The organism is Ruegeria sp. F5 (genome assembly GCF_056533845.1).
In genome coordinates, this window is record NZ_JBQFOU010000008.1 from 170,572 (window position 1) to 214,963 (window position 44,392).

Consider the following 44,392-nt stretch of genomic DNA (forward strand, 5'->3'; position numbering starts at 1 on the left):
CGGGTTGTCATGACCTTTGCACAATTGTTGTACACGCCGCCCTGTTCACGCTACCATCGGGCAAAACAACAACGCAGGTGCCCTTCGTGAATACTGATACCAAACGCCCGCTTACCCTCCGCGATGTCTCAGAAGCGTCCGGAGTGTCCGAGATGACGGTCAGCCGGGTCCTGCGCAACCGGGGTGATGTGTCAGACGCGACCCGCACCCGTGTTCTGGCGGCGGCGAAAGAGCTTGGATATGTGCCCAACAAGATTGCGGGCGCCCTGGCGTCGAGCCGGGTGAATCTGGTGGCGGTGATCATCCCGTCGCTGTCGAACATGGTCTTCCCCGAGGTTCTGACAGGCGTCAATCAGGTTCTGGAAGATACCGAGCTGCAGCCGGTTGTTGGCGTCACCGACTATCTGCCTGAAAAGGAAGAAAAGGTTCTGTACGAGATGCTCTCTTGGCGGCCCTCGGGCGTGATCATTGCGGGGCTCGAACATACGGATGCGGCCCGCGCCATGCTGGATTCGGCGGGGATTCCGGTGGTCGAGATCATGGACACCGACGGCAAGCCGGTGGATGCGATGGTGGGGATCTCGCACCGCCGCGCCGGGCGCGAGATGGCACAGGCGATCCTGAAGGCGGGGTACGAACATATCGGGTTCATGGGTACCAAAATGCCGCTGGATCACCGCGCGCGGAAGCGGTTCGAAGGCTTCACGGAAGTGCTGGGCAAACAAGGTATCGAAATCGAAGACCGCGAGTTTTATTCGGGCGGATCAGCGCTGGCCAAGGGCCGCGAGATGACGCAGACAATGCTGGAACGCTCGCCTGAGCTGGATTTTCTGTATTATTCCAACGATATGATCGGGGCGGGCGGGCTGCTCTACCTGCTGGAACAGGGTATCGACGTTCCGGGCCAGATCGGCCTGGCCGGGTTCAACAATGTCGAACTTCTGCAGGGCCTGCCGCGCAAACTGGCCACGATGGATGCCTGCCGGCTCGAGATCGGCCGCAAGGCTGCCGAGATCATCACCGACCGGTTGAATGACCCCAGTTCCGAGATCGAAACCCGGGTCACTCTGACCCCGAAAATCAGCTTTGGCGACACGCTGAAACGGCGCTGAACAGGTGGCGCTGCCGCAGCTTGACAACCGCGCGGCAAGGGCGGTGTTCATGCACCGCCATGCGCTGGGTGAACCGCCTGCGGGCGGGGCCAGGGGCGTAGATCTTCTGGACCTGATCCGGCGGCTGGGGTTTGTGCAGCTCGACAGCATCAACACCGTCGCCCGCGCCCATGACATGATCCTGTTTGCGCGCAGGCCCTCGTACCGCAGTCAGAACCTGAAACGTCTGTATGAACGCGACCGGGCGCTGTTCGAACACTGGACCCATGACGCAGCGGTCATCCCGATGGAGTTCTACCACCACTGGCATCTGCGCTTTTTGCGCGACGCTGACCTGCTGAAAGCGCGGTGGAAGAACTGGCGGCGCGACGGGTACGAGCAGCGGTTTGCCACCGTTTTGCAGCATATCCGCGATCATGGCCCGGTGTCGTCTTCGGATGTGGGCAAGGACGAAAAGAAGGGGTCGGGCGGCTGGTGGGACTGGCACCCGTCCAAAACCGCGCTGGAGTTTCTGTGGCGCTCCGGTGCCCTGACGGTGACGGGACGTGACGGGTTTCAGAAACGCTATGACCTGACCGAACGGGTGATCGAGGCACATCTGTGCCCCGGCCAGTCCCCCTGCGATGCAGAGGTGACGGTGGATTGGCTGTGCAACGCCGCGCTGGACCGTCTGGGCTTTGCCACCTCGGGCGAGCTGGCGGCGTTCTGGGACACGGTCAGCCCGGCTGAGGCAAAAGCGTGGTGCGTGCGGGCTTTGGATCGCGGCGACGTCGGGGAAATCGAAGTCACCTGCGCCGATGGGCGCGCGCGCAAGGTCATGGCCCGCCCCGGTCTGGCGGATCAGGCGCAGGCACTGGCCCCTGCGCCCGGACGTATCCGGGTGCTCAGCCCGTTTGACCCGATGCTGCGCGACCGCAAGCGGGCCGAGCGGCTGTTCGGCTTCCACTACCGGATCGAGGTGTTTGTCCCCGAGGCCAAGCGGACCTATGGCTATTACGTGTTCCCTCTGCTGGAAGGCGACAAGCTGATCGGGCGCATCGACATGAAAGCGCATCGCGACAGCGGTGCCTTGCGGGTCCGGGCGCTGTGGCCGGAACGGTCCACGCGCTGGTCGGACGCGCGCAGTCGCCGATTGCAGACCGAACTGGACCGGGTGTGCCGCTTTGCCGGTCTGGACCGGGTGGAATTTGCCCAGGACTGGCTGAAAGACCCTAAATAGGGTCTAATCCACCCCTGTCAGCGTCAGTCGGATCGGGTCCGGCCCGACAATGGTATTGACCGGGTGCGTCTTGGTGAACCCTGCACTGTCCACACGCATCCCCTCCACGCCAGTTTCTGCCAATGTCCCCGCCGTGTTTCGGCGCGAAGTCGCTGAATTCCGTTGGCGCGGGCATGGCCCGTTTTCTGCAGCGCCCTGGTCCGCATAAATACCGTCAGCAGGGGCAGAGCCGGACCGGGCCACTCGCAAATATTGCATCGGGCCGCCTTGGCTTAATCGCAGGTTGCGCTATGTCCTGCGGTACGTGAACAGACAGGCCCGCCGCGCGACGCGGTGACTTGGGCCGGAAACACCCGCCCGGCGCGACGGATCGCCGGGACAGAACAGCAAGATCATATTGACCTGAACCCGGCCTCTGCAACGACACCCCCTGCCGGGCAACGGGTCGCGGCAAGTTCGGAGTGCGCAGACGGAAGGGCCCATCCCCCTTGGACCGTTCCGATCTGATCGTTAACCCAATTTCGGGTTCCGCAATGCTCCGAAGCGTGGGTCGGACCGTCTGAAGAGACGAGGCGCAACCGGCCCCGGGCCAGGCGCATAATTCAGTTTTCAGTCTGGCCATCCCGCCGGAGGTTCCCCCGGAACCCTCCGGCGGGACCCTGCGCAAAAGGCTATCAGATGGTTGGTATCAGCCTTCTCGTTCGCTCAACTCGTTCAGAAGATCCAGCAGAAGCTCGTGCTTTTCGGCACCCAGGCGGGTTTTGATCCCTTCGGCCAGTTCCAGGCTGACCGTCAGATTGTTCTGGATGATCTGCACGCCCTGCTGGTTGATTTTCACGATCTGACGCCGCCGGTCCGCCGGGTGGAGTTGCCGCACGATCAACCCTTTTTGTTCCAGCTTTTGCAGAATGCGCGTCAGGCTTGGCAGCAGCAGGCAGGCACGCTCGGCGATATGGGTGGGTTCCTGGGGGCCTTCTTCGTCCAGAACGCGCAAAACACGCCACTGCTGCTCGGTCACGCCGGCATCGGCAAGCAGCGCACGTATGGGTCCCATTACCTTTTCCCGCGCCCTTAACAGCGCAATGGGTAAAGATCGCGACGTCAGGGGAAGGTCCTCAGACATAGGGAATCTTCGCTCAAAACAAGGTTTTGTGCAAGCAAACGCACGGATTAGTTATCGGTTACGCCGGTTTGTTACATGTTAAAGACCTGTCTTCCGGTCGCGCCGGGCTGACCGAAACAAACAGAATTGACCCCACCGGCGGTTTACCTATCACTGTTGGGTGCAGGCAGCGATTTCATCCGCCCGCCGACGCACCAGCACAGGAGACCGCCCATGCCCGCCCCGACAAACACGTTCAAACAGGCTCTGAAACAGGGCAAACGGCAGATCGGTTGCTGGTTGAGCTTTGCCGAGGCGGTCACGGCCGAGGCCATGGGCACCGCCGGGTTCGACTGGCTGGTGATCGATGGGGAACATGCGCCGAACGACATCCGCTCGATCCGCGATCAGCTGACGGCGCTGGCGGCCAGCGCGTCGCATCCGGTGGTGCGGGTTCCCGTGGGTGAGACCTCGCTGATCAAGATGGTGCTGGACGCCGGGGCGCAGACCATCCTGGTGCCCATGGTCGAAACCGCCGATCAGGCGCGGGAGCTTGTGCGCGCCTGCCGTTACCCGCCCGAGGGCGTGCGCGGGGTCGGGGCAGCCGCCTCGCGGGCGACGATGTACGGAACGGCAAGTGAATACATCCAGACCGCAGATCAGGAAATCTGCCTGTTGCTTCAGGTCGAAAACCGCGCCGGGATGGCGGCGCTGGATGACATTCTGAGTGTCGGCGGGGTTGATGGCGTCTTTATTGGCCCTGCGGACCTGTCCACCGATATGGGGTTTCAGGGCAACAGCGCCGCGCCCGAGGTGCGCAGCGTGATCGCCGACGCGCTGGCGCGGATCCGCGCGGCGGGCAAGGCGCCGGGGATTCTGGGCACAAGTGACGAAGCGATTCAGGCCTATCTGGATATGGACGCGCAGTTTCTGGCGGTTGGCATCGATGTAATGGTGCTGGTCAACGCTGCCCGGGCGTTGTCTGCCAAATGGAAATCGACGTGACCCGTCAGCCGCGCATGGCGGCTGCCGCCTGCGCGTAGCCGCCCGACGCCCCATCGACGAAATGCACGTGATCGTCGCGCATGGCGGAGGGAACGAAACAGGTCATCATCGCCTCGTCCTGCGCGTGCAGCCCATAGCGGATTTTGCCGCGCGTGCGGGCCCCTTCCAGAATCTGTTCGATCTGCGACTGTGTCGCCGGGTCGCAATCCAGCGTCATTTTCAACCCGTCGTCGAATTTCCGGAAATCGGCGTTGCGGCTGACCATGCGCCGGTAATGCTCGGGCTCGAACTGTCCCAGCCGCTTGCCCGTTTTGAACAGCAGCGCGATCATTAGGTTCTGGCCCAGAAGCAGCAGCTTTTGCAGCCACAGCCCGCGCCCTCCGCGCGACACATGGGCGTCGATGTCGATGCCCGGCGGCGGCCATGTCATCGGCGGGCCGTTATCTGGTACCGGATGGCCCCCACGATCCAACCCGTCCGAGGCGGACAGGACCGATTGCGCAAGATCGGCAAAGTCGCTTTCGGTCGCAGTCGATGTCGGCTGCACCACGACCGACACGATCCGGCCCAACTGCGCCTTGCTGTTGGACCAGCGGCAGGACAGGCCGGTCAGGTCCGGCTGCGCGCCGGGGGCGGATATAGGTATTTCGAACGTGCCTGCTTTCATCTGCGCCTCGGCCCAGGCCAGGCCGCCGCCCGAGAACATGGCGTAGTCCACGCCCTTTGAGGGCGCATAGCGCGCAACGCGCAGATCCTTGCCTGCCTTGCGAATCTCGGCCACCGGAACCAGCGCCGCGCGCAGGGGCATCGCGAATTCCTCTTCCGCCCAGCGCCGCAAATCCGCAAGCGACGTGCGGGCGGCATCGGCGGCGCTTGGGGGCACGGCAAACCCCGCCCCGTCCCCGCCGAACACATAGGGAAACAGCGTGCCGTCCAGCGTGTTGATCATGGCCGAGATCACCGCCGCGCCCACCGTGTTCACGGTCTTGTAGCGGCCCTGCGCGATCTGTCCGGTGGAATCGACGATATCGGCCACGCCCAGCAACCAGTCATCCGGCACGGCGGCAAATTCCGCCGGATTTGCCAGCCGGTTGAACTCGGTCAGCAGGGGCAGGTTTTCGTAAAACCCGGAATGAAGGTCTTTCATTATCTCTCTCAAAAAATCTGCTTATGAAAACGATAGCCCAAAAGGTGCGCTCTGCAACGATCCACACGCGCTTTTGCGTTGTGCCATGCCGGGCGGTACTGGACGAACTCTTGCCATCGACGGGGTGATCTATCTATTCAGCGTGGACTGACTTGGACAACGGAGAGCGCCGTGCCGGAGATCGAGGTGATCGCACCCAACCTGAAACACAGCCTGTCCGGCGTGACCACTACGGTCATCCGCCTGTTGCCGATTCAGAAGCAGATGATCGGGATCGTGGCCACCGGCCCCGGCCTGCCGGATGATCTGCCGCATATCCCGCTGATCCGGGTCCCTTTCCTGCCGAACCGCACCCGTCGCGTCTGGCATGCGCGCCGCAACACCGAGATGCTGATGGGGCTGTTTCTGCGCAAGATCCTGCGGCGGAATTTCCGGCTGCTGTTCACCTCGGCTGCGCAGCGGGATCATTCGGGGTTCACGAAATGGCTGATCTCGCAAATGGACGCGTTGATCGCCACGACGCCGCAGGCGGCCTCGTTCCTTGAACATCCGTCGACCGTTATCATGCATGGCGTGAACACCGGGTTGTTTCATCCCGCAAAAGACAAATCCGCGCTGCGGCAAAAGCTGGGCCTGCCCGGTGGTGTATTGATTGGCTGTTTTGGCCGCATCCGCCCGCAGAAAGGCGTTGATCTGCTTGTGGATGCCGCGATCAAGGTGCTGCCCGCGCATCCCGATGCCAGCATCATCTTTACCGGCCGCGCGACGGCTGAGTTCGAAGCGTTCCAGCGCGAGCAGGAACAGAAGCTGCAAGAGGCGGGGCTGGCGGATCGGGTGCAGTTCCTTGGCGAACGCCCGTGGGAGGAAATCGTCGAGACCTACCGCGCGCTTGATCTGTTCGTCGCCCCGGCGCGGCACGAAGGCTTCGGGCTGACCCCGCTCGAGGCGATGGCCTCGGGCGTGCCGGCCATTGCCTGCCACGGGGTCGGGGCGTTCAGTGCGCAGATCAGGGATGGGGAAACCGGGCGTCTGGTCGAAAAGGACAACGCCGCCGCGCTGGCCGAAGCGCTGGACGGCATGCTGCAGGACCGCGCCGCGTTGGCCGCCGCAGGGCAGGCCGCGCGCGCCCATGTGGAACAGAATTTTCGAATCGAAGGCGAGGCGCAGGCCATCGTCAGGGTCTACCGAAGGCTGTTGAACCGGAACTAGCGCACCGAACCGCATCAATTTCGTGCCAATCGGCATATTCGGCCCCGAAAGCTCTTTTTTCTTTTCTGCAACGCGGCTATGAACGCGCGTCCTTTATTCAGGAGACCAGGAAATGGGCTATCGCGTCGTTGTCGTCGGCGCCACGGGTAACGTGGGCCGCGAAATGCTGAACATTCTGGCTGAACGCCAGTTCCCCGTCGATGAACTTGCCGTGCTGGCAAGCCGTCGTTCGCTGGGCACAGAAGTCAGCTTTGGCGATAAGACACTGACGACCCAGGATCTGGCCACCTTCGATTTCACCGGCTGGGACATGGCACTGTTTGCCGTGGGGTCCGCCGCGACCAAGGATTACGCGCCCAAGGCAGCCGCCGCGGGCTGTGTGGTGATCGATAACTCGTCGCTCTACCGCTATGATCCCGAGATCCCGCTGATCGTGCCCGAGTGCAATCCGCAGGCGATCCACGACTACAAGAACAAGAACATCATCGCCAACCCCAACTGCTCGACCGCGCAGATGGTGGTGGCGCTGAAGCCGCTGCATGACCGTGCGAAAATCAAGCGCGTTGTCGTCTCGACCTACCAGTCGGTGTCGGGCGCGGGCAAGGAAGGCATGGACGAGCTCTGGGATCAGACCAAGGCGGTTTACAACCCGATCAACGAGGTTGAGCCGAAGAAGTTCCAGAAGCAGATCGCCTTTAACGTCATTCCGCATATCGACGTCTTCATGGAAGACGGCTCGACCAAGGAGGAATGGAAGATGGTCGCCGAGACCAAGAAGATCGTCGATCCGTCGATCAAGGTCACGGCCACCTGCGTCCGCGTTCCGGTCTTTGTCGGCCATTCCGAAGCGGTGAACATCGAGTTCGAAGAGTTCCTCGACGAAGACGAGGCCCGCGATATCCTGCGCGAAAGCCCCGGTATCATGGTGATCGACAAGCGCGAAGCCGGGGGTTACGTGACGCCGGTTGAATGCGTCGGCGATTTCGCCACTTTCATCAGCCGCATCCGTCAGGATTCGACCCTCGAAAACGGTCTGAACCTGTGGTGCGTCTCGGACAACCTGCGCAAGGGTGCGGCGCTGAACGCGGTGCAGATCGCCGAGCTTCTGGGCCGTGAGGTTCTGAAAAAGGGTTGATCGGCCTTGTGCTGAATATTGCGGGGGCCGTTTCGCAAGAAGCGGCCCTTTCTTGTATCTTGCGGGCCTGCACCTAATTTCACATTATGCGCCCCAAACAGGAACAGAGGCAGAGCGTGCGTTACCTGACCGGCAGTGGGCTTGTGCGAACCTCGATTCTGGTTTGCGCGACCCTTTTGATGGGATTGGTGATCTTCGGGTTCACCGGCCACTATTTTGCGCCCGGTGATTCCATCGCCCTTTTGCGGCCCCAGGTCGGCTTGTTGCTGCTTCTGTTCGCGCTCATCCTGCTGGTGGCGCGGGCCTGGGGGTTTGCGCTGGCCTCCTTGGTTTTTGCACTGGTTGCGGTGGGCTCGGTTGCTGCGGGGCTGGTTTCGGCCCCGAAGGAGTGTGAGGACGGGTGCCTGACGCTCTATCAGAAGAACCTGATGTCACAGGCCTGGCCGCGCTATGGGTTGGCGGATGACATCCTGCTGTCGGACGCGGATATCGTGACGCTGCAAGAGGTCTCGCGCCACAACCAGAAATACATGAGCAACCTGTTCGCGCATTACCCGAACTCGGCGATCTGCGAGTTCCGCCCCGAACAGAACGTGGCTATTCTGACCACCCTGCCGGTTGTCCAAGGATCCGAGTTCTGTGCGGCGGGCGACGGGCTGGTCGGCGCTCAGCTGATCACCCCCAAGGGTGAGGCGGTCTGGATCGTCTCGGTTCACCTGCGCTGGCCCTATCCCTATAACCAGTTTGAGCAGAGCAAACGCATCGCCGAACGTATCGAACAATTGCAGGGCCCGGTCGTGATCGCCGGGGATTTCAACATGGCGTCCTGGGGCGCCAGCGTGCGCCGCATCGGGCTGGCGGCGGGCAATCATGTCTTTGGCTCGGTCCTGAACACCCATAATCTGGGCAGTTGGATGATGCCGATGCCCATCGACAACCTCTTGCTGCCCAAAGGCACAACCGGCACGACCGAGCTGCGCCCGTTCATGGGCTCGGATCATCTGGGCATCGTGGCGCGGATCAGCCTGCCGTAAGGCGCGGGTGTCGCGGGCTCAGGTATTTCCGACGGGCGGCGATTGTCTGGCCGGGCCCGGGAACCGGTCACGGGTCCGGTTGGCAAAGGCGACCAGCGACAGCATTACCGGAACTTCGACCAGAACACCCACAACGGTCGCCAGGGCCGCGCCGGAATTCAGGCCAAACAGGCTGATGGCGACGGCAACCGCGAGTTCGAAGAAGTTCGAGGTGCCGATCATGGCGCAGGGGGCGGCGATGCGGTGCGGAACCTTCAGCGCGAAAGCCGCTCCATAGGCCAGCGCGAAGATACCGTAGCTTTGGATCAGGATCGGCACCGCGATCAGCGCGATGACCAGCGGCTTGGCCAGAATGGTCTGACCCTGCAGCCCGAACAGGATGACTACCGTGGCAATCAGGCCCATGATCGACCATGGCTTGACGCGGGTGGAAAAGGCGTCGATTGCCTGCTGCGACCCAAGACTGCGGCGGGTGATCAGACCGGCGATCAGGGGCAGCACAACGTACAATACAGTCGCCAGCACCAGTGTCTGCCACGGCACCGCGATATCGGTGACCCCCAGCAGGAACGCCACGATAGGGGCGAAGGCCACCACCATGATCAGATCGTTCACCGAGACCTGCACCAGCGTATAGGTCGCGTCCCCGCGCGTGAGCTGAGACCAGACGAACACCATCGCCGTACAGGGCGCGGCCCCCAGCAGGATCAGACCGGCGGTGTATTGCGCCGCATCCTCGGGCTGAATCCACGGGGCGAAGACATAGTCGAAGAACAGCACCGCCAGCAGCGCCATGGTGAAAGGCTTGATCAGCCAGTTGACCACCAGCGTCACGATCAGCCCGCGCGGCTGGCGCGCCACCCCCACAACTGCGCCGAAATCGACGCCGACCATCATCGGATAGACCATCGCCCAGATCAGCAGCGCCACCACCAGATTGACGCTGGCGATCTCGGCCCCGGCAACCCGTCCGACCAAACCGGGCGCGACAAGGCCGATCAGCACACCGCCGATCATCGCAAGAGCGACCCAGAGGGTCAGGTAGCGTTCGAAAATGCTCATGTATAAGCCTCGGTCGTCTGGTCGGTCAGTTTTCCCGAGGTCAGCGCCGCCAGCGCGACCATGATGGCAGCCGTGCCCAGCACCAGCGCCAGCCCGCCAAGCTGATAGGTCAGGCCGGACAGGACGGTGCCAACCAGCCGCCCGGTCGCGTTGGCCATGTAGTAAAAGCCCACATCCATCGTGACGCGCTCGGATTTGGTGAAGGCCAGAATCAGATAGGAATGCAGCGCGGAATTGACCGCAAAGATCGCGCCGAACACCAGCAGGCCCAGAACCAGCGTAACGGTCAGCCACGTCTCGGGGCCGGAAGACAGCAAAACAGCCAGTGTCAGAGCCGCAGGCACGCAGAACAGGGCGGCGGCCCAACTGCGGGCGGCGCGGATCAAATCGCCCTCGGCCCGGTCCGGGGCGCGCAGGATTTTCGGCGCGCTGGCCTGAACCGCGCCATAAAGGATCACCCAGACCGCCATGAAGGTGCCGATCATGAAGAACGCGGCGCGATTGCCGTCTTCGGTGCCGTCAGACAGGACCGCGTAGAAATAGATCGGGATGCCGACCACGAACCACACATCCCGCGCGCCGAACAGAAAGACGCGCGCCGCCGACAGCCAGTTCACATTGGCGGATTTCGAAAACACCTCGGAAAACTTCGCGCCCTTGCGGCCCTTGGGCAGGCCCGGCGGCATCGACAGGGCAACGGCAATCAGGATCGCCGCCAGTATGACCGCCATGACCAGAACCGCCCAGACAAAGCCAAGCGTCGCCAGCAGGGCCGCACCCAGCAGGAAGCCCAGACCCTTGACGGCGTTCTTGGACCCGGTCAGGACGGCAACCCAGCGGAACAGCCCGCCGCCCGTCGTGGGGGCCAGCAGTTTGACAGCGGATTTCGACGACATCTTGGCCAGATCCTTGGCCACCCCGCTGGCCCCCTGCACGATCATCACAAAGGCCACGGACATGCCAATCGCCCAATTCGGATCGAGTTGGGTCAGGGCCAGCAACGCCAGAACCTGCAGCCCCACCCCGGCATAGAGGGTCGAGGTCAGCCCGAAGCGTGCCGCGATCCAGCCTGCGGCCAGATTGGTGACCATGCCCGCGATCTCGTACAGGACAAACAGGTAAGCCAACTGGACCGGCGAGAACCCCAGCGTATGAAAGTGCAACAGCACCAGCATCCGCAGGGCCCCGTCGGTCAGCATGAACGCCCAATAGGCCGCCGTGACCGCGATATAGGCCGACAGGCCCTCGGGCCGATCCGTCACAGCGATTGTTCAACCATCAGCGCCACATCGACCAGACGGTGGGCATAGCCCATCTCGTTGTCATACCACGCGTAAATCTTCACCTGCGTCCCGTTCACCACCATGGTCGAGGGCGCATCGACGATCGAGGACCGTTCGTCATTGGTGTAATCGGTCGAGACCAGCGGCCGGGTTTCATAGCCCAGAATGCCCTTCAACTCGCCCTCGGCGGCGGCTTTGAAATAGCTGTTGACCTCTTCGGCGGTGGTTTCGCGCTCGACTTCGAACACGCAATCGGTCAGTGAGGCGTTCAGCAGCGGCACCCGCACCGCGTGGCCGTTCAGACGCCCCTTGAGCTCGGGGTAAATCAGCGTGATCGCCGTGGCCGAGCCGGTTGTGGTCGGGATCAGCGAATTCAGCGCCGACCGCGCCCGGCGCAGGTCCTTAGCCGGACGGTCCACGATGGTTTGCGTGTTGGTCACATCATGGATCGTGGTCATCGAGCCGTGGCGGATGCCCAGATTTTCATGGATCACCTTCACCACCGGAGCCAGACAGTTGGTGGTGCAGGACGCCGCCGTCACGATCTGATGCACCGCCGGATCATAGGTTTCTTCGTTCACGCCCATGACGATATTGGCGGTCGGGCCATCCTTGACCGGGGCCGAGACGACAACTTTCTTCACACCCGCAGCGAAATAGGGCGCCAGCCTGGCCTCGGTCTTGAAGACACCGGTGCAGTCGATCACCACATCCACACCGTCCAGCGGCAGATCGGACAGATCCCGCGCGCCGAAAAAGGGCAGGCGGGTGCCGTCAATTGTCACGCTGTCGGCATCATGTTCAAAACGTGCATCCCAGCGCCCGTGCACCGTGTCGAATTCCAGCAGATGCGCGTGCATCTCGGGGTCGCCCACCGCATCGTTGATCCAGGCGATCTTCGCGCCCTTTTCCAATAGCGGTTTCAGGGCCAGCTTGCCCATCCGGCCCAGCCCGTTGACGGCGTATGTTGTCATGTCAGATCCTCGTCAGACGTTCTGCCGATGTCATCCACGGCAGTTTGCAATGCAATCCGGTCGAGGCTTTCGACCGGCAGCGATGTGAACGCCTCAATCCGGCGCTTCAGCGCGCCATAGGCATTCTGGAAGGCAAGGCTTTTCTCGGCATCCGTACCCGTTGCCTTGACCGGATCGACCATGCCCCAATGTCCGCTGATCGGCTGGCCTTCCCAGGCCGGGCAGTCCTCATTCGCGGCCTGATTGCAGACGGTGAAGACAAAATCCAGATCGGGCGCATCCGGCCCCGAGAACTCGGACACATTCTTGGACCGCAGGACCGAGATGTCGTGCCCCTTGTCGTTCAGCACCTGCAGTGCAAAGGGGTTCAGTTCGGACATGTGTTTCGTCCCCGCCGAATACACGTTGAACCGATCCCCGGCGATTTCGCGCAGCAGGGATTCGGCAAAAATCGAGCGGGCAGAGTTGCCCACGCAAATGAACAGCACATTGAACTTCCGGTCCGTCATGGTGTCATTTCCTTGGTCAAAAGGCATGCAAAGATCAGGGCGGCCACGGCAGCAATCCACGATCAGGAAATCGAGCATCTGCTGCACGTTCTTCATTTCAATCGCATAGAGCAGAGACGTCCCCGACCGCGTCTGGCTGACCAATCCCGACCGCTGCAGCGCGTTCAGGTAGTTGGACATCGTGCTGGGCTTGATCCCCAGCTCTGACGCCAGCTCACCCGCCGGAACAGTGTCAGGAAACCGTCGCATCAACATGCGAAACACGGTGATACGCTGCGGATGGCCCAGAATGGCGAGTTGATCGGTTATCTGTTCTATCATGTTTCATGAATTATTGAAATAAATTTGCCGAGTCAATTTGATCCGAAGGCTGTTACAAAAAATTCACAGACCGATGCTCTGACAGCGACCTGAACGTGTTGGACATGGGAAGGCGGTGCACTCTCCTGCGCCGAAATGAATGCATCTGGACTTGCAGGCGCAGGATTGACAGTTTAAACGAGCCATCGCACCCGGTCAGAGCCAGTTCCGGGTGTCAAACAGTGCCGCTGTAGCTCAGCTGGTAGAGCACGTCATTCGTAATGATGGGGTCGGGGGTTCGAGTCCCTTCAGCGGCACCACCAAGTTTCACCTATGTGATAACTGTCAGCGGTTCATCGTTTGGGGAACATACCCTAACTGCACTGCGCCTCACCCAAAACAGCTATTCCCCCGCTGGGTTTGACGACCACACATGTCCTGTCCACGCCATCAATCGCGATTCCGCCAACTTCAATCACATTCGAACCGTCTTGTTCGTCAAAGTAAGAACTCAATACTGGAAGCGGATCGCCATTGGGGAGTGTAATTGTTGTGAACAGCTGATCTCCGCCCTCGCTGGTTTTTGTCCAGACAATGACCTCTAAAACTTGCGCATCGTTGAAGCAGAGCCGAACAGGGAATCCAGAAAATCCATCGTGCGCTCTGATCGCCTGACTTCTTATCGAAGCTGTTGTTGCCCGGCAATCGGCGTCAAAGAGGCCGACAACGATTTGGTCGCGCAAGTCAAAGGTTGGAAACTGATTTCCGGGCTTAACCTGGGGGTTTCTGAATGCTCCGACCGAGGCGTACAGAAGGCGCGACATCTCACCAGAAGGATCAAACTCCATGAAGATAAGGTGGCGCCTGTCTGGTTGTGTCGAATGTAACCGAACATCTGCCGCCACAACCTCTCCGTTTGGCGTCTCGTCTACGATGGTCCACAAAACCTGCGATTCCGGTGAGAGCGGGCGACCAATATCCGTTGCGCCCAGAGCCTTTCGCAGGTTTGGAAAGTGGTCACCTCTGGTCGAAAACATCTGTTCGAGACTGTTCATACCGGCAGTGTCAGACGCGGCGTCAACCAGCCGAAGCATTTCTGTCGCATAAAGCGTATAGGCTTCCGGGTCGCCGCCAATTCCGTCGATTCCATCCTGACCATGTAAGATGGTGCTGCCAACCGGCGTCCACGGTGCGGGCAAATCAGCGTTGTTTCGGTCTCCAAACCGTGGTCCGTCACCAAAATCGACACGAGAAAACTGAACGACGTTGGCTTTGGCGTCTGTGAGGCCATCCTCCAAGGCCGTCATTTTCACAGAGTTTTCATTGTAGACTATATCTCCTGACCAAAGCGGCCAAAGTGTCCATTCCGCGTACCGTTTACTGCCTGTGAACCTATGCTCTGCTGCGGTCAGCACATGGCACACTTGCGATGCGGTGCTTCGCGTGAAAACGGGTGCCGGGAAGATCCCGACATCTTCGGCCCATTTGGAAATGGCGCGTGTCGCGCCCCCGCCCGGAGCACCGTCAACTCCGTTCGGATCGAACCCGGCATCAAGCAGTGCCTGCTGCCCGCAACGCGCATACTCTCTGCTTGCTTTGAATTCCAAAGCCTCAGGAGAAGACACAAACATGGGATCTGGTTCCGGACGCGCATAGTCCGGATGAACGACAATCGCGCCATCAACGGGCACATTCGTTGCCTCGGTCGGACAGCAATGCTTGCCGTAAAAGATCACAAAAAATACGTGACCATCCTTAAGACCCACCTGAAGGGCATTGTCCGGCCCCATTTTGGTGCTCCAAACGAAGTTTCCGGCTTCCAGGGCGCTGTCCAGGTCACTGCCCGCAAACCCCGCTTGGGCCAGCAGAGCCAGTGTTTGCTTTCGATACGCGCCATCTGGCCCAAGCAGCTGCGCCATTTTCCCGAGATCTTCCGCCAGTTCCGGTTCGAGAAACGCGATGTTGTCGATAGATTGCGGAGCCGTCAGAGCCCAATACGCTGTGTTGCCTTCCCTTGTGCGCCCTTTGATCCAACCGTCCGGTCTGAATCGATACAATTCCTTTGCAATGACCGGGATGTTTTGATCCCTTATGAAATGCAGCTGCGCTTCGCTTTCATTATCCATTTGAGCGGAAGCTACTGCCGGAAGACCAATGAATATGGCTGCAATCAGAAACAGAAACTGCACGTCAACCTCAACACTATCAAACATTCAGTTTCGATAGAGTGCACGCGGGATGACCCAAGGTCAACAAAAGCCGGAATGCGGGATTTGAGTGCGATTGGCTGAAAGCTGAAATGGCCGGGCTGCACCGAAACAGAACGAACAAAGTGGCAAGGGCCGCAGAATAGCTTCAACCGTTCAGAATGTCTTCTCGATGCTCAAAGAGTCCAGTTTCTGGACGAAGACGATACAGCTAATGGTTTTGGAAAACCCAAGAGCGTAGTCCCGGTGTATTTCGACCCGGTGACCTGCTAGAAACCCGCCATGGCACTGACAGCTTTTGACCACGTAAACATACGTACCTCGAATCTGGATGACATGGTTGAGTGGTATGGAGAGGTTCTGGGCTTGAAGCCGGGGAAACGACCGGATTTTACCTTCCCCGGAGCGTGGCTTTACCTGAATGACGTAGCGGTGGTGCATTTGGTCGGCGTCAGTGATGAGCCCGCCGTTGGTGGAAATCCCTCGCTGGAGCATTTCGCCTTCAAGGCTGAGGGTTTCGACGAGTTTGTCGGCAAATTGGATGGGATGGGCATAGCACACACGGTTGATGCGGTTCCGGGGATGGCGATTGTGCAGGTCAATCTCCACGACAGTGACGGCAACCACATTCACGTTGACTTCAGGACTGACGGATAGCTGCACCAGACCACGGCCCCGACCGGCGAAATTCAGCGACCCTATGTAACCAACGTCACTGACCGCCCCACCAGAATCGGCCATATTGGGTGTATTAAAGAGTTGGCGCTCTTGTTCGGTTTCGAGCGCAGGTTTTTTTCATCTCCCTACCCTAAGACAGGGCGCGCTGGTGGTTGAGCGCGCCCTTGTTTTTGGGCGCATTGGCCGGGAAGAGCGATACGGCCAGAAAGCCGTTGGGCTTTGCGGAATCCAGTGCCTTGCATCAATGGTGATGATGGCCGTGCCCTCCGTGATGGTGCGGATGCCCGTGGCCGTTGCCCTGCGGATATTGATGGGGCGCAGCTTGATAGAGGCGATTGGGGTAATACGGGCCATAGTGGCAGGCCGGGTCCTGAGGCGCGTGATAGCAATAGGGTCCCGGAACCGGATGGTAGGGGTGATACGGGTGGTAATATTGGTTCCAATAGGCGAACCACGGGTAAGCCTGATAGTGGTTTTCCCAATAGGCCTGGCTGAATTCCACAATGGCAATGCCCAAAGCAGCGGCCACAACCGGGTTCATGACTTTCTTCGTGCCGTCGCTTTCTGTCAGAATGTAGTTGGATGAAATCCAACCCCGGGCACTGTTCCATCCGGTGTCGCACCAGCTATAGCCCGTCTGGCAGCCGTAAATCTCGATCGTCGCATCTTGTGGCAATGTCGCGACCACCGGGTAATTGGTGCCCGGTCCGGCGCGCATGTGGACGGATGTGGTTGTGAAACCCTGTGTCTGGGAAAGGGCGGCGGTTGCCAGCAGCGGCACGAACAAAGCGATCTTGATGATGAACAGTAACTGTTTCATTGGCTTCCCTGTCTTTGTTTGGGTTTTGTGAAAACTAGATCGCTCCGGGCGATTTCAGTCAAGGCTCCCTAATCCGCCCTTACGCCTGTTTTCAATCGGCGCGGGCTCAGCCGATTGACGAACCTTCCGAAGCTTTTCGGGTTTCTGAACCGCATCAGGGTCCGGTCAACCATCTGGAACTTGCGGTCGTTTTTGTTAGGGTCTGTTTTCAGGATGCATACCCTCACAGAACATTTCGAAAGTCTCGTCCAGACCTATGGGCTGATCATTTTGTTTCCCACGATTTTCCTTGAGACATTTGGCCTGCCGCTCCCCGGTGAAAGCGCCTTGGTCGCAACTTCGGCGCTTGCGGCGAAAGGGTCGTTGAACATCATCACGGTTGCTGTGGTTGCAACCCTTGCGGCAATTGCGGGCGACAACGTTGCCTACCTGATCGGGCGCAGATATGGCCGGGCGGTCATTCTGGCCTATGGGGCGCGTTTCGGCATCACCGAGTCTAAGTATCAGGCCGCAGAACGCGCGACCGAGACATATGGTGCCTATGTGGTGGTATGCGCGCGCTTCTTCGTCTTGCTGCGGCAGCTCAACGGGCTGGTCGCGGGCTCGGCGAACATGCCATGGGCAAAGTTCTTTATCGCAAACGTGGTAGGTTCAGCGCTTTGGGTTCTGATCTGGACGACACTTGCCTATCAGTTCGGGCAGCACGTTTCCCAGCTGCATCAGGTTCTGCATCAGGTCTCGCTGATAGGCGCGGTGTTGATACCTGTGGCCGTGGTGCTGGTGTTTGTCTTCGGGCGCAGCGCGATGAAAAAGCTCAGCGCGTTGGCACAAGGGCAATCTGACCAAGACTGACTTCCTGTGAAACCAGTGCGCGCAGAAGCCCCGGCTTATGTTCGTGCCGCCATAGGAAGACAGATGGTGCCGGATGCGCCCGCGAAGTGATGCAAGGCAGACACGGGTCAAGGCCCAAACCATTCCGTCATGACCTTGCCCGAGCGGCCCGCCCCATAGCCTGAGCGAATTCGCGCCAGTTGCACAGCGAGTTTCCGCAAAGCGCCAACGCGTTCTCTATGCGGCTGATCGGGATTGCTATAAGGCGTTCTGACCATTTTGGTGGGGGTCAAAATGAAGATGAGCGCACTGGAAGTATTTTGCATCACCATAGCCGGCGCTGTGGCGCTGGCCGGGTTTGCCGGGGCTGCAAGCGTCCTGATTTCTGTCATATGAATGCGCTCTGAATCCGGGGCGTAAACGCTGCATCGTCTCGGGGCCTTGTCCGACGAGACTGCAGCAATCCGACATCAATACGTTCGTGAATGAGGCGTATGCGTTCAGCGCATCGCAGGCCCGGTTTGCCAAGAACCCGCCATTTCCGGCTTTGCCTCAACCGCGTTGGGTTCCCTGATCGGCATTGCCGCTGCGTTTGACGTTTTTGGGCATGTGAGAGCAAATCTCGTCCAGCCAGCTGGCGTCGGCTGCGACGTTGTAGGCGGTCTTGTCGCCCCGCGCGAATTCTGCCCGGGTGGCGTAGGTCAGAGCGACTGCGTGGCAGCGCTTCTTGTTCCAGTATCCTTTTGGCTTTTTCTGTCCGGGCATTCAATTTCTCCTGCGCGGATTGTCGTGGCGCAGGGTAAATTGGGATTGTGAAATTTTGCCAAAATGTCGGTTACTTTTTCGTCCGGTGTCCGCTTGGCCAAAAACGGTCCCGGTGCGCTGGGATCTACCCGACGTTTGACGGCCCTTAAGCGCGTTTTTCGCCGATCGAGGTGACGCCCAGAACATCCAGCACTCTGGCTTCGATCTGTTCCGCATTCATGCCGGCCACCGCGTACATATCGGCGGGGCTGGCTTGGTCGATGAAGATATCCGGCAACACCATCGAGCGATACTTCAGCCCGGAATCGAACACGCCTTCTTCCGCCAATAGCTGCGCGACATGGCTGCCGAAACCGCCAATGGCGCCTTCTTCGATGGTGATCAGCGCCTCGTGGTGCGCGGCCAGATCCAGAATCAGGTCGCGGTCCAGCGGTTTGGCAAAGCGGGCATCGGCGATGGTCGGCGTTATCCCTTTGGCCGAAAGCGCCTCGGCCGCCTTTTGCACCTCGGCCAGACGGGTGCCGAAGGACAGCAGCGCCACGCGAGCCCCTTGCTGGATCAGACGGCCCTTGCCGATCTCCAGAACCTCCCCGCGCTCGGGCAGGTCGACGCCCGCGCCTTCGCCGCGCGGATAGCGAAAGGCGATGGGGCCGTCGTCATGGGCGGCGGCGGTGGCGACCATGTGCATCAGCTCGGCCTCATCGGCGGCGGCCATCACGACCATGCCGGGCAGGTTCGACAGATATGCGATGTCGAAAGACCCCGCATGGGTCGCCCCGTCCGCGCCGACCAACCCGGCCCGGTCGATGGCAAACCGCACTGGCAGGCGCTGGATGGCGACATCATGCACCACCTGATCGTAACCGCGCTGCAGGAATGTCGAATACATCGCGCAGAACGGTTTCATCCCGCCCGCCGCCAGCGCGGCGGAAAACGTAACGCCGTGCTGCTCGGCAATTGCCACGTCGAAACAGCGCGAGGGGTAGCGTTCCGCAAACAGGTTCAGCCCCGTGCCATCGGGCATCGCGGCGGTGACGGCCACGATCTTGTCATCGCGCGCGGCCGCTTCCACCAGCGTTTTGCCAAAGACCGAGGTGTAGGAGGGCGCGTTTGACGGCGCCTTTTTCTGCTCGCCCGTGACCACATCGAATTTCGCCGTGGCGTGGCCTTTGTCGCGGGCTTGCTCGGCGGGGGCGTAACCCTTGCCTTTTTTGGTCAGCACATGGATCAGGATCGGCCCGGTCGCCCGCGCCCTGACCGTGCGCAGAACCGGCAGCAACTGGTCCAGATCGTGGCCGTCGATGGGGCCGAGATAGGAAAAGCCCAGTTCCTCGAACAATGTCCCGCCCACGGCCATGCCTTTCAGCATTTCCTTGGCGCGCTTGGCGCCTTCGCGGAACGGTTCCGGCAGCAGCGATACCGCGCCCTTGGCGGCGGCTTTCAGATCGTGAAAGGGTTCTTCCGCGTAGATGCGCGACAGGTAGTTCGACAGGGCACCCACGGGCGGCGCGATGCTCATCTCATTGTCGTTCAGAATGACGATCAGGCGTTTTTTCAGATGGCCCGCGTTGTTCATCGCCTCGAACGCCATGCCCGCAGACATCGAGCCATCGCCGATCACCGCGATTGCGTCACCCAGCCCCTCGGGCGTCACGCCACCCAGATCGCGGGCGACCGCAAACCCCAGCGCGGCGCTGATCGAGGTCGAGCTATGTGCGGCCCCAAACGGGTCATAGGGACTCTCACTGCGCTTGGTGAAGCCGCTCAGGCCATCCTTCATGCGCAACGTGCGAATGCGGTCGCGCCGTTCGGTCAGGATTTTATGCGGGTAACACTGGTGGCCCACATCCCAGATGATCTTGTCGCGCGGGGTGTCAAAGACAGCATGCAAAGCGGTGGTCAGTTCCACCACACCCAGACCCGCGCCCAGATGCCCGCCGGTGACGGACACGGCCGAGATCGTCTCGGCCCGCAATTCCTGCGCCACCTGATGCAGTTGCGCGTCCGAGAACTGCCGCAGGTCCGCGGGGCGGTTCACAAGGTCCAGCAAGGGCGTGTTCGGGCGGTCAGACATGTGGCGCGTTCCTGGCTTAGCTGTCCCGGGCAATAACGAAGCGGGCGGCGTCCTTCAAGGTTTCCGCCTGTGTGCCGTACCCGTCCAGCGCGGCACAAGCCTGATCCACCAGTTCGGCAGCGCGGGTGCGGGCGGCATCCAGACCCAGCAGCGAGACAAAGGTGGCCTTGCCCGCATCGGCATCCTTTTGCAGGCGTTTACCGGCCTTTTCGGCATCCCCCTCAACATCCAGAATGTCATCGGCGATCTGAAAAGCAAGGCCAAGGGCTTGGGCATATTGGCGCGACGGGCCCGGGTCCGCCTGCGCCAGACGCGCACCGGCACAAGCCGACCATTCGATCAGCGCCCCAGTCTTGCCCGCCTGCAGCCGGGTGATTTCGGCCAGAGTCAGAGGGCCTTTGGTCTCTGCCGCGATATCCAGCGCCTGACCCAGCACCATGCCCTGTGCGCCGCTGGCTTTTGCCAATGTTAGAGTCAATTCCGCCCGGATTCCCGCATCCCCGACCTCGGGCCGGGCGCAGAGCTCAAAAGCCAGAGTCTGCAACGCATCCCCGGCCAGCACAGCGGTGCCCTGATCCCATTTCACATGAACCGTCGGACGCCCCCGGCGCAGGTCGTCGTCATCCATGCAGGGCAAGTCATCATGCACCAGCGAATAGGCGTGCAGCGCCTCAATCGCGGTGGCGGGCCAGATCGCGCGGGCCGGATCGACATCATGCAGACGGGCGCTTTCCAGCACCAGAAACCCGCGCAGCCGCTTGCCGCCTTCGGTGGCATAGGCCATCGCACGGGTCACATCCAGATCGTCCAGCGCGCCCAGAACCAGATCGAACCGGGCCTGAATCCGCGCCGCATCCTGCGCAAGCTTTTCGCGAAACATCTACAGCCCTTCGACAGGCGTGGTCCCGGTCGGCTGACCATTGGCATCCAGAGTGATGGCGGCCACTTTTTCCTCGGCCCGCTTCAACTCATCCTCGCAGCGTTTCTTCAGCGCCGCCCCGCGTTCGTAAAGTGCAATGGACTGATCCAGCGCCACGTCGCCGCGTTCCAGCTGGCCGACTACGGCCTCAAGCTCTTTCATCGCCTGTTCGAATGTCATCTGGTCAACGGGAGTGTCAGTCATCGGGCTGCCTTCATCAGTTCTTCCACATGGGCACGCGTAGCATCGGCCAGTGCGTTCAGATCATACCCGCCTTCCAGAGTCGAGACGATACGGCCCTCACACACCTCATCGGCGATCCCGCACAGCTCAGCCGTGATCCAGGCGAAATCGCCGGTGGACCAGTTCAGATTGGCCAGCGGGTCGTCCTGATGCGCGTCGAATCCGGCGGAAATGATGATCAACTCGGGCCGGAACGCCCGCAATCGCGGAAAGGCCTGGCTTTCATACACGGCCCGCATCTCGGCCCCGCCGGTGCCCGGCGACAGCGGTATGTTCAGAACAGTGTCGTAAGCCCCGGTCTCATCCGGGCGGCCCGAGCCGGGCCACAAGGGCATCTGCTGGCTGGTGATCACCAGCGCGCGCTTCTCATCCCACAGCAGGTCCTGCGTGCCATTGCCGTGATGCACATCGAAATCCACCACCGCCACGCGGCTGAGCCCATGATGATCCAGCGCGTGTTTCGCGGCCAATGCCGCATTGCCGAACAGGCAAAACCCCATTGCAGTGTCTGTTTCCGCATGGTGACCCGGCGGGCGCACAGCGCAGAACGCGTTCGGGGCCTCGCCCCCCAGCACCAGATCCACCGCGCGCACGACAGCGCCAGCGGCGCGGTAAGCGGCATCGACGGAACCGGGGGACATGAAAGTGTCCCCGTCAATCTGCGCAAACCCGTCCGCAGGTCGCGTGGCCTTGATGTCCCGAATGTAGCTGTCCGGATGAACCCGCAACAGATCATCATCCGCAGCCAGTGGGGCTGTCACCCGGTTAAGGTCCAGAGCTTCAAGCGCATGCAGGATATGCTCCAGCCGCGCCACCCGTTCCGGATGCCCGTCCGGCGTCACATGACCAAGACAGTCGGCATGGGTCAAAAGCGCAGTCTTCATCGGGATCCCATCTTCATCTGTCTAAAAATATCCTCGCCGAAGGCACAAAACCGCCGCGCAGCGGCAAAATCAATCCGGCGCCAGCATATAGCCCGCGCCGCGCACGGTCTGCAAATACCGCGGCTGCTTCGGGTCCTGTTCGATCTTGCGGCGCAGTCGGGTGATCTGCACGTCCACCGCGCGCTCCTGCGCCTGCCCCTTGTCGCGGCCCAGATCCTCGACCAGTTTCGCGCGGCTGATCGGTTCTCCCGGCTGGGCCGAGAAAATTTTCATCAACTGGCTTTCGGTGGCGGTCAGGCGCACCGGGTCCTCGCCCTGCCACATCTCTCCACGTTCGATATCATAGCGGATCGGTCCGAGGGTCAGGATTTTCGCCGCCGTATCCTGCGCCGGTGTTTCCGGCATCCGCCGCAGAATCGCGTTGATGCGCAGCAGCAATTCCTTGGGCTCGAACGGCTTGGCCAGATAATCATCCGCCCCGGCCTCAAGCCCGGCAATCCGATGCTCGGTCTCGCCCCGGGCGGTCAGCAGCAGGATCGGTGTGCTGTGCGTTTCCCGCAGCGCGCGGGTCAGGCTGACCCCGTCCTCGCCCGGCATCATCACATCGAGCACGATCAGGTCGAAATCCAGACCCGACAGCACCCGCCGCGCATGCGCCGCATCGCGGGCCGAGGTCACAAGAAATCCGTTGCGCATCAGGAACTTCTTGAGCAGATCGCGAATGCGCTCGTCATCGTCGACAATCAGAAGATGGGCGTCCATATCGCTCATGAGGTGCTGTCCCGCAGTTTGGTGTAGGCATGACGCATATCAGCATCCATCATCGCTTCAAGCACTTTACGAAACCCCGCCACCGCCTCGGGGCCCGCATCCTTGTACGCCGCCCGCATGCGCGAGCGCTGGGCGTCAGACAGTTTCGCCTCAAGCGCGCGGCCCTGTTCGGTCAGAAACAGATGCCGCTCGCGCTTGTCCGCGGTGCCGACGCGGCTTTGCACCAGACCATCGTCGATCAATGTCCGAAGCACCCGGTTCAGAGACTGTTTCGTCACCCCCAGAATGGCCAGCAGGTTGTTCACCGTGGTGCCGGGCGCGCGGTTGATGAAGTGGATCGCCCGGTGATGCGCCCGCCCATAGGCCATTTCCGACAGGATGCGGTCCGGGTCGGCGGTGAAGCCGCGATAGGCGAAAAACATGGCCTCGATCCCTTGTCGCAACTGCTCATCGGTTAGAAACAACAGGCTCTCGCCGCCAAACAGCGGGGCGGGGCGGATTTCGGACATATCATGCCTCATTCATTACACCGGGCCGAGTTTATGTCAGCGTTATTGACATTCCAAGGGCGGACAGGTATCGATTCTCAGTTTTTGCGCAACATTATGTCCGCTTCGGACCTAACTAGCGCAACAATCGGAAAATCAACCCGGATCAGGAGGTTTCGCATGGCTGGGTATGACGATCGTGATGGTGTCATCTGGTTGGACGGCAAGCTGGTGCCCTGGCGCGAGGCCAATGTGCATATTCTGTCGCACGCGATGCACTATGCCTCGTCGGTGTTCGAGGGCGAGCGCGCCTATAACGGCAAGATCTTCAAAAGCCGGGCACATTCCGAACGCCTGATCGCCTCGGCCGAGGCGCTGGACATGCCGATGCCCTATTCGATTGACGAGATCGAGGCGGCAAAGGAAGAGGCGCTGACAGCCAGCGGGCTGCAGGACGCCTATGTGCGCGTGCTGGTCTGGCGCGGTTCGGGCGAGGATATGGGCGTGGCCTCGGCCAAGAACCCAGTGCGCATGGCTGTCGCGGTCTGGCCCTGGGGCGCTTACTATGGCGACGCCAAGATGCAGGGCGCCAAGCTGGACATCGCCGAGTGGAAGCGCCCCAGCCCGGAAACCATCCCGGTCCATGCCAAGGCGGCGGGTCTGTACATGATCTGCACCATCTCGAAGCACAAGGCCGAGGCCAAGGGCTGCTCGGACGCGCTGTTCATGGACTATCGCGGCTATGTGGCCGAGGCGACCGGCGCGAACGTGTTCTTCGTCAAGGATGGTGAGGTGCATACGCCGCTGGCCGATTGCTTCCTGAACGGCATCACCCGCCAGACGGTGATTCAGATGCTGAAAGACAAGGGTATCAACGTGATCGAGCGCCATATCATGCCCGAGGAAATGGCCGATTTCGAACAATGCTGGCTGACCGGCACCGCCGCCGAGGTCACGCCGGTCGGGCAGATCGGTGACTACACGTTCGAGGTCGGCGACATCACCCGCGACATCGCCGAAGAATATGAGGCGCTGGTGCGCGCCTGATCCAGCGGAACACGCTACAGGAAACCCCCGCATTTTCGCGGGGGTTTTTTTGTGCCGAACGTCCGCAAGACCTTGCAGATCGTTCAGACTGGTGGACGGGCGCGCGCACGGGTGTAGATTACAGCCATGTTAGACCTTCTCAGCGATATCCTGACCCGCCTGTCCCTGCGCGGGACGTTCTATTTCCGCACATCGTTCACGCCGCCCTTTGGCATTCAGGTTCCGGCCTTTGAAAACGTGGCCCGGTTTCACTTCGTTCAGCGGGGAGAACTGAAGGTATCAGTCTCTAACACAGGCGAAACGCTGCGTCTGAAGCAGGGCGATCTGATCCTGATCCCGCATGGCGCCGCCCACGCGCTGCTGTGCAATGAGGTCAAACCGCTGGACGCGCTGCCGCTGGAACAGGTGCTGGACGAGGCCGGATACAAAGGGGATGGCGTTCTGATCTATGGTGGCGAGGATAAAAGCCGCGACACGCAGCTGATCTGCGGCCATTTCTCGTTCACCGGTCCTCCGGGGCGGCAGGGCACCGGGCATATGCTGATCGACCGGCTGCCGCCCTATATCCTGATCGAGAATTACGGCGAAGAGGCCGGGGCCTGGATCGAATCCACCCTGCGCATGATCGGGTCCGAGGTGCGCGGCGCGCGGATCGGGGGTGATCTGATCGCCCTGAAACTGTCCGAGGTGCTGTTCGCGCAGGCCATCCGCGCGCATCTGGAGCATCAAAGCCCCAGCGAATCCGCGCTGGCCGGATTTGCCGACCCGCGCGTGTCGCGCGCCCTGACCGCTTTTCACCAAGCCCCGGCGAATGACTGGAGCGTCGAGGCGCTGGCGCGTGAGGCGGGCATGTCCCGCACCGCTTTCGCCCAGCTCTTTGCCGAGAAGATGGGCACCACGCCGATGCAATACCTCACCGACTGGCGGATGCAGATCGCCTGTCACGGGCTGACCGAAAGCCGCTGGAACGTCGCCGATGCCGCCGCCGAGGTCGGATATGCATCCGAGGCCGCGTTTTCCCGCGTGTTCAAGAAACAGATCGGGCTGTCCCCAGCGGCGTATCGGGCGATGCACTGATCCGGTGGATGATCTGAACGATCTGCAAGGTATTGCGAACGATCCGGGCTGATACGTTCGGCAACCTTCTCCTAGCTTAGAGCTATGCCAAGCAAGGAAAGGAATTCTCATGTCTGTCCGTTTTATCACCCGTAACATCCACGCCTATCTCGACTACCCCGTCGCCATTGCCCTGATGACGCTGCCCTTCGTGCTGGGTCTGGGCCAGTCCAACCCGCTGGCGCTGTGGCTGTCGGTCGTCACCGGGGTCGCGGCCTTTGGTCTGACCGTGCTGACCGATCACCATCTCGGGATCTGGCGCGTGCTGCCCTACAAGGTCCACCAGGCGGTGGACCTGACCGTCGGCATCGTGTTCCTGCTGGCCCCTGGCCTGCTTGGGTTCTCGGGTCTGGACGCGTGGTTCTACTGGCTGAACGGCGCGGCGGTTGTGGCCGTCATCTCGCTGAGCGCGCCCGAGCAAACAGCGGCGGCGTGAGCATGTTGTCCACAGGTGTCACAATATCATCGTGATACCTTCAAGAAACTGAGCCGTCTGTTTTACAAACGGGCGGCTCACTACCGCTCACCAATCGCGTGGCCTGCGATGGCCACCAGACAGGAGAGCACCCATGACCCGAATCCTTCGCCCCAACCGCCGCGCCTTTCTGGCCGGAAGCACGGCATTTGCCGCCTCGCTTTCAGTCCCTGCGATCAGCCGCGCGTCCTCGCGCCCAGTTTTTACGCACGGGGTGCAGTCGGGCGATGTCGATGCAAATTCGGGCATGATCTGGACCCGCACGGACCGCCCGTCGCGGGTGATGATGGAAATCTCGACCACCGAAAGCTTTGCTGATGCCCGTAAACTGTCGCCGATGGACGCGATCCCGAACAGCGACTTCGCGGTCAAGCGGCTGGTCGCGGGGCTGCCCTCGGATCAGGATATCTTTTACCGCTTCGTGGCCGCCGATCTGAGCGACATCAATGTCACATCAGAGCCTGTTGTGGGCCAATTCCGCACCGCGCCGACCTCGCGCCGCAATATCCGCTTTGCCTGGTCGGGGGACACCGCCGGTCAGGGCTGGGGCATCGACGACGAGGGCATGCGCACCTATGCGACCATGGCGCAGCACAAGCCCGATTTCTTCATTCACTCGGGCGACACCGTCTATGCCGACGGTCCGATGAAGGACGAGGTCGAAAAAGACGGGCAGGTGATCTGGAAAAACACCAAGCTGATTGACGAAAAGCGCAAGGTGGCCGAAACGCTGGACGAATTCCGCGCCCAATGGAAATACAACCTGATGGACGATCATGTGCGCGCGATGAATGCCGTCTGCCCGACCTTCTTCCAGTGGGATGACCATGAGGTAGTCAACAACTGGTCCGACGCCAAGGACCTGATCTCGGATGACCGCTATGCCGAGAAATCGGTGCATGTGCTGCAATCCCGCGCCGGGCGCGCCTTTCACGAGATGACGCCGCTGCGGATCACCCCGTCAGAGCCGGGCCGCGTCTATCGCAAAATCTCATACGGTCCGATGCTGGACGTGTTTTTCCTGGACCTGCGCAGCTATCGCGGCCCGAACGGTGCGTCGATGGAGGATGAGATCACCGATCAGTCCCGCATCCTGGGGGCGGAACAACTGGCCTGGCTGAAACAGGAACTGGCAGGCTCGAAAGCCACGTGGAAGGTGATCGCCTCGGACATGCCGATCGGCCTGATCGTCTGGGACAACTGGAAGGAAAAAGCCGGGGCCGAGGCCATTTCCAACGGCGACAGTGGCCCGGCGAAAGGGCGCGAACTGGAAATTGCCGATCTGCTGCGTTTCATCAGGACGGCTGGCGTTACTAATACTGTCTGGTTCACGGCGGATGTGCATTACACGGCCGCGCACTACTATGACCCTAACAAAGCACGATTTCAGGATTTCGAACCGTTCTGGGAGTTCGTGTCCGGCCCGCTGCACGCCGGTACTTTCGGGCCCAACGCGCTGGATGGCACGTTCGGACCCGAGGTGAAGTTCGTCAAGGCACCCACCGAGGATCAGGGCGCCAACCTGCCCCCTAGCGCCGGGCTTCAGTTCTTTGGCCTGGTCGATATCGACGGGGCCACGCAGCAGATGACCGTGCGACTGATGGACCGCGCCGATACCGAGCTGTGGTCGGTCACGCTGGACCCGCAAAAACAGGCGATCTGAGCCTCAAAAGCCACGGATCACGCCCCGGATACGTTCGGGGCGTTTTCAGGCTTGAAAATTCCGACTAAAATAATCAGATACACATCAACGCCAGATGCAGGTCATCCAGCACTTTCTTTCGGGGCGGTCTGCGGGCTTAGCGTATGGTAAGGTGAGGGCCAGCCACCGCCCCGGAAACGAAGACGGGCATGGATGGTACAGGGTTGATGAGGTCTGAAATGAGCGACTCGCTGGACGAAATCATGGCGCGGCATGATGCCGCCACGGCCTGCGGGTGCAATTGCTGCGACGACGATTACTGCGCCTATGTCGAACGGCAGAAACGGCAGGCCTTGCGAGAGGCCGGAACGGCAGCGGAAACGCTGCCCCAAAGCGCAGCGAGCCAACGCAGGTCGCTGCGCTATCAATTTGAACATCAAATGGCGCCAAGCGCCTGAGTTTTCAGAAATCGACACCGCGCTGGGCCTTGATCCCGGCCTTGAACGGGTGCTTTTCCTCGGTCATTTCCGTCACCAGATCGGCATAGTCGCGCAGCGCCTGAGGCGCGTCGCGGCCTGTCAGGAAGACGCTGGTTTTATCGGACCGCGCGTTCAGCCCTTTGATCACCTGATCCACGGACAGATATTCATAGCGCAGGGCGATGTTGATCTCGTCCAGCACCACCAGATCGTAGTCTCCGCTGGCCATAAGATCGCAGGCCTTGCCAAAGGCCGAGGTGGCCGCGGCAATATCGCGCTCGCGATCCTGCGTATCCCAGGTGAAGCCTTCGCCCATCGTGTGCCATGTCACGAGGTCGCGCTCTTCAAAGAAACGCCGCTCGCCGGTTTTCCATTTACCCTTGATGAACTGCACCACGGCAACTTTCTGCCCCCAGCCCAGTGCCCGGATCACCACGCCAAATGCGGCCGAGGATTTGCCTTTGCCCTTGCCGGTATTGATCAGAACCAGACCGCGCCCGGGATCGACTGCCTCGGACACTTTCTTGCGGTGCTTGGCCTGCACCTTCTGCATCTTTTCCTTGTGATCCTGCGCGTCGCTCATGGGGGCACCCTCTTTCTCTGTCCGGCCCAAACTAGGGGAGTTTGGCGAAAGGTAAAGTCACCCCTTGGGGTCGGTGACCGACCGGGCCTTGCCGCGCTCGAGCCCCAGCTGATGCTCGCGCCAGATCACCACGACATTGCCCGCGATGACCAGCGCGGCCCCGATCAGGATGGCCAGCGTCGGCCATTCATCAAACCAGACATAGCCGATGACAATGGCGAACAGCATGCTGGTATAATCATAGGGGGCCAGCATCGAGGCCTGCCCGAACCGGTAGGACGAAGTGATCAGAATCTGCGCCACGCCCCCCGTCAGCCCCATTGCGACCAGAATCGCCGCCTGTTCCCATGTCGGCATGGCCCAGCCCCAAAAGGCGGTCAGAGCCGACAGCAGCGTTCCCGTAACGCAGAAATAGAACACGATGGCCGCCGGGTGATCGACCTGAACCAGTTGCCGGATATGGATCTGCACAAAGGCGCGGGCGATGGTGGCCGCCAGCACGCAGAGCGCGCCGATGGTGGCGGCGACCTCGATATCGGTGCTGCCGAGGCGGGGCCAGATCATGATCAGCACGCCCAGCAGGCCCAGGGCGACGGCGCCGATGCGGATCATGCGGATGCGTTCGCCCAGCATCACCGCCGCCAGAATCAGCGTGAAGATGGGCGTGCCATAGCCGATGGCCGTGACCTCGGGCAGGGGCAGCAGGCTGAGGCCGGTGAAGGTCAGCGCCATGGCACCGGTGCCCAGAACGCCCCGCCAGAAATGGCCCATCGGCTTTTTGACGACAAAGCCCTGCGCCAGTTCCCCACGTGAAATCAGCCAGATGAGGATGACCGGTATGGCAAAGAGCGAGCGGAAGAACACCAGTTCCCCCGGCGGAAAATCCTCGGACAGGGCTTTGACAAGGGCTGACATCGACGTGAACAGAAACAGGGCGCTGAGTTTCAGCGTCACGGCCAGTACGGGTCGATGCGATGTTAACGATTTTGCCATCGGCGCGACCCTGCGCTTTTGCGGCGCAAAGATCAACGGCTGGGGTCAGCCGGTCACCCAGGATTGAGGCAGAGGATTGCCGATTTCCTCGGCGAAGTCTTCCAGAAAGCGGATCATGCGCGCGGTGCGCTGTTCCGCGATCTGTCTGCCGGTCTCGGTCAGCATGTCGCCCGGAAGATTCAGAAGTTTGACCTTCCAATGGTCGAGAGAGAAATGCAGATCGTCCAGCGGCCGGTTCAGCGCATACGGGTCGGCGGGATCGTAAAGCATACGCCCCAGCGCACCGGACACCGAGAAGTTCCGGGCAATCCCGATGGCCCCCAGCGCGTCCAGCCTGTCGGCATCGCGCAAAATGCGGGCCTCGGCGGTCTCGGGCGGGATATTGGCCGAGAAACTATGGGCTTCGATCGCGTGCCGGATGGCGGAAATCCGATCCCGGTCATAGCCCAGATCCCGCAGAATAGGCTCTGATTCCGACGCGGATCTGCGCGAGGCCATGTGCCGTTCGGGGTCGACTTTCGACAGGTTCACCAGATCGTGCAGATAGCTTGCGGCCAGCAGCACCGGCATGTCGGTCCGGTCATCGGCGATGGCCCGCGCGTTGACCCAGACCCGGTCCAGATGGGCCAGATCATGGGCGGGGTCGGTCTCCATCCGCTGCGCGACGATGCCGCGCAGGCGGCTGCGCAGATCAGCCGATCCGTCCACGGTTCTCTCCGATCTGGCCGCGATGCAGCAGCAGGTGGTCGAGGATCACGCAGGCCATCATCGCCTCACCCACCGGCACGGCGCGGATGCCGACGCAGGGGTCGTGACGGCCCTTGGTGATGATCTCGGTCTCTTCGCCGGATTTGGTGATGGTTTTGCGGGTGGTCAGGATCGACGAGGTCGGTTTGACCGCAAAACGAACCACGATGTCCTGCCCGGTCGAGATGCCGCCCAGAATGCCGCCCGCGTGGTTCGAGCTGAATTGCGGGCCGTTCTGACCCATGAAAATCTCATCGGCATTGGCCTCGCCGGTCAGTTCGGCGGCGGCCATGCCCTCGCCGATCTCCACGCCTTTGACGGCGTTGATCGACATCATCGCAGCGGCCAGATCGGTGTCTAACTTGGCATAAACCGGCGCGCCGATCCCGGCGGGGACGCCGCGCGCCACGACCTCAACGACCGCGCCGACCGAGTTTCCGGATTTGCGCAGGTCGTCCAGATAGGTGGCCCAGTCCTCGGCCGCCTGCGCGTCGGGCGTCCAGAACGGGTTCTGTTCGATTTGCGACCAGTCGAAATTGGCGCGGTCAATTTTGCGCGGCCCCATTTGCACCATATAGCCGGTGATCTGCACATTTGGCGCGATCTGTTTGATCGCTTCGCGCGCTAGCCCGCCAGCGGCGACGCGGGATGCGGTTTCCCGGGCGGAACTGCGCCCGCCGCCGCGGTAATCCCGGATGCCGTATTTCTGCCAATAGGTGATATCGGCATGGCCTGGGCGGAACTTGTCTTTGATGTCGCCGTAATCTTTCGAGCGCTGATCGGTGTTCTCGATCATCAGCTGCACCGGTGTGCCGGTGGTCTGGCCTTCGAACACGCCGGACATGATCCTCACCTGATCGGGCTCGCGCCGCTGGGTGGTGAACTTGTTCTGCCCCGGTTTGCGCTTGTCCAGCCAGTGCTGGATCATCGCTTCGTCGATGGCCACACCCGGAGGGCAGCCATCGACCGTGGCGCCCAGAGCGGGCCCGTGGCTTTCGCCCCAAGTGGTGACGCGGAAGAGGTGTCCAAAGCTGTTCATCGACATGGGGCATGCTCCTTTGCCGGTCGTGATTAGCCGGGAGTGCCTTGGGCCTCAAGCGGATTTCGGCAAAGGGGGGGAGGGGGCCAGCCCCCTCTTGAGCCTGCGGCTCAATTCACCCCCGGAGTATTTGGAAAAAGATGAAGCGGATCAGGTTGGCACTTTCAGGGCCTCACGGGTTTCGGTGATCCTGAGCGCGGCCTGGGCGGCTTCGCGGCCTTTCTCCACGAAATGGGCGCGGTAAATGGCGTTGTGGTGGTCGGTTTCCTGATATTGGTGCGGGGTGAGCGAAACGGACAGGACCGGCACGCCGGTCTCCATGCCAGCGCGCATCAGCCCGTCGACGACCGCCTGCGCCACAAAGTCGTGCCGGTAGATGCCGCCATCCACCACGAAGGCGGCGCAGGCCACTGCGGCATAGCGCCCGGTTTGGGCGAGATCGCGGGCAAGCAGCGGCATCTCGAACGCGCCGGGTACGTCGAAGACGTCAATCTGCTCGGCTGGGATGAGCTGCTGGAACCCGTCCAGCGCACGGTCGACGATATCGGAATGCCAGTTGGCTTTGATGAAAGCATAGCGGGTGTGTGTCATTTGGACCTCCTGAGTTACAGACACGGCACCCAAGGCGATCACGAGCAGGCGCGCCGGTTCAGCGGCGCGCTGCGCGTTCTCTTCCATCCGGACTTTCACCGTCGGCTCTGGCCTCTCACCAGATCTGCTTGTCACCCCGGATGATCCGAAGCCGCTCGCGGGCTTACGGGTCATGGCCCGCATACCGCCGGTGGGGAATTTCACCCCGCCCTGAGAACGGCGTGACCTTGCCAAGCTGCGGGCGGTTCTGCAAGAGGAACGTAGGAGGATCGCCATGCACCCCAACCCCGCCTTCCGCGCCGAGGAACGCGCGCGCCATATCGGTTTTGCCCGCGAACGCGCCTTTGGTGTTCTGGCACTGTCGACCGCAGAAGCTCCTGCTTTGAGCCATGTGCCTTTTCTGTTGGATGAGGATGGAGCTGTGGCGGACCTGCACCTTGTGCGGTCGAATCCCATCGTTCGGATGTTGCAACAGCCTGGCCGCGCCACAATCGCCGTGTCCGGGCCGGACGGGTATGTGTCGCCTGATTGGTATGAGATCGGCGATCAGGTGCCCACGTGGAACTATGTGGCCGTGCATCTGACCGGGCAGCTTGAGAGGCTGCCCCAGGAGTCTTTGCCGGACCTGCTGGACCGGCAGTCTGCGTTCTATGAGGCTCGGTTGCTGCCCAAGCCGCCATGGACCACCACGAAGATGTCTGACGACGCGTTGGCGAGGATGATGCGCATGATCGTGCCCTGCCGCATGCATATCGACGACATTCGGGGAACCTGGAAGCTGAACCAGAACAAGCCCGACGCGGTTCGGACGCGCGCGGCAGAGCGGGTCGCTGGCGGGATTGGGGCGGAACTGGATGCGCTCGCGGATTTGATGCGCGCGGCGGGTCAGACGGACGGCTGACGGGTTTTGTTTTGCCCCGGCTTCTGTACTGTGCCCCTTAGCCAAGGAGACCGGATATGAAGCTCTATCACAGCCCGACCTCGCCCTATGTCCGCAAAGTCATGGTTTTGCTGCATGAAACCGATCAGTTGCAGGATGTCGAACTGCAGACCGTCGCCAGCACGCCTGTATCACCGGCGGAACCGCTGATCAGCAAGGCGCCGCTGACCAAGGTTCCGGCGCTGGAGCGGCCCGATGGGCCAACCCTGTTCGACAGCCGGGTGATCTGTGCCTTTCTGGATGCGCGTGGGCAGGCGGGGCTGTATCCCGACGGGTCCGGGCGCTGGGATGTGCTGACGCTGGAGGCGCTGGCCGATGGCATTCTGGATGCCGCCTTGCTGATGACCTACGAGGACCGGCTGCGACCCGGGGACAAGCAGTGGGACGACTGGACCGAGGCGCAATGGGTCAAGATCGAACGCGCCTGCGCGGCGTTGAATCAGCGCTGGATGGCGCATCTGTCCGGATCATTGGACATGGGGCAGATCGCGGTGGGCTGCGCGCTGGGCTATCTCGACCTGCGCCATGACGCGCGGGGCTGGCGCAAGGGCAATGACGCCCTTGCTGCATGGTTTGCCGAATTTGACGCGCGGCCCAGCATGGTGGCGACGCGCCCGCCGTCGTGATTGCCGGGTTTAGGGCGCGGTGAATGTGGCCAGATAGGCGGCGATATCCTCGGCGCCCTTCTTCAGCTTGATGCTCATGTTCGGGCGGGCGGTTTCGTCATCCAGAAACGTCTGGATGAAACCGATCGGGTCCCTGGAATAGGTGGCGATGTTCTCTTCGGTCCAGATCAGACCTTCGTCGCCCGCGCGGATCATGTCGTCGGTGAACAGGCCGATGGGCAGGCGTTCGCTGCCATAGCGGTAGTCGTTTTCAGAACCCGCAACGCGGCCCACGACGCCATAGAGATTCGGGCCAGTGATTCCGCCCTTTACCAGCACCTCGCCATCTTTGATGATCGCGTGGCAGGATGAGCAGCGGTTATACAGTTTTTCGCCTTTTGCCGGATCGCCGGCGGCGGCGGCTTGGGTGGACAGGGCCGCCAGCAACAGCGTGGCGGCCAGGGGGGTCTTGAACATCGGGGGGTCCTGATTGGAGTACGTGTCATCGGGGCTTTCCGGTATTCGCGTAAAAAGTGCAACCGGAAACGTGGCTTCACCTGAGTTGAGAAAAAATCTATTTCTCAGTCGTGATTTATCGGTGAACAAACGCGCAGGGGCGGCGGGCTTCTTGTCCGATCCCGCATCAATCGGATCAGTTGCGTTGCGGTGCAGACGTGCCTGCTGGCGGGTTTGCGCGCTGTCTGCCGTCCCGGCACGGGGGCCGAATCGAATCGGCCCGATCCGGGGGGATCGGTAAAACTTGTGCCCGAGAATCATGAAAAAAGCCCGCCACGTTGTGGCAATATGCGCAGATGCGGCGTATTGCGCGTTTATGACCGCTAGACGAACTCTATTCTCCCCGATAGTAAGCGCGGTTAAGACACCGCATTCGTGCGGTGCGCGAGCTATTTGCCCGTCCGCGGGCGCCAGATAATCGGAGATAACCTCGTGTCCCACGCAGAAGACCACGAAGGCACCCGCAGAGATTTCCTGTACTACGTCGCTGGCGGCGCAGGTGTCGTTGCGACGGGGGCAGCCGTTTGGCCCCTGGTGAATCAAATGAACCCCTCGGCGGATGTGCAGGCGCTGTCCTCGATCCGTGTGGACGTAAGCGGGGTCGAGCCGGGCACGCAGCTGACCGTGAAATGGCTGGGCAAGCCGGTGTTCATCCGTCACCGCACCGGTGCCGAGATCCAGAAAGCGCAGGATCAGGATGCCGAAGGTGTGGGCGCGTTGCCTGATCCGCTGGCGCGGAACTTCAACCTGAATGCCGATGCCCCCGCGACCGACGCCAACCGCGTGATGCCCTCGCCCGAGGGCGAAGCGCCGGGCGCGTGGATCGTTCAGATGGGCGTTTGCACCCACCTGGGCTGTGTGCCGCTGGGCGATGCTGGCGACTTTGGCGGCTGGTTCTGCCCCTGCCACGGCTCGCACTACGACCTTGCCGGTCGTATTCGCAAAGGCCCCGCGCCTGAAAACCTGCCTGTCCCGCCCGCTGAGTGGGTCGACAACAGCACCATCAAACTCGGCTAAGGGAGAGCCTGATGTCCGGAATTCCCCACGATCATTACGAGCCGAAGACAAATGGCGAAAAGTGGCTGAACAGCCGCCTGCCGATTGTCGGCCTTCTGTATGACACCCTCATGATCCCAACGCCAAAGAACCTGAACTGGTGGTGGATTTGGGGCATCGTTCTGGCGTTCTGCCTGGCGCTGCAAATCGTCACCGGTATCGTTCTGGTGATGCATTACACCCCGCATGTCGATCTGGCCTTTGCCAGCATCGAACACATCATGCGCAACGTGAATGGCGGCTATATGCTGCGCTATCTGCACATGAACGGCGCGTCGCTGTTCTTTGTCGCGGTTTACATCCACATCTTCCGTGGCCTGTTCTACGGTTCGTACAAGGCCCCGCGTGAGATCACGTGGATCATCGGGATGCTGATCTACCTGATGATGATGGGCACCGCCTTCATGGGCTACGTTCTGCCTTGGGGTCAGATGTCCTTCTGGGGTGCGACCGTGATCACCGGCCTGTTTGGCGCGATCCCGTTTGTAGGTGAGGCGATCCAGACCTGGCTGCTGGGCGGACCGGCGGTGGACAATGCTACGCTGAACCGCTTTTTCTCGCTGCACTATCTGCTGCCGTTCGTGATTGCGGCGCTGGTGATCGTGCATATCTGGGCCTTCCACACCACCGGCAACAACAACCCGACAGGTGTTGAAGTGCGCCGTGGCTCGAAAGCCGAGGCCGAGAAAGACACGCTGCCGTTCTGGCCCTATTTCGTGATCAAGGACCTGTTCGCGCTGGCCGTCATTCTGGTCGTGTTCTGGGCCATCGTCGGCTACATGCCGAACTATCTGGGCCACCCCGACAACTATATCGAGGCCAACCCGCTGGTCACACCCGCCCACATCGTGCCCGAATGGTACTTCCTGCCCTTCTACGCGATCCTGCGCGCCTTCACCGGTGAGGTCTGGGTGGTGCAATTCGCCAGCTTCATCACCGGCGGCATCATCGACGCCAAGTTCTTTGGTGTGATCGCGATGTTCGGTGCGATCCTGGCGATGGCTCTGGCCCCGTGGCTGGACACATCCAGCGTGCGGTCGGGCAAGTACCGCCCGATGTTCAAATGGTGGTTCTACCTGCTGATCATCGACTTCTTCGCCCTGATGTGGCTGGGGGCGATGCCTGCGGAAGAACCCTATGCGACCTTCTCGCTGATCGCATCGGCCTACTGGTTCGCCTATTTCTTCGTGATCCTGCCGATCCTGGGAGTGATCGAAAAGCCCGAGCTTCCGCCGGAAACCATCGAAGAAGACTTCAACGCGCATTATGGCAAGGCGAACGCCGACGCCACGCCGGCCGAGTAAGAAGAGGGACCGGAAACATGTTCAAGAAACTTGCAATCGGTGCCGCGTTTGCCCTGGCCGTTACCCCTGCTGCGTCCTTCGCGGCAGGTGGCGGCGAGCAGCACATCGAAGACTTCGCATTCTCGTTCGAAGGCCCCTTTGGGACCTGGGACGAGCATCAGCTTCAGCGCGGGCTGCAGATCTATACCGAGGTCTGTGCCGCCTGCCACGGCCTGCAATATGTCCCCCTGCGTGATCTGGAAGCGCTGGGTTATTCCGAAGAAGAAGTTATCGCTTATGCGGCGACCAACTTCGAAGTCTTCGACCCCGAGTTGGACGATTTCCGCCCGGCGATCCCGACCGACCACTTCCCGGCCAATACCGGCGTCGGCGCACCGGACCTGAGCCTGATGGCCAAGGCGCGCGCGGGCTTCCATGGCCCTTACGGTCTGGGTATCAACCAGTTGGTCAAAGGCATGGGCGGCGCGGAATACATCGCCTCGCTGATGGACGGCTACACCGGGGAAGAAAAGGAAGAGGCAGGCACTGTCCTTTATGAAAACAAAGCCTTCCCGGGCGGCTGGATTTCGATGGCTCCGCCGCTGTCGGACGATCAGGTCGATTTCGCGGACGGGCACCCGGCAACCGTTGAAGCCATGTCCGAGGACGTTTCGGCCTTCCTGATGTGGGCCGCTGAGCCCAAGATGATGGAGCGCAAGACCGCAGGCTTTGTCGGCGTTCTGTTTCTGACCTTCCTGTCGGTGATCCTGTACCTTGTGAACAAGCGCCTGTGGGCCCCTGTGAAAGGCAAGAAATCGGTCTGACGGAACCGCATCTCTCAAAACGCAAAAGCCCGGCCACCAGCGCCGGGCTTTTTTTGTCTGCCCCAATCGGTGCTATACTGCCCTCGGCCCGCCCGCGGTCGGGTCGTTTTGAGCAAGCACATTTTCAGGAGGGGGAATTATGAGCGTTCAGTCGAATGCGGACAAACTGCGCGAAGCTTATGCCAAATGGAATGACAGCAAGGGCGCAGACCTGACGATGTGGGATCAGTACACAACCGACGATCTGTGCATGTGCTCGCTGGGCGAGGGGGATTACGGTCTGGAGTTCAGCTGCCGCCGACAGGGTCGCGCGCAGATGCACGCCTATCTCAAAGACCTGACCGATGCGTTCGAAATGCAGCACTGGACCCTGATGGAAACGGTGGAACAGGGCGACCGGGTGGTTGGCATCGGAACCACGGCCTGGACCCACAAGACCACCGGAAAACTGGCCGAGACCCGCGTGGTCGTCATTTGCCGCTTCCGGGATGGTCTGGTCTGCGAATACGAGGAATTATACGACACCGCCGCCGTTGCCGCCGCTGTCAGCTAAGACCCGTGGGTCAGGCGAGCAACTGCCCGTTTGCGTGGCCCGAGACCTTTGCCTGCACAATCTGCCCTTCGGTCTGAGGGGCTTTGAAACAGACTTCGGTGAATTGTTCGGTGCGGCCCATATGCGGGTTTTCCATCAGGATATGATGGGTTTTGCCGATCTGGGCGGACAGGTGTTTGCTGATCTGCGCCTCACCGACGGCACGCAGGCGGGCGGCGCGGTCCTTGATGATGATCCCGTTGACCTGCTGCGGGATACGGGCCGCGGGCGTGCCGTTGCGCTTGGAATAGGGGAACACATGCAGCCAGGTCAGGTCGCAGTCTGTGACCAGCTTCAGTGAATTCTCGAAATGCGCCTCGGACTCGGTCGGGAATCCCGCGATGATGTCCGCTCCAAAGGTCATGTCGGGGCGCAGTTTGCGCGCCTCTTCGGTGAAGCGGATGGCATCGTCGCGCAGGTGGCGGCGCTTCATCCGTTTCAGGATCAGGTCATCGCCATGTTGCAGCGACAGGTGCAGATGCGGCATCAGGCGCGGCTCGGTCGCGATGGCCTGAATCAGGTTCTCATCCACCTCGATCGAGTCGATTGAACTGATCCGCAGGCGCGGCAGGTCGGGCACCAGCTTGAGTATCCGCATCACCAGATCGCCCAGCTTGGGCTGCGCCGGCAAATCCGCGCCCCATGAGGTCAGGTCCACACCGGTCAGCACAACCTCGTTATAGCCCCGGTCCACCAGCCGCTTGATCTGGTCCACCACAACGCCCGCAGGCACACTGCGCGAGTTGCCGCGGCCATAGGGGATGATGCAGAAGGTACAGCGATGGTCACAGCCGTTCTGAACCTGCACATAGGCGCGCGAGCGGGTGCCGAACCCGTCGATCAGATGGCCTGCGGTTTCCGTGACGGACATGATGTCATCGACCTGCACCGCCTCGGTCTGGCCGATGAAATCGGCGGCCATGCCTTTCCAGGTCTCGGGCTGCATCTTCTCGGTGTTGCCGATCACCGCGTCGACCTCTTCCATCCGGGCAAAGGTCTCGGGTTCCGTCTGGGCGGCGCAGCCGGTCACGATCAGGCGCGCATCGGGGTTTTCGCGGCGCAGTTTGCGAATCTCCTGCCGGGCCTTGCGCACAGCCTCGGCGGTGACAGCGCAGGTGTTGACCACGACCGCATTGCTGAGCCCGGCCTGCTGCGACAGTTCTTTCATCGCCTCGGTCTCATAGGCGTTCAGGCGGCAGCCCAGCGTGGTAAACTTCGGCGGGTTCATCCCAGCGACTCCAGAAATTCCGGCGTCAGCGTGCCGGAAAACACATGCGCCGTGGGTCCGGTCATCCAGACACCATCCTCGCCCCAGTCGATCCGGATCGTGCCGCCATCCAACTCGATCTGCACCTTGCGCCCGGTCAGCCCGCGCCGCGCGGCGGCCACAGCGGTCGCGCAGGAGGACGAGCCAGACGCCAGCGTGATCCCCACGCCGCGCTCCCAGACGCGCATGCGGATATGATCCGCGCCGATGATCTGAGCCACCTGCACATTGGTGCGTTCCGGATAAAGTGGATGATATTCATACCGCGCACCGAACTCGGCCAGCGGGATCGCCTCGGCATCCTCGACGAAAAAGGTGCAATGCGGGTTGCCCATGCCGGTCGCGGTCGGGCCGCCCTCGATGGGCAGTTCCAGCGTATCGACCTCTTCCGCCAGCGGGATCTCGTGCCAGTCCAGCTGTGGATGGCCCATATTGACCGAGGTCAGCCCCTCACCCGCGTCGCGCGCATAAAGCGTACCGCGTTCGGTTGTCAGGGTCAGGTCGGATTTGCGGGTCTCGTCCATCAGAAACCGCGCGATGCAGCGCGTGGCGTTCCCGCACGCGGCCGAGGTCGACCCGTCCGCGTTGTAAAACACCAGATGCGCATCCGATTCGCCGTTTTCGATCACCGCAAGCTGGTCGAACCCGACCCCGAACTGCCGGTGCCCGATTCCCCGTGCCAAGGCGGGCGTCACCGCAACAGGCTGCGCGCGCGCATCCACAATGACAAAGTCATTGCCCAGCCCGTGCATCTTCATAAAGGGCAAACCAGAGTTCGGTATTTGTTGCATGGCGGGCATATAACGCTGCCGTTTGAATGAATCCACCCTGTAGCGCAGATTCCGGAAAAAAGGTCTTGACCCCCCCGCGCCACCCACCTAATTAGGCCGCCTATCGGGGCGCTGGACATAAGGTAATATCCGGCGAAACGAGGTGCAAAATAAGGTCTTGAACCCGATCGGGAAAATGCCTTAGACAGCGCCACGGATCGACAAGATCCATCAAAAGAGTGGGCCGTTAGCTCAGTTGGTAGAGCAACTGACTTTTAATCAGTGGGTCGCAGGTTCGAATCCTGCACGGCTCACCACTTTTTTCCATTTTAGAATAATACGTTGCGTCCTGATCTGCACGGAATGAGGTGGAACTCGCCGCAACACATTGCGCTGTTGGGGGACACATGGGGGACAAAACCTCACAACCGGGACACTTCTTAAGGATTTCGATTGAGAATTGCACAAGTCAGAATTAGGCGCCTAATTGGGTCGTTAAATGACCTGCGATGATTTTGTGTAGCGGAGTCAGGTCCAGGTTGCCGCTTTCAAGTGATTTGTCGACTTCTTTTAAGGCCAGCACGTATTCGTCGCGGTTGGATCGTAGCAGTTCTGGGAGAATGGTGTCGCCTTCCAGCCACCCACCTAATTTTACACAAAGAACAAAATATGAAGCCGCTCTGGCTGTGCGACCATTTCCATTGATGAACGGGTGAATGTGGTTCAGTTTCCAAAGAACGAAAGCAGACAGCTCCACGGGGTCAGCAGTATCCCATTGCCTGTTAACTAAGTTAACAAAGTCATCCATGAGGTCAGGAACGCGATGATGCGCTGGTGGTAGGTAGTCTCCTACTTCAACTTGGCATGGCCGAAATTGTCCAGCATTCGTATGAAGGCAAGCGATTGCATGAAAATTGATTGCTTTAACAATCGTTTGCGAAAGAAAAGGCCTGCCAGTGGCCATGCTTGTAGACACAATGGATTGTAGAAACCCATAGTGTCTCTCACTGTTAGAAACTTCCAGTGTCTTGTAGATGGGGTGGTTTTCAGTCCCCGTAATTTCAAAAAGTATCAATTTAAGCCGGTTCGCCGTCTAGTTTCTTCAGTTCTTTCTCAACAAATTCACGGGTTATAGAGCTGTCACTTTTGAGGGAGCCCATGATGAAGGAAACTTTCTGTCGGCGCATTTGTTCCGCCGATAGCTTCTTGCCAGCGGACTTCCGCAACGCCTTTAGAAGGGACGGGTCAGTTTTGATTCCAGTCATAGAGCCCTCCATTTTGTGTTCGTACCAAAGCAAGTAAACATCATCTTGTGGAAAACGTGTGTCCGTTTTCTTAATTCGTCACACTTTATTATGGCAACATTCCCTGAAAGATTCAATGAATGATTCCAATTGCTTAAATGGCGATAAAACTCGATTCTTTCAATGGGTTAGCAAAAACGTGGTGCGTCTACTCAAGAAAAAGTTTCCGAATGAGAGCTCGCCAAGACCAACGGCGGCTCCTTCGGAAACGACCGAATATCGAACCACTTGAAACACGTACCATCTGCATTCCGCTTGTCGCCCATCAGAAGGTGTGCGCCAGTCGTCCTATGTCGTATCAGCGCCGCTCTGAACGCGCGTAGGTCAATCAGCCACCAGCTATCAATCAACTGCCCATCTGCCCCCGCATGGCCGTAGAACATCCAGTCTCCGTGGCCGTTTACAATCTTGGATAGCTCGGTCTCTGCGCCTGTTGGCAGCTTGGCTCTGATGGTGAACTGGTGCGGGTATCTCGTGGCAAACCCATGCCGCCGGACTCTGGCCGCTATGCGCATGTCCTTGGCGTCCAGCATCAAAAGGTCAGTGGTTTGGAAGTGGTCCAGCGGGTCAGGCGCGGCCTGCAGGATATGGCCGCCGATGATGCGCTTTATCTCAGGCAGGAACTGGTCCGACCAGTGCCGGTTGACGGTGTAATAACTCATATCAAATCTCAAACATGAAAACGGGCGCAGGAAATGCCGCGCCCGAAAGTGAAGTTGGATCAAGCTGCCTTATCGTTTGTTTCTCCTTTCTTCTGATAATGGGCAGTTTCCAACCGGTCGATTGCATCAGCGGCCAGTTCCGCGATGGCTTCGAGCAAAGCGTCGTAGCCACCCTTGTTGACCAAATCGATATTCATCGCCGAGTCACTGGCGGCAATCCCAACCCGACACAGGTTGAAGATGTCGTAGCAGTTACGCTCAGGCGTCCGAGAAACCTTCGAGTCGTAGATTTCGTGTGTGTCGTTCATGACGCCAACTCCGGTTCGTTCACTGAATCCAGCGCAACGTTGAGCTTGTGAGCCCGCTCCTGCGCTATGGTCAGGACTTCCACCATGTCTTCTTGCCCATCAGCGCTGCTGCGCAACGCGATAGACGCGTCCAGTAAGCATTCAACTATTAAGGCCTCTTGCTGCAATTCGGCACGAGTGCACCCTTTTCTGGGATAAGAAAAAACTTCTCCGTTCGCGCTGGCGCGTTGTTCTGGCATTGCTATGTCCTCCGGTTGCCGTTTGGTATCGTACGTGGTACTAAAAGTATATGGGGAGTAATGCTCCCATTGCAATACCAAAAGTACCATATAGGACCTACAAAGTATCATGCACTATGCGGATATCACACCTCAACACACTAAGGCCGCGCGAATGCTGCTGGGTTGGTCGCAGGGAGATTTAGCTGAAAAAGCAGGAATCGGAAGTTCAACAGTAAAGCGTCTTGAAGCCAAGCCACAGGCAATGCGGAATGCGGACCTTTCCACAAAGGTTGCGATGTACAACGCACTTAGTGCCGCAGGCATCGAGTTCCTCAACAGTGGAGAGCCGGGCGCTAGGCTTCGAAAGTCGCCACAAGAGATTGTTCGCTTGCAGCCGGGAAATTAGGTCAACGACCCCGCTTCGGCGAAGTATTTTGTTCCCCTCCAAGGGGAACTGCGCCCGGCTGTTGGGCCCGCTAATCCCGCTAAACTGGTTTTTCCTCATTGGGCGTAAATCGCTTCGCCGTCACATCAAGCTAAACTGCTGTAAATTCGGTTGCTGATGAGCCGTCAGCCTTCTACGTCGCACATTATTATCGATATGAACCATTCACTGAGGCCTGCTGAGTTTGGCAATTCGGCCACTGCGCCTACATCTGCGTTTTCAAGGGCTTCACGAATTTTGGGCAACTCGCCTTGCTCAGCATGGTCAGAATCAAAGACAATCGTCGTTTTTCCCGCAAGGGTTTCGAAGGGTATTTCATTAAAGAGGTTCCAGCGCCCAAGCGAGATATTCCCAAAACCGTCTGTGTCCCGCAGACTTGAGGCGGCTTTTTGGGCAAGGGTGCGATCCAACGTACTGCAGACATAAAGGCCAATGTCGGTCTTTGAGGGATCGCCTCGGTCAACTGATCCAATTGTGAGGTTCGAAAGCGTTACAGGAGTAGAAAAATCTGCATTTAGTGCGTCCGATGCCTTGCAATCTAGAGGCGCTTCAGAGTGAGTTGCCAGCACACCACAAGCCCACAAGCGATAGGTATCACCAACCTGTTCACGCCTAAGCTGAAGCATTTCAAACGCGATGCGCATCTCTTGCACGTCAACCGCCCGGTCTCGAACCTCAACATCCAACAGGCCAGTGTAGACGGCTCCAAGAGAGCCAAGTATACCCCCGAAAAAACCCAATACCGGCGCGAGCCACGCGCGCTTCCCCTGAAGCTCATCAACATTTTTCGACATACCTGATCCTGTGTTCTTTTTGGTCTGTAAGAGCCGAACGGGCCGGGCTGAATAAGATTTCCCTCCAAACACGCGTAAGGCGAATTACAAAGGGGTAATTTGGGCTTTCACAATGGTTTCACCGTGTCAGAGCGCGCGATTCCATACAAGAGCTTGGTGTTTAGCGGTCACCCGAAACTTTGCTGCGCTTCAAAGGTCAGGGTACTATCAGGCTGGAACTTCTGTCACACAGTTAGGGTCAGGATGCATTGATTTCGGCTGCGCTGCGTGATTCACGAGTTGGAAAACGGAGCGGTGACATGAGCGACCTTTTCTGGCTGAA

The 44,392-nt window shown here is 60.4% G+C and carries 49 protein-coding genes, 2 tRNA genes and 1 riboswitch; of the genes, 21 read left to right on the forward strand and 30 right to left on the reverse strand.

Going from position 1 to position 44,392, the window contains the following annotated elements:
* Nucleotides 1-86: 86 nt before the first annotated feature.
* Together ACR0K1_RS14300 and ACR0K1_RS14305 are read left to right on the forward strand one after the other, a co-directional pair.
* Complete coding sequence (locus ACR0K1_RS14300; protein WP_480611935.1) at nucleotides 87-1,112, forward strand: LacI family DNA-binding transcriptional regulator; 1,026 nt, start codon at nucleotides 87-89, stop codon at nucleotides 1,110-1,112.
* Nucleotides 1,113-1,116: 4 nt separating this feature from the next.
* Complete coding sequence (locus ACR0K1_RS14305) at nucleotides 1,117-2,331, forward strand: winged helix-turn-helix domain-containing protein (protein ID WP_480851121.1); 1,215 nt, start codon at nucleotides 1,117-1,119, stop codon at nucleotides 2,329-2,331.
* Between the two features lie 688 nt (nucleotides 2,332-3,019).
* Here the strand turns inward: ACR0K1_RS14305 and hpaR are convergent.
* A complete protein-coding gene (gene hpaR, locus ACR0K1_RS14310; protein WP_480611937.1) occupies nucleotides 3,020-3,454 on the reverse strand; it encodes a homoprotocatechuate degradation operon regulator HpaR in 435 nt (144 codons plus the stop codon).
* 213 nt (nucleotides 3,455-3,667) lie between these two features.
* Here hpaR and ACR0K1_RS14315 point away from each other — a divergent pair, with 213 nt between their 5' ends.
* Nucleotides 3,668-4,438: an HpcH/HpaI aldolase family protein gene (locus ACR0K1_RS14315; RefSeq protein ID WP_480611938.1), complete on the forward strand. Its 771-nt coding sequence runs from the start codon at nucleotides 3,668-3,670 to the stop codon at nucleotides 4,436-4,438.
* A gap of 4 nt (nucleotides 4,439-4,442) precedes the next feature.
* Here ACR0K1_RS14315 and ACR0K1_RS14320 read toward each other — a convergent pair whose 3' ends face one another.
* Nucleotides 4,443-5,585, reverse strand: a complete 1,143-nt coding sequence (locus tag ACR0K1_RS14320; protein ID WP_480611939.1) for a DUF3095 domain-containing protein — start codon at nucleotides 5,583-5,585, stop codon at nucleotides 4,443-4,445.
* Between the two features lie 171 nt (nucleotides 5,586-5,756).
* Between ACR0K1_RS14320 and ACR0K1_RS14325 the strand changes: the two genes are divergently transcribed.
* The 3 genes from ACR0K1_RS14325 (at nucleotide 5,757) to ACR0K1_RS14335 (ending at nucleotide 8,963) form a co-directional block, all read left to right on the forward strand.
* Nucleotides 5,757-6,794 (forward strand): glycosyltransferase family 4 protein, encoded by a 1,038-nt coding sequence (locus tag ACR0K1_RS14325; RefSeq protein ID WP_480611940.1) that lies wholly within the window; start codon nucleotides 5,757-5,759, stop codon nucleotides 6,792-6,794.
* Between the two features lie 112 nt (nucleotides 6,795-6,906).
* Nucleotides 6,907-7,929, forward strand: coding sequence for an aspartate-semialdehyde dehydrogenase (locus ACR0K1_RS14330; protein ID WP_480611941.1), 1,023 nt, complete (start codon nucleotides 6,907-6,909; stop codon nucleotides 7,927-7,929).
* Between the two features lie 116 nt (nucleotides 7,930-8,045).
* Entirely contained in the window at nucleotides 8,046-8,963 is a 918-nt protein-coding gene (locus tag ACR0K1_RS14335; protein ID WP_480851122.1) for an endonuclease/exonuclease/phosphatase family protein, read from the forward strand.
* An 18-nt stretch (nucleotides 8,964-8,981) separates the two neighbouring features.
* On the opposite strand, the gene arsB is transcribed toward ACR0K1_RS14335, so the two are convergent.
* From arsB to ACR0K1_RS14355, 4 genes are read right to left on the reverse strand one after another with little or no spacing between them, the layout of a single operon-like run.
* The gene (gene arsB, locus ACR0K1_RS14340) at nucleotides 8,982-10,025 is read right to left on the reverse strand and encodes an ACR3 family arsenite efflux transporter (protein ID WP_480851123.1); all 1,044 of its coding nucleotides are present in this window, start codon (nucleotides 10,023-10,025) and stop codon (nucleotides 8,982-8,984) included.
* Nucleotides 10,022-11,287 (reverse strand): organoarsenical effux MFS transporter ArsJ, encoded by a 1,266-nt coding sequence (gene arsJ, locus ACR0K1_RS14345; RefSeq protein WP_480611944.1) that lies wholly within the window; start codon nucleotides 11,285-11,287, stop codon nucleotides 10,022-10,024. The genes arsB and arsJ overlap by 4 nt, the downstream gene beginning before the upstream one ends.
* Entirely contained in the window at nucleotides 11,284-12,282 is a 999-nt protein-coding gene (locus ACR0K1_RS14350) for an ArsJ-associated glyceraldehyde-3-phosphate dehydrogenase (protein ID WP_480851124.1), read from the reverse strand. The genes arsJ and ACR0K1_RS14350 overlap by 4 nt, the downstream gene beginning before the upstream one ends.
* The gene (locus ACR0K1_RS14355) at nucleotides 12,279-13,112 is read right to left on the reverse strand and encodes an arsenate reductase/protein-tyrosine-phosphatase family protein (RefSeq protein WP_480611946.1); all 834 of its coding nucleotides are present in this window, start codon (nucleotides 13,110-13,112) and stop codon (nucleotides 12,279-12,281) included. The genes ACR0K1_RS14350 and ACR0K1_RS14355 overlap by 4 nt, the downstream gene beginning before the upstream one ends.
* A gap of 223 nt (nucleotides 13,113-13,335) precedes the next feature.
* Here ACR0K1_RS14355 and ACR0K1_RS14360 point away from each other — a divergent pair.
* Nucleotides 13,336-13,411, forward strand: a tRNA-Thr gene (locus tag ACR0K1_RS14360).
* 54 nt (nucleotides 13,412-13,465) lie between these two features.
* Here ACR0K1_RS14360 and ACR0K1_RS14365 read toward each other — a convergent pair.
* From ACR0K1_RS14365 to ACR0K1_RS14375, 3 genes are all read right to left on the reverse strand, one after another.
* Complete coding sequence (locus ACR0K1_RS14365; protein ID WP_480611968.1) at nucleotides 13,466-15,304, reverse strand: hypothetical protein; 1,839 nt, start codon at nucleotides 15,302-15,304, stop codon at nucleotides 13,466-13,468.
* Nucleotides 15,305-15,454: 150 nt separating this feature from the next.
* The gene (locus ACR0K1_RS14370) at nucleotides 15,455-16,039 is read right to left on the reverse strand and encodes a hypothetical protein (protein ID WP_480851125.1); all 585 of its coding nucleotides are present in this window, start codon (nucleotides 16,037-16,039) and stop codon (nucleotides 15,455-15,457) included.
* A gap of 178 nt (nucleotides 16,040-16,217) precedes the next feature.
* Complete coding sequence (locus tag ACR0K1_RS14375) at nucleotides 16,218-16,796, reverse strand: SH3 domain-containing protein (protein WP_480611970.1); 579 nt, start codon at nucleotides 16,794-16,796, stop codon at nucleotides 16,218-16,220.
* Nucleotides 16,797-17,009: 213 nt separating this feature from the next.
* Between ACR0K1_RS14375 and ACR0K1_RS14380 the strand changes: the two genes are divergently transcribed.
* On the forward strand, nucleotides 17,010-17,648 hold the full coding sequence (locus ACR0K1_RS14380) for a DedA family protein (protein ID WP_480851126.1): 639 nt from the start codon (nucleotides 17,010-17,012) through the stop codon (nucleotides 17,646-17,648).
* Nucleotides 17,649-18,179: 531 nt separating this feature from the next.
* On the opposite strand, the gene ACR0K1_RS14385 is transcribed toward ACR0K1_RS14380, so the two are convergent.
* The 7 genes from ACR0K1_RS14385 to ACR0K1_RS14415 form a co-directional block, all read right to left on the reverse strand.
* On the reverse strand, nucleotides 18,180-18,392 hold the full coding sequence (locus tag ACR0K1_RS14385) for a hypothetical protein (protein WP_480611972.1): 213 nt from the start codon (nucleotides 18,390-18,392) through the stop codon (nucleotides 18,180-18,182).
* Between the two features lie 145 nt (nucleotides 18,393-18,537).
* Nucleotides 18,538-20,466 (reverse strand): 1-deoxy-D-xylulose-5-phosphate synthase, encoded by a 1,929-nt coding sequence (gene dxs / locus ACR0K1_RS14390; RefSeq protein ID WP_480611973.1) that lies wholly within the window; start codon nucleotides 20,464-20,466, stop codon nucleotides 18,538-18,540.
* A gap of 16 nt (nucleotides 20,467-20,482) precedes the next feature.
* Nucleotides 20,483-21,346: a polyprenyl synthetase family protein gene (locus ACR0K1_RS14395; protein ID WP_480611974.1), complete on the reverse strand. Its 864-nt coding sequence runs from the start codon at nucleotides 21,344-21,346 to the stop codon at nucleotides 20,483-20,485.
* Nucleotides 21,347-21,589 carry an exodeoxyribonuclease VII small subunit gene (locus ACR0K1_RS14400; protein ID WP_155146860.1) on the reverse strand — a complete coding sequence of 81 codons (243 nt, stop codon included), beginning with the start codon at nucleotides 21,587-21,589 and terminating at the stop codon, nucleotides 21,347-21,349. It lies immediately after the preceding gene.
* Nucleotides 21,586-22,512, reverse strand: a complete 927-nt coding sequence (locus tag ACR0K1_RS14405) for a histone deacetylase family protein (protein ID WP_480611975.1) — start codon at nucleotides 22,510-22,512, stop codon at nucleotides 21,586-21,588. Before ACR0K1_RS14405 ends, ACR0K1_RS14400 begins: the two co-directional genes overlap by 4 nt.
* 69 nt (nucleotides 22,513-22,581) lie before the next feature.
* On the reverse strand, nucleotides 22,582-23,283 hold the full coding sequence (locus ACR0K1_RS14410; protein WP_480611976.1) for a response regulator: 702 nt from the start codon (nucleotides 23,281-23,283) through the stop codon (nucleotides 22,582-22,584).
* Entirely contained in the window at nucleotides 23,280-23,792 is a 513-nt protein-coding gene (locus tag ACR0K1_RS14415) for a MarR family winged helix-turn-helix transcriptional regulator (RefSeq protein WP_480611977.1), read from the reverse strand. The genes ACR0K1_RS14410 and ACR0K1_RS14415 overlap by 4 nt, the downstream gene beginning before the upstream one ends.
* Before the next feature lie 159 nt (nucleotides 23,793-23,951).
* On the opposite strand from ACR0K1_RS14415, the gene ACR0K1_RS14420 reads away from it, so the two are divergent.
* The 5 genes from ACR0K1_RS14420 (at nucleotide 23,952) to ACR0K1_RS14440 (ending at nucleotide 28,509) form a co-directional block, all read left to right on the forward strand.
* Complete coding sequence (locus tag ACR0K1_RS14420) at nucleotides 23,952-24,818, forward strand: branched-chain amino acid aminotransferase (protein WP_480611978.1); 867 nt, start codon at nucleotides 23,952-23,954, stop codon at nucleotides 24,816-24,818.
* A gap of 126 nt (nucleotides 24,819-24,944) precedes the next feature.
* On the forward strand, nucleotides 24,945-25,895 hold the full coding sequence (locus ACR0K1_RS14425; RefSeq protein WP_480851127.1) for an AraC family transcriptional regulator: 951 nt from the start codon (nucleotides 24,945-24,947) through the stop codon (nucleotides 25,893-25,895).
* Nucleotides 25,896-26,004: 109 nt separating this feature from the next.
* Nucleotides 26,005-26,370, forward strand: coding sequence for an SPW repeat domain-containing protein (locus ACR0K1_RS14430; protein ID WP_480611980.1), 366 nt, complete (start codon nucleotides 26,005-26,007; stop codon nucleotides 26,368-26,370).
* 133 nt (nucleotides 26,371-26,503) lie between these two features.
* Nucleotides 26,504-28,072 (forward strand): alkaline phosphatase D family protein, encoded by a 1,569-nt coding sequence (locus tag ACR0K1_RS14435; protein ID WP_480851128.1) that lies wholly within the window; start codon nucleotides 26,504-26,506, stop codon nucleotides 28,070-28,072.
* 218 nt (nucleotides 28,073-28,290) lie between these two features.
* Nucleotides 28,291-28,509: a hypothetical protein gene (locus ACR0K1_RS14440; protein ID WP_480611982.1), complete on the forward strand. Its 219-nt coding sequence runs from the start codon at nucleotides 28,291-28,293 to the stop codon at nucleotides 28,507-28,509.
* 4 nt (nucleotides 28,510-28,513) lie between these two features.
* On the opposite strand, the gene cobO is transcribed toward ACR0K1_RS14440, so the two are convergent.
* The 5 genes from cobO to ACR0K1_RS14465 form a co-directional block, all read right to left on the reverse strand.
* On the reverse strand, nucleotides 28,514-29,113 hold the full coding sequence (gene cobO, locus ACR0K1_RS14445; protein ID WP_480851129.1) for a cob(I)yrinic acid a,c-diamide adenosyltransferase: 600 nt from the start codon (nucleotides 29,111-29,113) through the stop codon (nucleotides 28,514-28,516).
* Nucleotides 29,114-29,170: 57 nt separating this feature from the next.
* Nucleotides 29,171-30,106, reverse strand: a complete 936-nt coding sequence (locus ACR0K1_RS14450) for a DMT family transporter (protein ID WP_480611984.1) — start codon at nucleotides 30,104-30,106, stop codon at nucleotides 29,171-29,173.
* Between the two features lie 45 nt (nucleotides 30,107-30,151).
* A complete protein-coding gene (locus ACR0K1_RS14455) occupies nucleotides 30,152-30,814 on the reverse strand; it encodes an HD domain-containing protein (RefSeq protein WP_480611985.1) in 663 nt (220 codons plus the stop codon).
* Complete coding sequence (gene aroC, locus ACR0K1_RS14460) at nucleotides 30,798-31,898, reverse strand: chorismate synthase (protein ID WP_480611986.1); 1,101 nt, start codon at nucleotides 31,896-31,898, stop codon at nucleotides 30,798-30,800. Before aroC ends, ACR0K1_RS14455 begins: the two co-directional genes overlap by 17 nt.
* Nucleotides 31,899-32,042: 144 nt before the next feature.
* Nucleotides 32,043-32,483, reverse strand: coding sequence for a 6,7-dimethyl-8-ribityllumazine synthase (locus tag ACR0K1_RS14465; protein WP_480611987.1), 441 nt, complete (start codon nucleotides 32,481-32,483; stop codon nucleotides 32,043-32,045).
* A gap of 71 nt (nucleotides 32,484-32,554) precedes the next feature.
* A riboswitch (FMN riboswitch) is annotated at nucleotides 32,555-32,705 on the reverse strand.
* Between the two features lie 52 nt (nucleotides 32,706-32,757).
* Between ACR0K1_RS14465 and ACR0K1_RS14470 the strand changes: the two genes are divergently transcribed.
* Nucleotides 32,758-33,384, forward strand: coding sequence for an FMN-binding negative transcriptional regulator (locus ACR0K1_RS14470; protein ID WP_480611988.1), 627 nt, complete (start codon nucleotides 32,758-32,760; stop codon nucleotides 33,382-33,384).
* Between the two features lie 56 nt (nucleotides 33,385-33,440).
* A complete protein-coding gene (locus tag ACR0K1_RS14475; RefSeq protein ID WP_480611989.1) occupies nucleotides 33,441-34,049 on the forward strand; it encodes a glutathione S-transferase in 609 nt (202 codons plus the stop codon).
* Between the two features lie 9 nt (nucleotides 34,050-34,058).
* On the opposite strand, the gene ACR0K1_RS14480 is transcribed toward ACR0K1_RS14475, so the two are convergent.
* Nucleotides 34,059-34,505 (reverse strand): c-type cytochrome, encoded by a 447-nt coding sequence (locus ACR0K1_RS14480; RefSeq protein WP_480851130.1) that lies wholly within the window; start codon nucleotides 34,503-34,505, stop codon nucleotides 34,059-34,061.
* Nucleotides 34,506-34,976: 471 nt separating this feature from the next.
* On the opposite strand from ACR0K1_RS14480, the gene petA reads away from it, so the two are divergent.
* The 4 genes from petA (at nucleotide 34,977) to ACR0K1_RS14500 (ending at nucleotide 38,260) form a co-directional block, all read left to right on the forward strand.
* Nucleotides 34,977-35,561, forward strand: a complete 585-nt coding sequence (gene petA, locus ACR0K1_RS14485; protein ID WP_480611991.1) for a ubiquinol-cytochrome c reductase iron-sulfur subunit — start codon at nucleotides 34,977-34,979, stop codon at nucleotides 35,559-35,561.
* 11 nt (nucleotides 35,562-35,572) lie between these two features.
* Nucleotides 35,573-36,904: a cytochrome b gene (gene petB, locus ACR0K1_RS14490; RefSeq protein WP_480611992.1), complete on the forward strand. Its 1,332-nt coding sequence runs from the start codon at nucleotides 35,573-35,575 to the stop codon at nucleotides 36,902-36,904.
* A gap of 17 nt (nucleotides 36,905-36,921) precedes the next feature.
* Entirely contained in the window at nucleotides 36,922-37,707 is a 786-nt protein-coding gene (locus ACR0K1_RS14495) for a cytochrome c1 (protein ID WP_480611993.1), read from the forward strand.
* Between the two features lie 139 nt (nucleotides 37,708-37,846).
* Nucleotides 37,847-38,260 carry a nuclear transport factor 2 family protein gene (locus ACR0K1_RS14500; protein ID WP_480611994.1) on the forward strand — a complete coding sequence of 138 codons (414 nt, stop codon included), beginning with the start codon at nucleotides 37,847-37,849 and terminating at the stop codon, nucleotides 38,258-38,260.
* A gap of 10 nt (nucleotides 38,261-38,270) precedes the next feature.
* On the opposite strand, the gene mtaB is transcribed toward ACR0K1_RS14500, so the two are convergent.
* Nucleotides 38,271-39,527: a tRNA (N(6)-L-threonylcarbamoyladenosine(37)-C(2))-methylthiotransferase MtaB gene (gene mtaB, locus ACR0K1_RS14505; protein ID WP_480851131.1), complete on the reverse strand. Its 1,257-nt coding sequence runs from the start codon at nucleotides 39,525-39,527 to the stop codon at nucleotides 38,271-38,273.
* Complete coding sequence (gene dapF / locus ACR0K1_RS14510; protein WP_480611996.1) at nucleotides 39,524-40,366, reverse strand: diaminopimelate epimerase; 843 nt, start codon at nucleotides 40,364-40,366, stop codon at nucleotides 39,524-39,526. Before dapF ends, mtaB begins: the two co-directional genes overlap by 4 nt.
* 211 nt (nucleotides 40,367-40,577) lie before the next feature.
* Here dapF and ACR0K1_RS14515 point away from each other — a divergent pair.
* Nucleotides 40,578-40,653, forward strand: a tRNA-Lys gene (locus tag ACR0K1_RS14515).
* A 158-nt stretch (nucleotides 40,654-40,811) separates the two neighbouring features.
* Here ACR0K1_RS14515 and ACR0K1_RS14520 read toward each other — a convergent pair.
* The 5 genes from ACR0K1_RS14520 to ACR0K1_RS14540 all read right to left on the reverse strand — a co-directional run bounded on the left by ACR0K1_RS14520 (nucleotide 40,812) and on the right by ACR0K1_RS14540 (nucleotide 42,849).
* Nucleotides 40,812-41,300: a Fic family protein gene (locus ACR0K1_RS14520; protein WP_480851132.1), complete on the reverse strand. Its 489-nt coding sequence runs from the start codon at nucleotides 41,298-41,300 to the stop codon at nucleotides 40,812-40,814.
* 112 nt (nucleotides 41,301-41,412) lie between these two features.
* Nucleotides 41,413-41,601 carry a hypothetical protein gene (locus ACR0K1_RS14525; protein ID WP_480851133.1) on the reverse strand — a complete coding sequence of 63 codons (189 nt, stop codon included), beginning with the start codon at nucleotides 41,599-41,601 and terminating at the stop codon, nucleotides 41,413-41,415.
* A 191-nt stretch (nucleotides 41,602-41,792) separates the two neighbouring features.
* On the reverse strand, nucleotides 41,793-42,302 hold the full coding sequence (locus ACR0K1_RS14530; RefSeq protein WP_480851134.1) for a hypothetical protein: 510 nt from the start codon (nucleotides 42,300-42,302) through the stop codon (nucleotides 41,793-41,795).
* 59 nt (nucleotides 42,303-42,361) lie between these two features.
* On the reverse strand, nucleotides 42,362-42,610 hold the full coding sequence (locus tag ACR0K1_RS14535) for a hypothetical protein (protein WP_480851135.1): 249 nt from the start codon (nucleotides 42,608-42,610) through the stop codon (nucleotides 42,362-42,364).
* A complete protein-coding gene (locus tag ACR0K1_RS14540) occupies nucleotides 42,607-42,849 on the reverse strand; it encodes a hypothetical protein (RefSeq protein ID WP_480851136.1) in 243 nt (80 codons plus the stop codon). The genes ACR0K1_RS14535 and ACR0K1_RS14540 overlap by 4 nt, the downstream gene beginning before the upstream one ends.
* Before the next feature lie 109 nt (nucleotides 42,850-42,958).
* Here ACR0K1_RS14540 and ACR0K1_RS14545 point away from each other — a divergent pair, with 109 nt between their 5' ends.
* Entirely contained in the window at nucleotides 42,959-43,237 is a 279-nt protein-coding gene (locus ACR0K1_RS14545; protein ID WP_480851137.1) for a helix-turn-helix domain-containing protein, read from the forward strand.
* A gap of 164 nt (nucleotides 43,238-43,401) precedes the next feature.
* Here ACR0K1_RS14545 and ACR0K1_RS14550 read toward each other — a convergent pair whose 3' ends face one another.
* Nucleotides 43,402-44,070, reverse strand: coding sequence for a hypothetical protein (locus ACR0K1_RS14550; protein WP_480851138.1), 669 nt, complete (start codon nucleotides 44,068-44,070; stop codon nucleotides 43,402-43,404).
* Nucleotides 44,071-44,392: the final 322 nt, after the last annotated feature.

Excerpts from the sequence above, each read along its gene's own strand:
- hpaR (WP_480611937.1), bottom strand. The coding sequence starts at position 3,454 with ATGTCTGAGGACCTTCCCCTGACGTCGCGATCTTTACCCATTGCGCTG.
- ACR0K1_RS14315 (WP_480611938.1), top strand. The coding sequence starts at position 3,668 with ATGCCCGCCCCGACAAACACGTTCAAACAGGCTCTGAAACAGGGCAAA.
- ACR0K1_RS14320 (WP_480611939.1), bottom strand. The coding sequence starts at position 5,585 with ATGAAAGACCTTCATTCCGGGTTTTACGAAAACCTGCCCCTGCTGACC.
- ACR0K1_RS14330 (WP_480611941.1), top strand. The coding sequence starts at position 6,907 with ATGGGCTATCGCGTCGTTGTCGTCGGCGCCACGGGTAACGTGGGCCGC.
- arsB (WP_480851123.1), bottom strand. The coding sequence starts at position 10,025 with ATGAGCATTTTCGAACGCTACCTGACCCTCTGGGTCGCTCTTGCGATG.
- ACR0K1_RS14350 (WP_480851124.1), bottom strand. The coding sequence starts at position 12,282 with ATGACAACATACGCCGTCAACGGGCTGGGCCGGATGGGCAAGCTGGCC.
- ACR0K1_RS14355 (WP_480611946.1), bottom strand. The coding sequence starts at position 13,112 with ATGATAGAACAGATAACCGATCAACTCGCCATTCTGGGCCATCCGCAG.
- ACR0K1_RS14365 (WP_480611968.1), bottom strand. The coding sequence starts at position 15,304 with ATGTTTGATAGTGTTGAGGTTGACGTGCAGTTTCTGTTTCTGATTGCA.
- ACR0K1_RS14370 (WP_480851125.1), bottom strand. The coding sequence starts at position 16,039 with ATGGCCGATTCTGGTGGGGCGGTCAGTGACGTTGGTTACATAGGGTCG.
- ACR0K1_RS14375 (WP_480611970.1), bottom strand. The coding sequence starts at position 16,796 with ATGAAACAGTTACTGTTCATCATCAAGATCGCTTTGTTCGTGCCGCTG.
- ACR0K1_RS14380 (WP_480851126.1), top strand. The coding sequence starts at position 17,010 with ATGCATACCCTCACAGAACATTTCGAAAGTCTCGTCCAGACCTATGGG.
- ACR0K1_RS14385 (WP_480611972.1), bottom strand. The coding sequence starts at position 18,392 with ATGCCCGGACAGAAAAAGCCAAAAGGATACTGGAACAAGAAGCGCTGC.
- dxs (WP_480611973.1), bottom strand. The coding sequence starts at position 20,466 with ATGTCTGACCGCCCGAACACGCCCTTGCTGGACCTTGTGAACCGCCCC.
- ACR0K1_RS14395 (WP_480611974.1), bottom strand. The coding sequence starts at position 21,346 with ATGTTTCGCGAAAAGCTTGCGCAGGATGCGGCGCGGATTCAGGCCCGG.
- ACR0K1_RS14400 (WP_155146860.1), bottom strand. The coding sequence starts at position 21,589 with ATGACTGACACTCCCGTTGACCAGATGACATTCGAACAGGCGATGAAA.
- ACR0K1_RS14405 (WP_480611975.1), bottom strand. The coding sequence starts at position 22,512 with ATGAAGACTGCGCTTTTGACCCATGCCGACTGTCTTGGTCATGTGACG.
- ACR0K1_RS14410 (WP_480611976.1), bottom strand. The coding sequence starts at position 23,283 with ATGAGCGATATGGACGCCCATCTTCTGATTGTCGACGATGACGAGCGC.
- ACR0K1_RS14415 (WP_480611977.1), bottom strand. The coding sequence starts at position 23,792 with ATGTCCGAAATCCGCCCCGCCCCGCTGTTTGGCGGCGAGAGCCTGTTG.
- ACR0K1_RS14420 (WP_480611978.1), top strand. The coding sequence starts at position 23,952 with ATGGCTGGGTATGACGATCGTGATGGTGTCATCTGGTTGGACGGCAAG.
- ACR0K1_RS14425 (WP_480851127.1), top strand. The coding sequence starts at position 24,945 with ATGTTAGACCTTCTCAGCGATATCCTGACCCGCCTGTCCCTGCGCGGG.
- ACR0K1_RS14430 (WP_480611980.1), top strand. The coding sequence starts at position 26,005 with ATGTCTGTCCGTTTTATCACCCGTAACATCCACGCCTATCTCGACTAC.
- ACR0K1_RS14435 (WP_480851128.1), top strand. The coding sequence starts at position 26,504 with ATGACCCGAATCCTTCGCCCCAACCGCCGCGCCTTTCTGGCCGGAAGC.
- ACR0K1_RS14440 (WP_480611982.1), top strand. The coding sequence starts at position 28,291 with ATGAGCGACTCGCTGGACGAAATCATGGCGCGGCATGATGCCGCCACG.
- cobO (WP_480851129.1), bottom strand. The coding sequence starts at position 29,113 with ATGAGCGACGCGCAGGATCACAAGGAAAAGATGCAGAAGGTGCAGGCC.
- ACR0K1_RS14450 (WP_480611984.1), bottom strand. The coding sequence starts at position 30,106 with ATGGCAAAATCGTTAACATCGCATCGACCCGTACTGGCCGTGACGCTG.
- aroC (WP_480611986.1), bottom strand. The coding sequence starts at position 31,898 with ATGTCGATGAACAGCTTTGGACACCTCTTCCGCGTCACCACTTGGGGC.
- ACR0K1_RS14465 (WP_480611987.1), bottom strand. The coding sequence starts at position 32,483 with ATGACACACACCCGCTATGCTTTCATCAAAGCCAACTGGCATTCCGAT.
- ACR0K1_RS14470 (WP_480611988.1), top strand. The coding sequence starts at position 32,758 with ATGCACCCCAACCCCGCCTTCCGCGCCGAGGAACGCGCGCGCCATATC.
- ACR0K1_RS14475 (WP_480611989.1), top strand. The coding sequence starts at position 33,441 with ATGAAGCTCTATCACAGCCCGACCTCGCCCTATGTCCGCAAAGTCATG.
- ACR0K1_RS14480 (WP_480851130.1), bottom strand. The coding sequence starts at position 34,505 with ATGTTCAAGACCCCCCTGGCCGCCACGCTGTTGCTGGCGGCCCTGTCC.
- petB (WP_480611992.1), top strand. The coding sequence starts at position 35,573 with ATGTCCGGAATTCCCCACGATCATTACGAGCCGAAGACAAATGGCGAA.
- ACR0K1_RS14495 (WP_480611993.1), top strand. The coding sequence starts at position 36,922 with ATGTTCAAGAAACTTGCAATCGGTGCCGCGTTTGCCCTGGCCGTTACC.
- ACR0K1_RS14500 (WP_480611994.1), top strand. The coding sequence starts at position 37,847 with ATGAGCGTTCAGTCGAATGCGGACAAACTGCGCGAAGCTTATGCCAAA.
- mtaB (WP_480851131.1), bottom strand. The coding sequence starts at position 39,527 with ATGAACCCGCCGAAGTTTACCACGCTGGGCTGCCGCCTGAACGCCTAT.
- dapF (WP_480611996.1), bottom strand. The coding sequence starts at position 40,366 with ATGCCCGCCATGCAACAAATACCGAACTCTGGTTTGCCCTTTATGAAG.
- ACR0K1_RS14520 (WP_480851132.1), bottom strand. The coding sequence starts at position 41,300 with ATGGCCACTGGCAGGCCTTTTCTTTCGCAAACGATTGTTAAAGCAATC.
- ACR0K1_RS14525 (WP_480851133.1), bottom strand. The coding sequence starts at position 41,601 with ATGACTGGAATCAAAACTGACCCGTCCCTTCTAAAGGCGTTGCGGAAG.
- ACR0K1_RS14530 (WP_480851134.1), bottom strand. The coding sequence starts at position 42,302 with ATGAGTTATTACACCGTCAACCGGCACTGGTCGGACCAGTTCCTGCCT.
- ACR0K1_RS14535 (WP_480851135.1), bottom strand. The coding sequence starts at position 42,610 with ATGAACGACACACACGAAATCTACGACTCGAAGGTTTCTCGGACGCCT.
- ACR0K1_RS14540 (WP_480851136.1), bottom strand. The coding sequence starts at position 42,849 with ATGCCAGAACAACGCGCCAGCGCGAACGGAGAAGTTTTTTCTTATCCC.
- ACR0K1_RS14545 (WP_480851137.1), top strand. The coding sequence starts at position 42,959 with ATGCACTATGCGGATATCACACCTCAACACACTAAGGCCGCGCGAATG.
- ACR0K1_RS14550 (WP_480851138.1), bottom strand. The coding sequence starts at position 44,070 with ATGTCGAAAAATGTTGATGAGCTTCAGGGGAAGCGCGCGTGGCTCGCG.